Origin of the sequence: Compostibacter hankyongensis (assembly GCF_039541075.1) — a bacterium.
GTDB classification, from domain to species: Bacteria; Bacteroidota; Bacteroidia; order Chitinophagales; family Chitinophagaceae; genus Compostibacter; species Compostibacter hankyongensis.
Genome location: NZ_BAABFN010000006.1, coordinates 173,015 through 230,685, shown reverse-complemented (window position 1 = coordinate 230,685; position 57,671 = coordinate 173,015). Strand labels below are relative to the sequence as shown.

Here is a 57,671-nt window from a genome sequence, read left to right as displayed (position 1 = left end):
CTGATAAATATCCCTGACGCCAACCGGCGCAGTGATCGTTTCCCGGACATGCAGCTCCGGAAGCTCCGCCAGCCGGAGCCTGAAATTGGTGGTACCCCAGTCTATGCTGATAAAAAAAGAATGCGCCATCTCTGCCGGGAAAGATAATTCATTTTTACGGAAGGGTCTTCGCGGATGACAGCTGCGAGGGCTTCCCGGCCCAAATCGTGCGGGGGAGGATATCGGGAGTGCCGTCCATTGCAAAAACGGACGCATAAGGTCGCCGCTTTTTGATAAAAAATGCTTTTCTTTGGACCGGGAACGGGTACGTACCCGAAATCTCTGCATGAAGCGGCTGCATATCCGCCCTGCAGGATCGGCTGTCTCGGTAACCCTGTTTTTTATCACACCGCGATCGGCCTTGGCATTGCGGTATAACCGATACGGATGGAACAAACTTTTAAGGCCGGCCGGCTGACCGTAAAGATTTATCCGGACCGCGGAACCATGGGCCGCAAAGCGGCCGGGGAAGCGGCGGCCAGGCTCCGGGAGCTGCTGGAACGGCAGCCGGAGCTTCATCTCATTTTTGCGGCTGCACCTTCTCAGCAGGAATTCCTGGAAGCGCTTTGCGGGGAGCCGGGGATTGACTGGTCCCGCATCCGCGCCTTTCACATGGATGAGTATGTAGGCCTGCCTGCCGAAGCCCCACAGGCTTTCGGCCGTTTTCTGAAAGACCGCATCTTTGCAAAGCTGCCGTTCCGTTCGGTGGATTACCTGGATGGCAATGCGGAAGATATTGAAACGGAGTGCGCCCGCTATGCCGCGTTGCTGGAGCGGTTCCCGGCGGACATCGTATTCATGGGTATCGGGGAAAACAACCATATCGCCTTCAACGATCCGCATGTGGCGGATTTCAACGATAGCCGGGCGGTGAAAGCCGTGGAGCTGGATGCCGCCTGCCGTCTTCAGCAGGTGCACGACGGCTGCTTCAGCCATATCGGCGAGGTGCCCGCACATGCCCTGACCTTAACCATACCGGCGCTGCTGCGCGCACCTTATATCTTTTGTATGGTGCCGGGCAAAAACAAACGGCAGGCGGTTTATCATACCTTGTATTCGCCCCTTGGCGAACAGTACCCCTCCACCATACTGCGCACACAGAACCATGCCGTGCTGTATGTCGACAGGGAGAGTGCGGAGATGCTGAGCGGTATGCCTCCGGCGGAGGGATCAGTTGAGCAGGACTTCGCTGGCGAGTAGCCAGGCGGGTTGCCCTTTTGCCGCATGCCAGGCCGGCAGCTGCTTCAGCGGACGGGCCACAATGCGGATACAGCGCACGGCGCCGTCCGCCTCCGTGGTCACCAGCAGCGGCGCCGGCGGTGTGTCTTTATCCGGCATGACCGGCGACGTTTTGCCCATCAGCTTCATATGATCCCGGTCGGTACCGCCCCAGACCTCCACGAGCGAGGGTGGAAAAATGGCTCTCGGTATATGATCCAGGAAGTTGAGGGCTACCGTATGCAGGGTCACCGGTTCGTGAAAAAGGAGCAGCACCTGCATGTCGCCGCCATGATAGCCCACCCATTGCCCGTTGCCGTAATTCATATCGCCCAGTTCTTTATCGGCCAGCACAAGGCCGCCCTTGCCGCTGTATTGTCCATCGGGGGCGGAGAGCAGGATAATGCTGTCCGGCCGGTAGGCCGATTTCAGATATTGCGCCCGCACAGGATTGCTGCCCCGCCATCCTGTTTTAAAAGCCCTGGCTTTTAAAACCGTATTTTCGCGGATCACGAAGGGCGTCTTGTAGACCGGCGATTGCAGGCTGTCCGGCTCTGTGCCGTCCAGGGTATAGCGGATATGTACTCCCGATACCACATGCCGGAGCTGTATCTGCACGGAGTCGCTGAAGATGCCCGCCTGGGTCACCAGGGGCGGGCTGAGGGGCAGCACCTGGTGGGCGGTATCGCGGTATCCGGTCTCAAAGCTTATCTTTTCCAGCTGCTTCCTGAGGCGGGCTACGTCCGCTTCCTTCAGCGCGGTAGACCAGGCATATACTTCCTTCAGCGCCGGCAGCGTCTTCAGCCGGGCCATGGAGGCATAGTCCACCTTCGTGCCGGAGACCGAAAGGCTGTGCAGGTGTTTCAGGCCGTCCAGCGCTTTCAGGCCCTTGCCGGTGATGTCCGTAAAGTTCAGGTTGAGCGTCCGCAGGTTGGGAAAGCGACTGATGACTTTCAGGTCGGCATCCTTTACCGGCATCTTCGAGAGGTTGAGCGAAACGATCTGCTCTTCCAGCGGCTTCAGCTCTTCTACCGACTTTGGCGTATAGGCGTTCTTGTTATAAAAGTCAACGCTGAGCGCGGGCGATCCTTCGGCCAGCGGGGTTATTACCCGGTAGTTGTTGCTCAGCTGCTGTACCTGCTTTTCGTCCGCAGCGGCGAAATCGTACGACTCGGGCGCTTCATGCGGCGGTTTTAAGAAATCCATAGCCAGTATCCGGAGAGAATCCTTAGCCGGGAGAGCGGCTACCTTTTGATCCATCGGCGCGCCGGACTTGATCCACCAGTACAGCAGGTCCATCTCGGCATCGGTGAGCGCGGGCTTACCTTCCGGAGGCATATGATCGTCGTCTTCCAGGGGTAGGTGTATCCTTTTCAACAGCAGGCTCAGCTCGGGTTTGCCGGCTACGAACAGCTTTCCGTGCTTGCCTCCTTTGAGCAGGCGTTTGGCGGTTTCCATGACCAGCCTGCCCTTGGCCTTGTCCCGGTTGTGGCAGCTCATGCATTTTGCCTCAAGCACCGGCTTTACGAGGTCGTCGAATACCACGGCCTTCTCGAAAGGCACGGGCGCTTTTTTCCGGGAGGCTTCGATAGGTTGCCACAGAAATCCGCTGCCGTGGGTGATGCCCGCCCCGAAATGACCGGCCACCACCAGGCATACCGCGATCAGCGGGCCGGATATCTTGTTGACCAGGGTAAAGGCCGGCTGCATCTGCCGGTAGTTGTAATAACCGTAGGAAAGAAAGGCGATGGCTACGCCGGTCCACTTGTGCCACTGCACGGTATGGCCCTCATAGCCGCCCTGCAGCGAAAGCAACATGCCCATAATGGCCGTGATCACGGCCGTAAGCGAGCCGGTCAGCAGCAGCAGGGTATCTACGCTTTGGTACAGGGATCGGTGTGCGGGGTCGGCGCGCAGGGGCAGCCATTCCCACAGGAAAGCCATCAGCAGGATCACGATGGGGAAATGCAGCAGCAGGGGATGCATGCGGCCGATCACCTGGAGCCAGGCAGGCTCCGCGATCCTGTTCCCGAAAACCAGCAGAAGGAGCAGAAAGAGGTTGGCGGCAAACAGGATGCTGCCGGCAATCGACTTCAGTTTCATCCGTGAATATTTGTTTCAAGGGTCGGACCCGCCTGCCGTAGCTTTGCGGCGGGCAGGTGAAACCTTTATACCCGTGTGAATTTATACGGATATACTTTTCCGGAAGCCCATTGGGCCACGTACAGGTTTTCCTCATCATCCACGCATACATCGTGCGGGTGGATGAATATCTTGTCCGCCTGTACCATCTGCTGCAGCTGTCCGTCCTTATAGACCGGTTCGGTGCCCCCGATGTTGGAGACTACTTTTCCGCTTTTGTCCAGTATCGTTACAAAGCCGCTGGCTTCCTTGCTCATGTCCGGAGAGCGCAGCACGGCTGCATAGAGGTGATCTCCATGGATCACGGGACGGCATACGCAGGCACCGGGCAGATGCAGCACATCCATCAGCTCTCCCTTCAGGCTGAACCGCTTGAAGCAGGTTCGCGTGCGGTCGGTAACCAGGAGCAGCGGATTTTCGGGGCGATGGTCCACCAGTATCCCGTGGGCGTTATCGAGATGGGCGTCTCCGTCGCCGCGTCCCCCGAAATAGTTCAGCAGCTTGCCTTTGTGATCATAGTGGAGCACATACTGGGCGCCGTAGCCGTCGGCGATATAGAAATCTCCTTTGTTTGTGTAGGTGGTTTCCGTCGGGACGAATTGCTCTTTTTTCTGGTATATACCCGGCTCCTGCGGATAGTCGATCGTCATCAGGATCCGGCCGGTCATGGTGGTCTTGAACACCTGGTGCCGCTTGATATCGGTGATGAACAGGAACTCTTCGCCGTTCTCATTCACCAGGGTCAGTCCGTGCGCGCCGGGGAACTCGTGTCCCCAGAAATCCAGCAGGCGGCCGGATTTGCTGTAGATAAGGATATTGTTTTTGGTTTCGTTGGTAAGCAATATGATACGGCCTTTGCTGTCCTGCACCATTTCGTGGCAATCGTTTACCGGATGGAGATGGGGATCGAGATTGCCCCATTTGTTGTCCATGCGGTAGCGCATCCCATTATGACCGTATACGGGGCCTTTGGGTCTTGCCAGCAGGTCCCTGGTCAGGAATATTCCCGCGCCGGTTACTGCGGCCTGTTTTACAAAGTTTCTTCTGTTCATGTTGTGTAGCGTATAAAGATTGGGTAAAACGTTCTGTCTGATCAAACCAGTATATCATTCACCACCTTTCCGCTGACGTCGGTCAGCCGGAAGCGGCGGCCCTGGAATTTGTAGGTAAGCTTTTCGTGGTCGAGGCCGAGGCGGTTGAGCACGGTAGCCTGGAAATCGTGCACATGCACCGGGTTCTGTGTGATGTTATAGCCGAAGTCGTCCGTCTCGCCGTATACGATTCCCGGCTTGATGCCGCCGCCGGCCATCCAGATGGAGAAGCAGCGCGGGTGATGGTCGCGACCGTAATTTTCCTTGGTCATCTTACCCTGGCAGTAGTTGGTGCGTCCGAATTCCCCGCCCCAGATCACCAGCGTCTCATCGAGCAGGCCGCGTTGTTTCAGATCGGTGACCAGCGCAGCGGAGGCCTGATCTACGTCTTTGGCCTGGCCGGCCATCTCGTTGGGGAGATTGCCGTGTTGGTCCCAGCCCTGGTGATAGAGCTGTACAAAACGCACCCCGCTTTCGGAAAGCTTGCGGGCCAGCAGGCAGTTGGCGGCATAGGTGCCGGGCACCAGGCAGTCTGCCCCGTACAGTTTGATGATATCGTCGGGTTCTTTGGATACGTCCATGATCTCAGGCACGGCCGTCTGCATGCGGTAGGCCATCTCGTATTGCTGGATGCGGGTAACGATCTCGGGATCGCCAAACTGCTGATAGGACATGTCGTTCAGTTCGGCCACATGATCCAGCATCTTGCGGCGGGAGGACTTGCTCATGCCGTTCGGATCGCTCAGATACAGGATGGGGTTGTCCCCGCTGCTGAATTGCACACCCTGGTGAATGGAGGGCAGAAAGCCGTTGCTCCACAGCTTGGAGTATACGCCCTGCCCGTTGCCCTTGCCGCGGGACAGCAGTACGCAGAAGGCCGGCAGGTTTTTGTTTTCCGTGCCCAGCCCGTAGCTGACCCAGGCGCCCATGCTGGCGCGGTTGCCCTGCTGGGCGCCGGTCTGGAAAAAGGTGAGGGCGGGGTCGTGGTTGATCGCCTCGGTATACATGGATTTGACGATGCAGATGTCGTCCGCGATACCGGCGATATGGGGAAACTTTTCGCTGATCCAGGCCCCCGACTGGCCGTATTGTTTGAAGTCGTAGTACGAGCCCACCAGCGGAAAGGAGCTCTGCCCGGCCGTCATGCCGGTGAGCCTTTGTCCCATGCGGATGGAGGCGGGCAGCTCCTGCCCCATCATCTGCCGCAGCCTGGGTTTATAGTCAAAGGTTTCGAGCTGGGAGGGCGCGCCGTTCTGAAAAAGATAGATCACCCGTTTGGCCTTGGGGGCAAAATGGGGCAGACCCGGGATCATCTCCTCTTCTTCGCTGCCGCCCAGCCCGCTGAAAAGACCGGGCACCAGCAGGGAGCCGAGGGCCACCGTCCCTAACCCGAGGCTCAGCCGGGAAAGAAAGCGGCGACGGTTCATCGTAAGTCCGTACTCTAAGGCTTCTTTTTCCATAATGTCAGGTTTTCGTGATGGTTTCATCCATATTGTATATGGTGTTCACCACCTGCATGAAGGCGGCAAGCGCCACGGGCTGCACATCCTTGCGCTGGGGGTATTCCCCGGCCTGGATGAGCTTACGGGCTTCCGCGGCATGTGTCGCAAAATATTTTTTCCGGTCCTGCCAGTAATCGTTCAGCAGCTTTACTTCTTTTGCCGAAGGGCGCCGGCATACGATCCGGCGGAAGGCGGTCACCAGCTGCTGCTGCCCGCTCCCCTGGCTGAGGAGGTTGGCGGCCAGCACGCGGGAGGCTTCCAGCACGGTGGGATCGTTCATCATCACGAGGGCCTGCAGGGGCGTGTTGGTACGCAGCCGCTGCACCTCGCAGACATCCCGGTTGCTGGCGTCGAAGATGAGCATGCTGGGCGGCGGTACGGTCAGCTTGATAAAGGAGTACAGGCCGCGGCGGTACAAGCTTTCCCCGTGGTCCTGCACATAGGTGGCCAGCACTCCGCGTCCGGAGGTAGCCGATTCCCACAACCCCTCGGGCTGGTATGGCTTTACGCTGGGCCCGCCGATCTTGTTGACCAGCAGCCCGCTGCTCGAAAGTACGAGGTCGCGGATGAATTCGGCAGGCAGCCTCACCCGCGGTCCGCGGGCCAGCAGCTTGTTGTCCGGGTCCTGCTCCACCTGCTCCCGCGGGGCGGCGGCGGACTGCCGGTAGGTAGATGAAAGCACGATGGTCTTGATCAGCCGCTTCATGTCCCAGCCATGATCCATAAAGTCTACCGCCAGCCAGTCGAGCAGCTCAGGATGGGAGGGCAGCTCGCCCTGCATGCCAAAGTCGTTGGAGGTTTTTACGATGCCCCTGCCGAACAGCTCCTGCCACATATGGTTGACAAATGAGCGGGCGGTCAGGGGATTTTTACGGCTGAAGGTCCATTCGGCAAGACCGAGGCGGTTGCGCGGATAGCGGGTGGTATCAAAAGGCATGATGGCCGCGGGGGTGGAGGGCTGCACTTCCACCGTTGGGGTTTCGTAATTGCCGCGGGCCAGCAGATAGGTCTTGCGCATGGAGTCGGGCTCCCGTTCCCCCATTACCGATACCATAAGCGAGCTGGTATCGGGGTCGTGGATAAAGGTGAGGAGGTCTTTTATCTCCTGGTGACTGATACGGAGGATGGGGGTTTTGGCCGGTTTGGATGTCGATACATCCCCTTCGTATCCTTCTTCATAGGAGTTGTTAAAAAAGGCGTAGAGGGAAAAATAATCTTTCTGCGAGATGGGATCGTACTTATGATCATGGCAATTGGCGCATTGTACGGTTACGCTGAGAATGCCTTTGCCGAAGGTATTGGTTTTATCCACCACATAGGAGACGCGGTATTCTTCCGGGATCACCCCGCCCTCTTCGGTATATTTATGATTGCGAAGAAAGGCCGTGGCCAGGATCTGCTCGGGGGTGGCATTCGGAAGGAGGTCGCCGGCGAGCTGCCAGGTCACGAAGCGGTCGTAAGGCATGTTTTCGTTAAAGGCCTTGATGACCCAATCCCGCCAGGGCCATTGTGTGCGGATATTGTCGTCCTGATAACCGTAGGAGTCCGCATAGCGGGCCACATCCATCCAGTACACGGCCATGCGTTCGCCGTAGGCCTTGCTTTGGAGCAGCTCGTCCACGATCTTTTCATAGGCGCCGGCGGAGGAGTCCTGCAGAAAACGGTCCATCATGGCGAGGGTGGGCGGCAGACCGGTAATGTCCAGGCTTACGCGCTTGAGCAGGCGTTCCTTATCGGCCTCGGGACTGTGCTTCAGCCCGTTTTTTTCCAGCTTGCTGAGGACGAAATAGTCGATGGCGTTTTTGGGCCACTGCTTTTCCTTTACAGCGGGGAGCGGCTCTTTTTCGGGCGGGGTAAAGGCCCAATGCCGTTCGTATTTGGCGCCCTGCTTGATCCATTTTTTGATCAGGCTGATCTGGAAATCTGTCAGCTTCAGGTTGCTTTCGGGGGGCGGCATCATCTCGGCGGTGTCCTTGCTGCTGATGCGCAGGTATACTTCGGAGCGGTCGGGGTGCCCGGGTACCAGGGCGTGTGCGTCAGGGTTATCCTTCAGCGCTTTGTATGCATTTTCCGCGACGTCCAGCCGGAGACCGGCCTTGCGTTTGTTGGCGTCGGGACCGTGGCAGGTATAGCATTTGTCGGAAAGGATGGGCCGGATATCAAAGTTGTAATCCACCACATCAGGGAGCTGCCCCGATGCTTCGCCGCCGGGACCGGCGCTTTTCTGGTGGCAGGATACCAGCCAGATGCCGGCAGCCGTCAGCAGGGTAATCAACGAGAGGATTCTGCAATAGGTTCGCATAGCTCAGCCTGTTTTACGGACATGGGTGGAGGCTGCGCCTCGGTAAAGCGCACTACTAAAGATACGCCAATCCGCCGGGGTTTGCAAGCCGGGGTGCAAGAAAATCCGGTAGCCCGCCCATTTGCCGGGGTATTGCGCTTTTAACCCGGCAGCTTCCAGGGCCGGCGGTAAGCCGGCGTGATCAGGGCGTTGGCCCTGGGGTTGTCGCGAAAATGCTGCCGTCCTTCATCCCATTCGAGGCGCGATCGGGTACGCAGGGACAGGTTGCCCGCATGCGCGTAGAGGGCCACGAGCCGGGCATTTTCCACGGTGCAGTTCGGGTCTTTGCGGCTCTTTATGCACTCCAGGAAATTTTTCATGTGGTCCTCGTGATAGTCGCGTCCCTTTTGAAAAGGCATATCCGGCACCTTGTCCTGTCCTTTTTCTTTTTCGGGGAAAAGCTCCCAGCCGCCGCGGTCGATCACGAGGGTAGCGTCGTTGCCGATATAGGCGAGACCGTAGTTGCGTCCATAGGGGCCGCTTTCGGTACCGGCGGTGTGCTGCCAGGTGATGTCATAGTCTTTCAGCTCGTAGTTGACCGCGAGGGTGTCAAAAGTTTCGTGCGCGTGATCGGGGTAAGCCCGGTTACCGCCGGAAGACATCACGGCCAGCGGGGGCTCCTTTATGTCTTTTACCCAGAGGGCCATGTCCAGCAGGTGCACGCCCCAGTCGGTGATCAACCCTCCGCCATAGTCCCAGAACATCCGCCAGCTGCCGTGGAAGCGGGCGGCGTTAAAGCTCCGCTGCGGGGCGGGCCCCAGCCACATGTCGAAATCCACGCCGGGCGGAACCGCGCTGTCGGGTACCTTTTTCTGCCCGATGCCGTAGCCGAAGTTGCCCCATACCAGCACTTTCCGCAGCTGTCCTATCTTGCCGGCCTTCATAAAGTCCATGGCCTGCTTCCAGTGAGCCCCGCTGCGCTGCTGCTGTCCCACCTGCACCACGCGGTTGTATCGTCGCGCGGCTTTTACCATGGCGTTGCACTCGCCGATGGAGTTGGCCATCGGCTTTTCCACGTACACGTCCTTGCCGGCTTCACAGGCATGGGCCATGATGAGGCAGTGCCAGTGGTCCGGCGTGCCGATGATAACGGCATCGACATCCTTCCGTTCCAGCAGCTTGCGGAAGTCCTTGTATTTCTCGGGGGCTTTTCCCTGTCTTTTCTCTACGTCGGCAGCCCGCCGGTTCAGGATCTCGTCGTCGATATCGCAGAGGGCGGCGCATTCCACTCCCGGTTGCTTCATCGCATTTTCAAGATCGCCGAAGCCCATGTTGCGGGCCCCGATAAGGGCTACCACGATCTTTTCATTGGGCGATACCCGTTTGGCGGCGGGGAAAAGCGGAAGGGGGGTAAGTCCGGCGATGCCGGTACCGGCAGCTGCAAGGGAGGCATTTTTCAGGAAATCACGGCGGGTGGAGTGCATAACAATGTTATTGATGATCTCACAAGATAAGCATTCTTTATTTTTTGTGCTGCGGCAGTAACTGCGTTTTCTTCCGAAAGAACACGGCTCGTGCTATCCTGTCATAACTGCCCGCGCCGATCGTCCCCGTTCCGGAATAAATCGTAATTTCAGCCTATGACCTTTGCAGAAAAAGCCATCCGGTTTCACCGGCAGCTGGAGTATACCGGCGCGCCGTTGCCGCCGGACATCCGGGTGATGAATCCTTTTCAGACGCCGGGCCCTGCCCTGCAGATCATGGAGACTTTTTACCGTAAATATTTCAGCGACAACCGCCCGAGGCGCATTATCCTGGGGATCAACCCCGGCCGTTTCGGCGCGGGGCTGACGGGCATCCCGTTTACCGATCCGAAAAGACTGCAGAGCGAATGCGGTATCGGCTACGAGGGAAAGATCACCCACGAGCCCTCTTCTGTTTTTGTTTATGAGGTGATCAATGCCTACGGCGGCGCTGAAGCTTTCTACCGCGATCTTTTTATCAACTCGCCCTGCCCGCTCGGGTTCACTTCGGTAGATGCAGCCGGCCGGGAAAAGAATTACAATTATTACGACAGCCGGGAGCTCCTCGGCGCCACCGAGGGGTTTATCATTGAAAGTATCGGCAAGCTGATTGCGCTGGGCATAAAGACGGATGTTTGCTTTTGCTTTGGCAGCGGAAAGAACGGGAAGTTCCTGCGCCGCCTGAACGATGAGCAGGGCTTTTTCAAAAAGATCATCCCGCTGGAGCATCCGCGGTTTATTATGCAGTACAGATATGCGCAACGGCAAAGCTATATCGATAAATACCTGGCGGCATTCAGCACCTTATCCTGAACAACAAAAGCGTTTAGTCATGAGCGTTACTATAAAAAGAATATACGAGCCCGCTTCCACGGCTGACGGATACCGCATCCTGGTAGACCGTTTGTGGCCCCGCGGCCTGAAGAAAGAAGCCGCGCATATCGACGAATGGCTGAAGGAGGTAGCGCCTTCCGCAGATCTGCGAAAATGGTTCAACCACGAGCCGGAGAAATGGCCGCAGTTTGTCAAAAAATACCGGACAGAGCTTGGCGGTTCGGATGCTTTTGAGACCTTGCTGACGCGGATAAAGGCGCATAAGCGGGTCACTCTCCTGTATGGCGCCAAAGATGAGCGGCACAATCAGGCAGCAGCCCTGAAGGAATTTATCAAGCAGGGGTAGAAAAGCTTACCCGTTCTTTTTCTTGCCTTTTTTTGTGGCTTTCCGGTTGTGGGTTACGTCGTCGCCCTTAAATTCAAATTCCTCGTTTTTGCGGCTGTCCAGCGTGTCTTTGTTTTCTGCTTTTGTTTTTTTGGCATTTGTTGCCGGATGCCGGGGAAGATTATTGGACTGTTTCATGGCTGCAGGGTTTATCTTCTTCCTCCGCGCCAACTTGTATGCCGTTGTTTCGCCGGGATATTACCGGCTGGCATTGAACGGGTTTACGTTTTGAAGACCCCTGCACGAAAACCATGCAGGGGATTTTTTTCTACGGATGCGGCAAGAATATCGCCTGGGGCCGCATACCGTTAATGCCCTTCACCGTTCGTGTTCTCCCGGGGAACGGTAAGCTGCGAGGGCGTATTCTCCAGCGAGGTCCATTTCCGTATTTCCGCATTCATGGCCATTTCTACCAGGTACATCCAATCGCTGCTCCGGGTAGTATTGGCGATATGGTGATGGAAATTGGAATCCTGCAGGTAGTCGTCCGGCTTGGACAGCACCCGGGTTTGAGCGAATACCGCTTCAAATTGCTTTCTGCGTTTTGCAAAGCTTCCGACATATTGCCGGATCTCATTCAGCTTTGCCTTCTTGCCGGAGGCGGGTGCCTTGTCGTAGGCTTCCAGCAGGATGAGTAGCTGGGAGGGGTAGATCTGCAGGGCATTGAGCTGATCGAGCAGCTCAAGGGAATACCGGTTTCTTCCGGCCAGCTTCATATCGGTCCGGATACGGTTGCGGACGGTGTCGTACCGCGCCAGGGCCACCCGGGCATCCGCCAGCCTTTCGCGGTATTTTTCACTCCATGTGCCGGGGCTGCCGGCATCGGGTAAGGCCACCAGGTCCATCTCCTTTACGGCGCTTTTTCTGCCGCCTTTTTCCAGCAGGGCCGTTTCCCAGAAGGGGAGGCTGCGCTCCAGCACATCCTCGATCTCATGGGTGGGATCGCTCAGGGCCGGTCCGTAGAAGCGGTGGCGGAATATTGCCGCTGCCTGCTGCAGCGGGATGTCGGTATAATGCCAGCTGAACAGGGCAAAATAATGCAGACCCCGCCAGACCGTTTCGAAGTGGGGGGAGCTGTCGTCCCATACGGTGCACAGGATGCCGTCGAGGTCCTGTTCGGCGGTGATCCGGCAGAAGTCTTTGATGGATTCAAAGTTGGAGTGTTCCCTGGGAAGCATCATCGCCGTCTGTTGGGCCGCGGTGGCGGCCATGGCGCTGAGATGATTCGTCTTGTACCACCGCAGCGCATTGATGTTGCCCGGCAGGGAAGGATGGCTGTAGCTCCAGCGCATATACACGCAGTTGGTGGGAAACAGCCGGATATTTTCATCCAGCTTTTGCCTGTTTTCCGACCATATCTTTTCGGTTTCCGCCGGCGTCAGCGCGGGATCATAGGTGGTCTTGTAAAGATCGGCCAGCTTAAAGACCATATCGTCCCAGAAGATGGGTATACGGTGATGCGCTTTGGCAAATTCGCATACTTTCCTGAGCCAGTACATCTGCAGCTCAAAGGGCTTCATGCCGGATTTTTTGGAGAGGGCCGAGCTGCCGAGGCGGCCCACCTCATCGCCCCCCACATGGAGGTATTTGCCATAGGGCGTGGCGGCGATGGCATCTTCATAGAGCGAGAACTGCAGCTTATAGGTATCCGGGTCCAGCGGGGAAAAAGCCCAGTCGGAGGTGCTGTCTTCCCGCAGCCGCTTGTACTCTTCATGCTTGAGGATAAAGGAAGCGTGCCCCAGCCCCTGTACCAGCGGGCTGATCTCGATATTACGGTCGTGTGCGTAGCGGCTCAGCGCGGCAAACTGCTCCACGGAGATGGCATCGCTGGCGCCGACGGCTTTGGCCTTGCGGTAACGCAGCTTGTCTTCAAACTCCACAATGACGGCGTTGACCTTGATCCTGGCGAGGCGGTCCATCATGTCGTAATAGTAACGCACGTGGTCCATATGGTGCTTCAGGTCCAGGTGTACCGCCCGGTAGGCGATATCCGGATAATCGGTGATCCTGCAGGCGGGTACGGGCACCTGCTGGTCCCGGGCGTCTTCGAGGAGCTGCCCCAGGGTCTGGCAGCCATAAAAAAGACCGGCGGCCGCCCGGGCGCGGATGGCAACTTCCCCATTGGCGATGGTGAGGATATATCCTTCGGGGGATTCGGGAAGGGCGGGATCATCCGACAGGGTCAGGGAGAGCACGCCTTTTCCGCCCTGCGCGGCTACGGGCAGCGCAGCCAGCGTTGTTCCGTACAGCACGGGTCTTTTGTCGATACCCTGAAGGTGAATACCCCGCAGGGCATTGGCGGCGATGCCGGGGCCGGACTGCCATTCCAGCTTCTGGGGCCGGGGCAGGAGGCTGAATTTTCCGGTAAGGCTGTCCCGGCCGGGCGCTGCCGAGGCAGAGAACGTCGTACAAAGCAGACAGAGGGCCAGGCTGGAGATCAAAAACTTCATAGCGATTGTTTTATGCTGTTTCTATAAATTCCGATAAGCGAAAATTTCCGTAAGCGGCTTCACCGGCAAGGCCGTCCGCGCTGCCGTTACCGGTCCGGATCGGAGCGGACCGGATCCGCATACCAGTTGATATCGCCCGCTTCGCGGTGAACGGGTATCACGGTAAACATACATCTTCTTTGCCAGGGTTCAAACGATTCCGGCATCAGCAGCGGCAGCTTTACAAGGATAGTGTTCCATCCTTTTTTCAGCGATACGAATGCGGGCGGGCGGAAGTAATAGTTCTCGTCGGTCAGCGGCAGCTCCAGGTCTTTGTGGAGCTGGCGGCCGGGATATTTCCAGGCCGGCGGGGGAATGATCTTTCCGTTTATCCGGATGTTGCTTTGCTTTTCATCCCAGGTGCCGGCTTCCGGCGTTTCCCGGGCCAGGGAGCGGAGCAGGTTCCTGAAGCCGATCCACATGCGGATGGTGGTATCTGACGATGACCAGAGCCGCGTATAGGCGTACCAGGTAGTATGTTGCCGCGGCTCCGGGATCCAGGACTCGTAGTTGTGGTCATTGTTGTGATACCAGAGCCACAGGGTGGCTCCCGTAGCGCGGACGGAAGCGGCTGAATCCAGCGGGGTGCTATCGGCGTATTCCGGCCAGAAGGATGCGCCGGTGTTGCCGTTGTTCTCGAACGGGCCGAACAGCTTCCAGCGGAGCCGGGTTTGCCCGGCGTAAGGAAAGGGCAGTTTTGAGAAATAAGCCTTCTTGTGCGCGAGCAGGCGTTGCTCGAAGGCCTTGAACTCCTTGGCCCTGGCCGAAGTGTCGGGACCGATGCTCAGCACGGTGCCCGGGTAGCCTCCGCCTTTCCAGCTCCGTTCTCCGAAGGCGAGCATATCGGGGTACACCGCATTCTGGATGAGATGATCTTCTTCGCGCGCCATCCTCCGGTCGTCCCAGAGGCATATCTCGGCCCCCAGCAGCTGGCTGTCGCCCCGGACCCTGCCGCCGAGCTGCCGGTCGAAGATCGTGACGACGCTGCTCTCCGGATCCATATCGCTCAGGTAGAGGTCCCGGGAGTCGATATACCGCGCGCCGGCACGGATATCCGGTTCGGCGCGGTTGCCCCATACATGACGGATGGTATTCTCCGGATAATTACCGCCCGGCGCCCAACCGATGACCTGCTTGTGGTAGCCGGCGATCAGCCGCGCCACTTCGGGCAGGAAGCGCTTGTTGCGGATGGCAACCTCATCTCCGCCGATATGGATATAAGGCACGTCGTAGGTGGTACATACTTCGCGGAGGATCTCTTTGACGATATGCAGCCCGCTATCGCTTTGCATATCCGTACCCATGGCGCGGAAGAAGGCCTTGCTGTGCCCGGGCATGTCCAGCTCCGGCACAAGGGTGATATGCCGTTCGCGGCAATAGCGGATCAGGTCCTTCATTTCGGCTATGCTGTAAAACTTACCCTTGTTGCGCGTCATCGTCTCCGCCGCGGTGAGCCGGGGATATTTTCTGATCTGCAGCCGCCAGGCCACATCTTCGGTGAGATGGAAATGAAAGACGTTGAGCTTGTAGCGCGACATGATGTCGATCTGCTGTTTCAGCAGCTCGGGGGATTGGTAATTCCGGCCCACGTCCACCATAAAGCCGCGCCATGGGTAAGCCGGGTAGTCCACGATATGACAGCCCGGGACGTTATGATTACCGGCCGTTAGCTGGGCGAGCGTCTGCAGTCCGTTGAAGATGCCGTGCGGTGTATTGGCGGCCAGCGTTATGCCTTTGGAATCCGCCTCCAGCCGGTAGGCTTCCGTTGCTCCCATGGGGACGTTTACCTTTTCGAGGATCACCCGCAGGGAGTTGGGCTCATCTCCTCCGCCTTGCGTTACGGGAATGTGCAGCCCCATCCGTTGTTGCCAGCGGGACACTTCTTTTTCGAGGGAAGGATCGCTGACCACGACTGCCCGGCAGCGGGACAGGGCGAAGTTGCCGCCGGTCCACTCCACGGATTGCGGCGCCGGGATCAGGGCCGGCGTATCGGTGCGCCGCTGGGCGGTAAGCCCGGTGGACAGTATTAGGCACAGTCCGAGTAAGAGGCCTGTTTTGATCTTTCTTTTTGGGTGCTGTATCATACGATAATTCATTCGGAAAAAGTTGTGGCTTACCATCCCGGGTTCTGTTCCAGCTGCGGGTCCAGGTCAATTTCTTTTTGCGGGACGGGCCATACATAGTCGCGTTTGGGATCAAAAAACTCCACAAAGGCTTCGTCCTTTATGGTGACCAGCCGGCCGCTGCCATCCACATAGGTCATCCCATAGGAAGGACCGTTCATGACGTCTTCAGCCGTTTTCCAGCGACGGATATCGAAAAAGCGCTGGCCCTCGAAAGCGAGCTCGGTCGTGCGTTCGCGGCGGACGATGGTCCGCATCTCTTCCTGGGTATGCGTGCCCGTTACAGGGGGCAGCTTTACATCGGGCCGTTGCCGCACTTCGTTGATGGCATCGTATACGGAGCCGTCTATCTTGTTTTGTTCGATACGGGCTTCGGCATAGGTAAGCAGCACTTCCGCATACCGCATCAGGATGATGTTGATGCCGCAGTTCGCACGGTCTGCCGCATCTTCCTTGTTGATATACTTTTTGATGTTGAAGCCGCTTTTGGTGGAGCCGGGCTTATATCCCACCGCATCGGCCGAACCGCTGCCGGGAACCGAGTTGTAAGCGGAGCCGTCGGGCAGTTTGCTGCCCGGCACATACAGCGAATAGCCGAGACGGGGATCGCGGTTCTTATAGGGCTGCTTCGGGTCGAAGCCGCTGCCCGGCGCATCGATCGGCATGCCGTTGGACATTTCGTAAGCATCCGCGATCTTTTTTACCGGCACGATGTTGCCGGCCGCCGTCTGCGAATAGGGCGCCAGCAGGTCGAAGGCGTTGTTGGCCTGCACGCTTTTGATGAACTGTTTGTCCAGTATGACCTCGCTGTTGTCTTCCGCATCATAGGAAAACAGCTTTTCATAGCTGGGATAAAGACTATAGATCTTGGCGTCCATGACCGCTTTTGCAGCTTCGGCGGCTTTGTCATAGCGCCCGGCAAAAAGCATGGCCCGGGCGTCGAAGGCCAGCGCGGCGCCCTTTGTGATCCTGCCCGGCTCGGCGGCTTTGTCAGGCAGCTCTCCGGCGGCAGTATGAAATTCCTTATCCACGAAATCCCAGATCCCGGATACGGGCGTGCGGGTCAGCGCTTTGCCTTCCTCGATGGAGATGGTCTTGGTGATCAGCGGCACGCCACCGAACACGGAGCCAAGGCGGAAGTAGAGATAAGCGCGGATAAAGCGGGCTTCGCCCTTCAGCCGGGCAACGAGATCTGTGTCTTCCGTGGGTACCTTGTCCACGTTTTCCAGGAAATAATTGGCGGCGCGGATGCCTTTGTAGGCGTTGTTCCACCGGGTTTCGATCAGCCCGTTCAGGGGATCGAAGGTGCCTTTGACGATATAGGCCTCATCCATAAAGTTCTGGTTGGGCCTGGCGATATCGGACATGGCATCCCAGGAAAATATTTCCATTCCTTCCAGGTAATTATACAGGGCGTTGCAGGCCAGGACGGCGTCCTTTTCCTGGGTCCAGAAAATGGCCGTGGTGACGCGGTCGTTGGGCACGGTATCCAGCAGGTGGGGCTGGCAGCCGGCCAGCACCAGGGCGAAAAGGATATATAGCTTGTATTTCATTTTTTCTTTTTGATCGGGTCAGAAATCAAGGTTAATGCCGGCGGTATAAAGGGATACCTGCGGATAATAATCCAGCCTTCCCGAGGGAAACTCGGGATCGAGTCCGTATTGGGTAGCTTCGGAAAAGGTCAGCAGGTTGGAGCCGCTCAGGTATACCCTTGCCTTTTGGATATGCCACTTCTCCGTAAGCGAAGCAGGAAGGGTATAGCCGATCTGAAGGTTTTTCAGCTTCAGGTAGGCCGCGTTGATCATCCAGAAATCCGACATCTGCGAATTGCGTATGGAATTGGCTTCGGGGCGGGGGAAGGCTGCATGGGTATTTTCAGGCGTCCAGTAGTCCTTTTGCATGTCCAGGGTAAAGCCGCCCCAGTTGCCCTCTTCCCGGAGCGCGCCCGAAGGGAGGGCGTTGGCTTTTCCCACACCCTGGAAGAAGATGTTCGCATCAAAATTCTTATAGGTAAGGCCGATGTTCAGGCTATAGGTGTACCTGGGGATACTTGAGCCCAGCACTACATAATCGTCGGCATTGATGGCATTGTCCCCGTTTACGTCGGCATACTTCAGGTCTCCCGGCTTGGTACCCGGGTCAAAAACGGGATAGTGGTCAATTTCATCCTGGGAGGTGAAGTACCCGAGGGTTTTATACCCCATATACGCGTCGATGGGGAGCCCTTCTTTCCGGATCGTCAGCACCTCGTTCGGCGAGCCGTTGATATAGGGTCCGGTGCCGGCAAGACTGAGTATCTTATTGCGTATATCCGATAGGTTGGCGGTCAGGTTATACTGCAGCGCGCCCAGCTGATCGCGGTAGGTGAGGGACAGTTCCCAGCCTTTGTTCTGCACCACACCGGCATTCTGGGGAGGCGCAATCAGCCCTACGGTGCCGGGGATGGGCAGCACCAGCAGGATACCGGTCGTTTTTTTGACATAATAATCGAAGGTCAGACCCAGCTTTCCCCTGAGCAGCGCGGCGTCCAGCCCCACATCGGTTTGGGTGTTGGTTTCCCAGGTCAGATCCTGGTTGGCGAGGGTGGTCTGGATGATCCCCTGGGCCGCATTGCCGCCGAAATTATAATTATAGGCAGACAACGCTTCGTAATACGAGTAGAGATCTACCGCCTGGTTACCCGTTTTCCCCCAGGAGCCTCTGAGCTTGAACTCACTGAGCACAGGCGCCAGCCCTTCCCAGAAAGATTCCTGGGACAGCCGCCATGCGCCGGAGAAGGAGGGGAAAAAGCTGTATTTGTTTTTTCCGGTGAAGCGTGAAGACCCGTCATACCGGGCATTCGCCTCGAAAAAATACCGGTCTGCGTAGTTATAGGTCAGCCGTCCGAAATAGGAACGCAGCCCCCAGGAGTAATCGTGCCCGCTGTTGTCGCGGGAATCGTCGGCGCCCTGGGAGATCGCCTGCACATCGTTGTTATAAAAGCCGTTCCGGTAGGCGGAGAGGGTGTCCGCTTTGAAGGCGACCTGGGAATAGCCCAGCAGGGCATTGAGCGTATGTTTGCCCCATACCGCGTCATAGGTCAGCAGGTTGTTCAGCGTATATTCCGATTCGTTGTTACGGATCTCGGTGAGGCTGTTGGGGCTGACCGATTTCAGGATATTATCCTTGTTGTAATAGTCCCGGATCTCATACGATTTGGCAAAATTCTTCTGCGTAAACGACTCCAGCCTTCCCGCATATTGTGTCTGGAAATGCAGGCCTTTGAGCAGCTCGATATTGGCTTTCAGGTTGAAAAACCCATAGCGGCCGGCGGCATTGGAAGAGCCGTCCAGCACATCGGTCACCAGGGGGCTGTAATTTTCGGAGCCCAGTCCGTAGGTGCCGTCCGGGTAGCGCGGCACGGCGAAGTTGGAGCCGCTCAGCATGTACCGGAAGGCCTGGCTTTCATGCAGCGGGGACAGGTAATCCTTGATGCGGTAGTTGAAGTCGCCGGATACCGATATCCTTTTGGATACCTTCAGATCGGTGTTCACGCGCACTTCTTTTTTATCGCCGGACGACTGCGGTATGATCCCCTGCTGATTAAAATAGTTGAGGGTTACGATGGTCCTGATCTGTTCATTGCCTCCTTCCAGGGAAAGGGTATTGTTATTTTGCGGGGCGGGGCTCAGGAAATAGTCGAACCACACATTCGGCATGGGATATTTATACCGGTCGGTAGCGTGTACCCAGTCCTGTATCTGCTGTGGGGTATATTTGGGGTCGCCACCGGCATTGACCGAAGCGTTGTTCTGCAGGTTAAGGTAATCTTCGAGTCCCATGTGCTTGGGATGGTAGATGCTTCTCTGAATGGCATAATATCCGTCGTAGTGCACCTTCAGCTTTCCGGCGCTGGCCCTTTTGGTGGTGACCAGCACCACACCGTTGGCAGCCCGTGATCCGTAGATCGCCGTAGAGGCGGCATCCTTGAGCACGGTCACGGATGCAATATCATTCGGGTTGATATCCTGCAGGCTTTGTTCTACCCCGTCTACCATCACCAGGGGATCGTTGTTGCCCAGCGTGGTGACCCCGCGGATCCGGATGGCGGCGTTGGCTTTTCCGGGCGCCCCGCCCCGATCTTCCACGGTAACGCCGGGCGCAAGGCCCTGTAAGGCCTGGGGAGCATTGGATACGGGGCGTTTTACCAGCGCATCTCCCTGGATATCCGATACGGCGCTGGTGAGGCTGGATTTTTTCTGTACGCCGTAGCCTACCACCACGAGGCGGTCCAGGGTATTGGATACGGCCCGGAGGTGCACCGTCAGGTTCCGGCTGCCGTTTACCGGTACTTCCCTGAGCTGGTAGCCGATATAACTGAACACCAGCACGGCGTCTTCGGGGGCTTCCAGCTCAAAGCGGCCGCTGGCATCGGTGACCGTACCCCCGCTGCCATCTTTTATCTTCACGGATACGCCCACGAGCGGCTGGCCGGTGCTGTCGCTTACCGTGCCGGTAACCGGCGGCGCCTTTGCCGGCGGCTGTTCTGCTGTCGAAGGGGAAGACGGCCGGGGCGTGATGATGATGGTATTGTCCATGATCCGCCAGGAGAGGGGAAGGCCCTCCAGACATTTATCCATCGCTTCCCCGATCGTTGCATTTTCTACCTGTACCGAGATCTTTTTCTGCAGCTGGCCGACTTTTTCGTTGTTATAGAGCAACAAATAACCGCTTTGCTGCCGGATGGCCGCAAACGCCTCTTCCGGGGTGGCGGCTTTGAGGGAAAGGGTGATCCGCGTCTGCTGGGCGTATACCGCCGCCGAAGTTTTCATGCAGACCGTCAGCATGAGCGTCAGGGCCAGTTTCATGATCCGGAAGGTTTTTGTGAATGCCCGGGGCCGGCCATATCTGGTTTGTCCGGGTAATGATTGTTGCATATCTTGGTTTGGTTTTGAATGAACATGGGCTGTCCTGCCTGATGTTTATGAAATATCCTCCGGGAATGTTGCCGCATTCCCGGATTTGTTTTTTTACCCTAAAAAAAGGTCCGGTCGCCCGCTCAGGGGGTGACGATGACCTGCCGGCCCCGCACCTCAAAATGAGCTCCCCCGGTGAGGGCCAGCATTTCCAGCACCCTGCCGATATTCTCCTGCCGGCGTATGGCCCCCGTAAAGTGGCTGGAGGGAAGCCGGTTTTCTTTATAACTTACTTCTATGTCATACCAGCGGCCCAGCTTTCGCATGATGGAGGCCAGGTCGTCGTTATGAAAGACGAACAATCCCCGTTTCCAGGCGGTGGCCTCGTCCACATCGGCGGCTGCCAGCAGCGTCGGGCCGTCCTCCGGCGATTCTGCCTGCTGTCCCGGCTGCAGGAGCAGCGCTCTGCCATTGTTTCCTTCGGGCCGGACCTTTACCTTTCCTTTCACAAGGGTAGTGCGTACCCGGTGCTCGTCGGGATAGGCATCGATGTTGAATTCGGTGCTCAATACCTTCACTTCCGTATGGTTGGCACGGACCACGAAGGGACGGTCGGGATCGGGCGCCACGTCGAAATAGGCTTCCCCGGTTATCCCCACTTCCCGCGTTTTTCCGGTAAATACCGTGGGGTAGCGGACCGAGGAGGCGGCGTTGAGCCATACCCGTGTGCCGTCGGAAAGCTGCAGCTGGTACTGCCCTCCGCGCGGCGTGGAGAGCGTGTTGTATTCTGGTGATGCCGGTGACGTATTCCCCTGCAGGGCATGATAGGTCAGCGCCCCGCTGTCCTGTCTGACGCGTACGTTTCCCTGCCGGACCGGTATGGTCTTTTCCGCTTCGCCCAGCGGGACGGTCGTCCCGTCGGATAAGGTCAGCCGGGCTTTGTTGCCCCCGGGGGTAATTTCCTGCCGGACGCCTGCCGAAGCCTGCGGCGACCGCAAAGGGGTATGATCATGGAAATAAACGGCCGCAGAACCCAGCAGCAGGGCGGCCGTTGCAGCGGCGGTAAGGTAAAGCCGCCTTCGCCGGAGGATCCGTACGGAAGACGTTGACGGATGACCCGTTACGTTCTTATACATCTCCCGCCAGTCCACCGGGTAGCTTTTCTTTTCTGCGGACAGCGTTTCCCAAAGCGCCGACAGCCGGCCGGAGAGCTTTTCTCCGGTATCTGCCTGCTGCAGGAGCGACACCAGTTCCTCCACTTCTTCCGGCGTGCATTCCCGCCGGAGGTATCGCTCAAAGAGATGATTCAGCCTTTCCGAGTCTGCCGCCATATAAGCAAGACACTTCAGGACGAAAAGAGGACTAACCGGCCGGAAAATTTTTACCGGGTCAGCAAAAACAGGAGCAGGAGAAACGGGAAGTGATGGTCGGTGAGATAGCCCCGGATAAAACGGAGCGCCTGGGAGAGATGGTTTTTTACGGTGTTGCGGGAAAGCTGAAGCCGGCTGGCGATCTCCTCCAGGTCGTACCCCTGATAGCGGCTCAGTCTGAAAACAAGGCTGCGCTGGGGAGACAGCCGTTCCAGCGCCCGTCCGACCAGCTGCTCGTATTCCGAAAAAGCCACCTGATGCTCTACCGGGGAAACGGCTTCATGCATGCTGTTTTTCAGGAGGGCCATAACACGTTCGTCGTTCTGCGCTTTCCGGATATAATTCAGCGCCTTGTTCCGCGCCATGGCAAAGAGGTAATGTTCTATGTGGTTGACAGACGACAGGCTTTCCCGGTTTACCCATAGCTTCAGGAAGAGTTCCTGGGTAAGATCTTCCGCTGCTGCCGGCGCATGTACGAGCGCAAGAATAAAGCCATACAGGCGCTTGCTGTATGCGTCATAAAGCTGTATGAAAGCTTCTTCTGCCAGGGGGATATGCGCACCGGATCGCATAATGCATGAGAGCGCTCGGCTCTTCCGGTGTAATATTAATCATTTTAAAAACAGCAGGGAAGCCCTTTATTTCTTCTTCAGCACCTGGTATAAATAATTCCGGCCGTCTTTGGGAATCCTTTTCAGGATACGGTCGTCTACGGCGTTCTTGAGCGCCTGGCTCACCGATGCGCTTCTGAAGGTAAGGTTGTATTCGCTCCGGCAGAAATCGATGATCTCTCTCACGCTCCTGGGGGTATGAAGAAAAGCGGTCTTTGACAAACGGAACTCGATGACGGCGTTGAGGTGAGGCGGCTCTTCCAGTATCTTATAGGCCGACGACCGGTGTTGCTGATGATACCTCCGCATTTGTGACCGTATGGTCAGCTCATCGGGCAGCGGCTTATCGTAGTTGGTGAAATCGTAGAGCTTCATCGAGAAAAAGTGACTGACGGCCAGGAGGTAATCGCCGGTAAAACCCTTGCCGGCTTCCATGGAGCGGATGGTGTCTTTGGAAATGCCGGCAGCCTTGCCCAGCTGTGACTGGGTAAGGCTGAGCAGGCTGCGAAATTGGCGGATACGTATGCCGATAGCCTTCTTCTCCTTGTCGATGAGCTCCTTCACCCGACAAAAGGAGAGAAAAAATATATCTAATATTTATCAAAAATTTCGTCTTTTAAAGATTATCCTAAAATAACATTTTTTTAAGTCCTTTGCCGGCTGCGGTTCAGCCCGGAGGGCTTATCTTTATTAAATGTCCCAAACCGGTTCCGGGAATGAAGCAAGGCTACTTTTTACCGCTTGTTTTACTTTCGTTATGGTGTTGCTGCCGTCCTGCAGCGGCGCAGACGCCGTTGCACGGGCGGGTGGAAGACTCGGCCACGCATTCCCCGGTTCCCGGGGCGCGCATCGCCAACCTGGCCACCTATACCGTGGTGCTGGCCGACGACAGCGGCGGCTTCAGCATCCCTGCCATACCGGGCGACCGGCTGCGGGTCTCCGCCCTCGGCTTTGAAGAAAAGGAGCTGGCCGCCGGCGGGCGGCGGCAGCTTACCGTGACGCTGCCCCGGAAGGTGAACCAGCTGCCGGAAATAGCCGTTGTCGCCCATACTTACCGCAGCGATTCAGCGAAGCTGCGCAGCGAGTACGATAAATTTTTTCATTATCATAAGCCGCGGGCGGGTGAGATCATTGCCGTGGCGCCCCTGGGTGTGGGCATCAATATCGACAAGCTGTATGAATGGTCGCATTTCAGGGCCAATAAACGGAAGCTGCGCTTCCGGCAGGAGCTGCTGAATTACGAGCAGGAAAGATATATCGATCATGTCTTTAACCCTGAAGTGGTGAAAAAGATCATCCCCCTCATCCCCGACGACTCGCTGATCCTCTTCCTGAAGCGGTACCGCCCCTCGTATCCCTTCCTGAAAAACGCTACCCAGTACGACCTGTATGCCTATATCAAAAACAGCTACCGTATGTTCTCCCGCGCTGCAGCGGCAGATACGGCGCTCCCGGCGCTCCGGCCGGTCGCTGCAGACGGCCCTTAATCGGTAAGACGCGTTTTTCTGCTGTCTATGCTGAGCGGCCCTGATCCGAAGTAGGCGATCAGCAGCGCCCCGCCGAGCATGGACAGGTTTTTCATAAACATGGCCATCTGGAACTGCCTGGTCATCGGATCGGCCACCGCCCAGAAATTGTGCATCATAAAGCTGACGGGAATTAGGAAGATCGCGATCAGCCAGGCGCCTGCCCGCGCCCGGTAGCCCAGGATGATGCTCAGCGCGCCGAGGATCGCGATGATACCGGAAAAGGGAACCAGGAAGGCGGCGCCGGGGACATGTTGCGATTCGGCATAGGCGGCGGTGGCGGGAGAGAAATGATTGACCGCCGTCATCAGAAAGATCAGCGAGAAAAGGATCCGGCCGATCAGCAGAATTACTTTCATAAAAGCGGGTTTAAGGGTGATGAGGTGCAGCCCCAGCGCAGGATGCGCCTGCGCCGCAGGGCGCCTTCATAAAAATAAGCAATTTTTGCATCCCGTGATTCAAACCCGGCACCCGGGGCTGCCGTCCTGATCGCGCCGGTTTGTACCGGCGAAAGATGCCCTTTCTTTTGGGCGGCGCAGCCATAATATTATCTTTGAAGAAATAAATCAGAATGGCGCCATCCTCTTTATTCCCCCGGCGGGTTGTCCTGCTGCTGCTCGTTGCCCTGCTGCTGCCGGGAACCGTTGCGCTCTATGCGCAGGACCGGTATAAAAAACAAAGGCTGAAAGTCTCGGACAACCGGCGCTTCCTGGTATACGAAGACGGCACTCCCTTCTTCTGGCTCGCGGATACCGGCTGGGAGCTGTTTCACCGCCTGACCCTGAAGGAGGCCCGGCAGTATCTCCACAACCGGCGTAAAAAGGGATTTACCGTGATCCAGGCGGTAGTACTGGCCGAAGAAGGAGGGTTGCATGTTCCCAATGCGGAAGGACATCTGCCGCTGCACGGGGATGATCCGATGCAGCCCGACGAGGCTTATTTCCGCGATATGGATGCGGTGATCAAAGCGGCGGCGCGGGAGGGCATATTCATCGCGTTGCTGCCGACCTGGGGCAGTAATGTCCGCAATACCCGGGATAAGGGAGACGGTATTTTTACCGTGGACAATGCCCGTGGATACGGCCGTTTCCTCGCCGGCCGGTATAAAGATCAATGGAATATCATATGGATACTGGGAGGCGACCGCCTGCCCCGCGATGCAAAAAGCCTCGCCATCTGGAGGGCCATGGCCCAGGGTATCGAAGCGGGTGCGGGCGGCGCCGGCCGTGCGCTCATCACCTATCATCCCCAGCCGCATGAGCCGGGCGGCTCTTCAGATTGGTTTCACCGGGATGCCTGGCTGGACTTCAACATGCACCAGACCGGGCACTGCAAGGATGACGCGGTGTACCTGAAGATCACCCACGATTATAACCTTCAGCCTGTGAAGCCTGTGCTGGACGGGGAATCGCTTTACGAAGACCACCCCATTTGCTTTGATGCCAAAAAGTATGGCTATTCCAAAGCGGCCGACGTGCGGAAGAAGTTTTACTGGGATCTCTTTGCCGGCGCCTTCGGCATCACATACGGCTGTCATGATATCTGGCAGTTCAATGCTCCGCAACGGCAGCCGGTGAACGGTCCGCCCCGCTATTGGTACGACGCGCTGGACCTGCCCGGCGCCTTCCAGGCCGGGATCGTGAAAAGGCTGATGTGCTCCCGGCCCTTCCTGCAGCGGATCCCGGATAACAGCATCCTTACGGGCGACCGGCATTCCGGCGCAGATTATATCACCGCCACAAGGGCTTCCGACGGCAGCTATGCTATGGTATATTCGGCGACGGGCCAGCCGTTTACCGTACAGCTGGGCAAGCTGCAGGGCGATGAGCTGAAGGCCTGGTGGTTCAGCCCCCGCGACGGGAAGGCAGCGGCTGCCGGGACCTTCCCGGCCAGGGGCGAAAAACGTTTTACACCGCCTTCCAGCGGCTATGACAACGACTGGGTGCTGGTATTGGACGACGCGGGCCGTCATTTCCCGGCGCCGGGGCGGTAATACTGCCGGGGTTGTCGTTATGTGCGTTGATAACGGTAAGGGCTATACCATTTCCGATGCCCGGTACCCGGCGGCGGCTATGGCTTCCGTTACAGCGCCGGCACCGGCGTCGGGATTGGTGACGGTAAGTGTTTTGTCAGCGCTTGCCAGATCTACCGTCCAGCTGCCCCGCCCTGCCGCTTTATCGAGGAAGGGCGTGATCTTTTCCACACAGCCGCTGCACTTGATATTTGTCCTGAATTGTAATGTTTTCATGATTATTGCTTTCGTTTATTTAAAACAATCTGACATAATCTTTGAACCAAAAATTTTTACTCCGTTTCCCTGTTGTTATCTCCTTTAGAATGTCCAAAGCTGTTAATTCATTCAGTAATTTATAGGCCGTTCCCCTGGATACACCTGTCAGGAAGGCTATCCGTTGTTGATCAATAATAGGGGCCTGATAAAGATTGTCCATTAGTTTTAACAAGTGAGGTGTATGTTTTCCCACTGTCTGTATTTTGAGCTCACATTCTTTTTTGAGTTTTAAAATAGCGTCAAAAGTATTAATCCCATTTTTTGCCGTTTCTATAATGCCTACCAGAAAAAATTTAAACCATTGTTTCAAGTCTCCCTTAGTGCGTACGTTATTAAGATTATCATAATAGAGCTGTCTGTTTCTCTCAAAGAAATCAGACAGGTATAATACCGGTTTCTTTAGAATGCCCTTTTCTACCAGATATAGCGCAATCATGAGCCTGCCTATACGTCCGTTGCCATCCAAAAAGGGATGTATGGTTTCGAATTGATAGTGGATCAGGGCTATTTTTAATAGGTCCGGGAAAAATTGGTCTTCATTATGAGCAAAATGTTCCAGATCGCTCATTAGTTCCTGTATGCTGGTATGAACCGGCGGTATAAAAGTGGCATCTGAAAGCGTAGCACCTCCTATCCAGTTTTGGCTGGTGCGAAATTCCCCCGGCATTTTATGTTGTCCTCTTACGCCTTGTAACAGGATTTTGTGGGTGAGCCGGATAAGCCTTGAAGAAAAGGGAAGCTCCTGTAACCGCAGGATGGCATGGTTAATGGCATCTATGTAGTTATGTACTTCTTCCCAATCGCTCCGTTGTTCGGGCTGAAGGTCCTCTTTTTTCATAATGGCTTCTTCCAGATTCGTCTGGGTACCCTCTATTTTGCTGCTTTGAGTGGCTTCTTTAAGGATATGCATGCTGATAAACAAGTCAATATTGGGTATATATTCACTATACATATCCAATCGCCCTATTTGCCTGTCAGCTTGTGAAAGGAGTTTTTGCAGCTCCATATCCTGAACCAACCATGGTTTATTAATTAACGAGGGCTGAAAGCTTCTATAAGTTCCCTGATTTTGGTAAGAACCCGGATTAAATGTCAACATTTTCGTGAATTGTTATACAAAAATACTTAATTTGTTCAAAAAAATGTCATTTTTTGTACTGATGTATATTTTTAGTTCACAAAAACGGCAAAAATTATACTAATGGGTTTTCTTCGTCCAAAATACACGCAAAATCCTCTTGCTACAATTTTCCCCATTTCAGCCGCAGGCTGTTGCCGACCACCGATACCGAGCTCAGGGCCATCGCCGCTCCCGCGATCATCGGATTCAGCAGAAATCCGTTCAGGGGGTACAGGATGCCGGCCGCCACCGGAATACCGATAAGGTTATAGATAAAGGCCCAGAAGAGGTTCTGCCGGATGGTGCGCACGGTTTTGCGCGACAACGCCAGTGCCCTGGGGATGGCATTCAGATCCGAGCTCATCAGCGTGATCCGGGCTACATCCATGGCGATATCCGATCCTTTCCCCATGGCAATACCCACATCGGCCTGTGCCAGGGCCTGGCTGTCATTGATACCGTCGCCCGCCATGGCCACCACCTTGCCCTGCTGCTGCAGCTGCCGGATGAAGTCCGCTTTTCCGGCGGGAAGCATCCCGGCCTGGTAATGCTGCAGACCGGTTTCGCGTGCCACTGCGGCGGCGGTAGCGGGATTATCCCCCGTGAGCATGTATACGCTGATGCCTTGCTGCTGCAGGGTGGCCACTGCCTGCTTTGAACCGGTCTTTACCGGGTCCGCAACGGCGAGGACGGCAACGGCTTGCTGCTCCTCCGCAAAGAAGATCACCGTGCGGGCCTGCTGCTGCCATTGTGATGCCGGTTTCGCCAGCGACGGGGGAACGGCGACGTTATGCGCTTCCAGCAGGGCAGGGTTGCCGGCAAGATATTGCTTGCCGCCGTACCGGGCCTGTATGCCCCTTCCCGTAATGCTGCTGATCTTTTCCAGCGGCAGCGGGCGGGTCCCCTGTTCCTTCAGGTACTGCGCGATGGCTCCCGCCAGGGGGTGATCCGACTGCGATTCCATGGCAAGCAGCACGGCCTGCAGTACCGCGGTGTTCACGCCTTCGCTGAAATGAAATCCGGTAACGGCAGGCTTTCCTTCGGTGAGGGTGCCGGTCTTGTCCAGCACCAGGGCATCCACCTTATAGCCCTGCTCCAGGCTTTCCGCATCCCGGATGAGGATATGGTTTTCGGCGGCCCTGCCCACACCGGCCATTATAGCGGTAGGCGTAGCCAGACCCAGTGCGCAGGGGCAGGCGATCACCAGCACCGTCACCGCTGTGAGTAGCCCATGGGTAAAAGCCTGCTCCCCGCCGGCAAATAGCCAGATCAGAAAGGTGAGGACGGCGAGCCCCATCACCACCGGCACAAAGATGCCGGCCACCTTGTCCACCAACCGCTGCACGGGCGCACGGCTGCCCTGCGCTTCCTGCACCATCCGGATGATCTGCCCCAGCAGGGTATCGGCGCCCACCTTTTCGGCCCGGAAGCTGAAGCTGCCCTCCTGGTTGAGGGTGCCGGCAAAGACGGTGTCGCCCGCAGTCTTGCCCACCGGTACCGGCTCTCCGCTGATCATGCTTTCATCCACATAAGAGCCGCCCCGGCTGAGCTTTCCGTCTACCGGTATCTTTTCGCCCGGCTTTACCAGGATGAGATCGCCGGGCTTTACCGCCTGCAGCGGAATCTCCCGCGTGCTGCCGTCGTCGTCCTGCACGGCCACGGTCCTGGGCTGCAGGCCGATCAGCTTTTTCAGGGCGGCGGAGGTGCCGGCTTTGGCCTTTTCTTCCAGCAGCCGGCCCAGAGAGATGAATACGATGATCACGGCGGCGGCTTCGAAATAGACATGCGCTTCCAGACCGCGGCCGGTCCAGAACTGCGGCCAAAAGGTATTAAAGGCGCTGAATAAAAATGCAATGCCGGTGCTCAGCGCTACCAGCGTATCCATATTGGCCCTCCCGTGCCTCGCCTGCTTTGCAGCGTTGACGAAAAACGACCTGCCGAAGAAAAATACCACGGGGGCGGACAGGATCAGCATGATCATATTGGCATAGGGCAGCTGCATGAAGAGCATGGCGATCAGCACAACCGGCAGGGTGAAAGCGGCAGCCCAAAGGGTTTGCCGCAGCAGACGCCGGTATTGTTTGCGCTGTGCGGTTTCCTGGGCTTCCTCCCGGTGCTCCGGAAGGATCACCAGGTCGTACCCGATGGAGCGCACGGCCTGCTGCAGCGCTTCGGGAGCAACGGTATTTTGATCGTATTCCACCTGCGCGCGCTGGCTGGCATAATTCACTTCGGCATGCCGCACGCCCGGCACCGACTGCAGCATCGAAGCTACGCTGACGGCGCAGGAGGCGCAGGACATCTCCAGCACAGGAAAGGTTTCTTTTATAACAGAAGGCATGTTGTCTGCTTTTCCACAAAGGTACCTCCACCCCGGGCGGCTGCTGTTACATAATTTGGGAAAAGAGTTGCAGGTATTTGAAGACGGGTTGGGATTTTTGAAAAGGAAACGTGGCTGTGTTTTTCTTACTTTTGAAGAGCAGCAGCTGCCACAACAAAAAACCGGCCCGCTTTGTAAAAGATATATCATGAAGCTCTACATCAAAAATATGGTATGCAACCGCTGTGTGATGGTGGTGCGGGAGGAGCTGGAAAAAGCCGGGCTGCAGCCCCGGTCGGTCATCCTCGGCGAAGCAGAGCTGGCGGGAGACCCTTCCGAACCGCAGCTGCGGATGCTGGAGGAGCGGCTGAATGTGCTGGGCTTTGAGCTGCTGGAAGACCGGAAGAAACAGCAGATCGAAAAGATCAGGCTGCTCATCATCAACCAGGTACAGCAGGGCGAGATCCCGGAACATTTTAGTCTTATTACCTACATTTCCCAAAATCTTCATCGCGACTATTCCGCCCTGTCGCGTCTTTTCTCGGAGGTGGAAGGCATTACCATAGAACAATTCTTTATCCTGCAAAAGATCGAAAAGGTAAAAGAGCTGCTGTTGTACAACGAGCTCTCGCTTTCGGAGATTGCCTTCCGGCTGGGTTACAGCAGTGTGGCCCATCTCAGCGGGCAGTTCAAGAAGATCACCGGCCTTACCCCGTCGTCGTTCCGGCAAAGTCATCCGGCACACCGCAGCGCCCTCGATGAGGTGCATCGGTAAACAGATTATTATACAATATTCCTCACCGTTCCACAAAGTCATCCGGCGTACGGCAACGCTGAATGGCGCTTTCCAAAAAAGTATAAACAATTTCCAAAATGCTGTAAAGCCTGCCGGAAGCCGGTGATCCTGAATTCCATATTTTTGCAGCGGAAAGATGAAAAAGCTGTGGGTCATACCGATCTTGCTTTGCTACCTGCTGAGTGCGGGGGGCGTGGCCGTGAGCGCGCATTTCTGCTGTGGCCGCATGGCGTCGGTGAAGATCAGCTATGCCGCTCCGGGCTGCGGACACGACCGCAGCGGGACGGACAAACGCTGCTGCAGCGATGTCAGCCATTTTTTTAAGCTAAGGGATGCCCATGAGCTGACAGCGCCGGACCTTTCCCTGAAAACACCGGTGCTGCGGGTTCCCCTGCTGCAGGATGCAGGACTGCTGTCTTCTCTGCCGTCTTTTCCGCTGCACCGGAGCCCGCTTCCCCGACCCTGCTGCCGGCCCCCTGCAGCCCTGTTTCTTCAGCATGCCTGCCTGTTGATATGAGATTTTCCGCCCCGACCTGTCCTGCGCTTTCCCGAGAAGGCAAAGCGTGATCATTGCTCATATCTTTAAGCGGAAAAAATGAAAATCTTGCAATATGCGAAAACTGCCGGCATGGTAATGCTGCTGTTGCTGCCGGTAATGGCGGCGGTGCAGACGGCAGCGGCCCAGCGGCCTGTAAAGGAATATACCCTTGTGCTCCGGGAAAAACGGCTCAACAAAGCCGGAAAGCCGGTGCAGGCCATTACCATCAACGACTCCATGCCCGGCCCCACCCTTTATTTTACCGAGGGCGACTCTGCCGTAATCCATATCAGAAACGAGATGAGCACGGAATCTTCCGTGCACTGGCACGGCATCCTCATTCCCAATTATTACGACGGCGTGGCCTACCTGAGCACGCCTCCCATTGCAGCGGGAAAAACCTTTACCGTCCGGTTCCCGGTGCGGCAGACCGGTACTTACTGGTATCATTCCCATACCATGTATCAGGAGCAGAACGGGCTGTTCGGCGCGCTGGTGATGTATCCCAAAAAAGAAACCCGGCAGTACGACCGAGAGTATGTGCTGCTGCTTTCAGACTGGACCAACGAAAACCCCGCCCGGGTGATGAACAACCTGAAGCGCGGCCTCGAATGGTATGCCGTGAAAAAGGGGCAGGCCCAGAGCCTCAACCGGGTAATTGCCCGACATGGACTTACCGAAAGGATACAGATGGCCTGGCAGCGGATGCCGCCTATGGATATTTCGGATGTATATTACCCTGTTTTCCTGACCAACAGCGACAGCGTGCTCCGCTTTCCCGAAGCGCGGCCTGGCGAGCGGCTCCGCCTCCGTGTGATCGACGGATCTTCATCCACCTTTTTTCACCTGCAGTATGCAGGCGGTAATATGCAGATCATTGCGGCAGACGGGCAGGATGTTGAGCCGGTACCGGTCAGCCGTATGCTGATCGGTATCGCGGAAACCTACGACCTGCTCGTTACCGTGCCGGAAAACGGATCCTTTGAATTCCGGGCAACGGCCCAGGATGGCTCCGGATATACCTCCGCTTATTTCGGCAGCGGCGAACCGCACGCGGCGCCCACGCTGCCCCGGCCGGATATCTTCCACATGGAGGGTGTGATGATGCAGGGGATGGCAGGCATGAAGATGAAGATGGGCGCGATGACCATGAAGCTGTCAAAGAAAGCGATGGAGCGGGAGATGCCTTATATCCAAAATGCCTGGCTGGACCGCGAGGACCTCAATATGGCAGGAGCGGCCGGTATGAAGATGCCGGGCATGCACGGAGAGGGCATGCACGACATGCCTGGAATGCATAACATGCAGGGGATGGATGAGATGGATGGAGGACATGATATGCATGATATGGAAGGGATGCATGGCATGCATCATCCGGCGGTAACAGACAGCGCTCCTTCCGGACCTGTGCACGACGCGGCTCCTTTCACCTATGATCTGCTGCGTGCGCCCCGGTCCACCGCCTTTGATACGGCGGTTCACCCCTTGCGGCAGCTGACCTTTGACCTTACGGGCAGCATGTGGCGCTATATATGGAGCATCAACGGCAGGACCCTCTCCGAAAAAGACTCCATCCAGGTGCATGAGGGAGAGGTGTTGCGCATCACCATGAACAACCAGACGATGATGTATCACCCCATGCATCTGCACGGACATTTTTTCCGGGTGCTGAATGCACAGGACAGCTATTCCCCCTTGAAGCATACCGTGATTGTGCCGCCCATGCGCAGCGTTACCATCGAGTTTGCTGCGGATGAGCCCGGCGACTGGTTCTTCCACTGCCATGTGCTGTACCATATGATGACGGGTATGGCGCGAACCTTCCGCTACGCGGATTACAGAGCCCCGGATACGATGCATCATTTTCATCACGGGATGCTGATGAACGAGGATAACCGCTGGTTTTTCTGGGGTGAGGCCACTGCCGCCTCCGGCCATGGAGAAGGCTATCTTTCTTATTCGAACCGGAAAAACTGGGTGCAGCTGCAGGGCGATTACGGTTGGAGCAACCGCAAGGACGAGATAACGGGGACGTACGAACGTTTTGTCACCCGATACCTGCGCCCTTATGCCGGCGTGGTGCTCAGCAACAAGCATGAATACCTCGGCTACTATAAGGATCGCGGCAGGGCTTTACCCGGGCAGGACATACGGGGAGTAGCCGGCGTCCGTTACCTGCTGCCCTTCTTTCTGAATGCCGACCTGCGGATCGACAACCGCGCCCATGTCCGGTTTGAGCTGAGCGGGGAGACCTGGCTGTTCCCCAGGGTATGGCTGAACTACAGCGTGAATACGGACAAAGAGTTCGAGGTAAACCTGGAAGGAATGCTTACCCGCGATCTTTCGGTCACCGGCGGCTACAGCTCGGATTATAAATGGGGCGGGGGACTGTCCTACCGTTTCTGAGCCGGCAGCCGTTTTGCCGGTCTCGCAGAAGCCATGCGGATGTTGCCGGCCATAAAAAAAGCCCGCTGTACAGCGGGCTGGATGATCGTTTGCTTACCCGTCTTATTCAGGGGTGGTAAAGCCGTAGCTGCGGTATATGGCCGCCGCCTCCGGCCCGGTAATAAAGTTCATAAAGTCCCGGGCCGCCTCCGGATGGGGCGCGTTCTTCATCTGGCCGGCCATATAAACGGCGCGTACATTTTCCTTTTCGGGGATCTGCACTTCTTCGACGGGATGTCCGATCGATTGCTGATAGCGAACCTCGGTGTACCATACCGGCGCTGCGTCAGACTGTCCGTACAGTATCCGCATCGGACTTTCCCGGTGATGAATGCGGGTGAGAAAAGTGCTGCTGTCGTTTACCTTGGTTTCCATGACCGCTTTGCGCAGCGATGCTCCGCCTGCTTTTACATAGGCGGCCTGAATCTGGGCAGCCACTCCTTCCCAGGCCGGGTTGGGCATGGATATCCGGACCGTTTTCCGCTGCAGGTCCCGCATGCCTGTAATGTGCTGGGGATTGCCTTTTTGCACCATCAGCGCAAGCCGGTTATAGGCATACACCTTTGTCTGGGTAAAGAGATCCGGCATCTGGTCTATGCGGCCTTTTCCTGCGGTATACACGTCGGGCTTCAGCCTGATCCGCAGGTTGCCGATCGTCAGGCTGCCGGCTTCTATCTGTTTGGCCAGTATGCCGGGCGGCAGCGTTTCCACAAAGATGCGCCGGTATTGCGGATACCGCCGTTTAAATGCGGCCAGTAGGCTGTCCATTACCATAAACTGATTGCCGGCGAAGAACACCACCAGCTGGGGGTCGTTGATGTCCCCAAAAAGATCGGGCACATTGTCGATCCCCGGAACGGTAAACTGCACCTTGCTCTCAGGCGGCGTGTTCCAGGGAGGATCGAAATGGTGATCCTGCGCGCGGGCAGCGCTGCACAGGCCGGCCAGACAAAGCATTGCCGGGATAATCTTTTGCCAAACGTTCATACACTTGCTTTGGAAGATAAAATGACTTACCGTACACCGGACCCGCCGGCATATTACGGGAATGACTATACGCGGTGCGCCCGCAGGCGTTTAGGGATGTACCATGGCCCAGCCCTGCTGCTGCCGGATGATGATCTCCCCGTTACCGCTGGGTACATAGGAGATAAAGGAGAACAGCGTGTTTTTATCAATATGGCGCTCCCGGATGGTATTGTCGCATTGCGCGAGGATAACGCCTTTGGCCTGCAGATCCTTCAGCAGACTTTCGTAAGGGCCGGATTTCTGGTAAACCGTCACACCGTCGCCGAAGGCGATGAGCTCTACCTCCAGCTTGCCTTTCAGACGGGGATCATTCAGCGCATTGCCGATATTGCGGAGCGTGCCGCGGATCTTCTTATCGTCGGATTCATCCAGCACGTAAATGGCCTTGTATTTTTTCAGGCGGGCCGTAGCGCCGTGAAAGCTGTCCTGGGCATGCGCGCTTTTCGTGGCAAATATACCCGCACCGGACAGGAGGAGTATAGCTAAAAGAAAGGTGTTTAACTTCATAACAGGCTTTTTGTTTTAATGAAACGGAATATCAGGGCTTGCCTCCTGCGGCCAGCTCCCGGTAATAAGACTGGATGGGGCGGAAGGGCCCGTATTTGTGTTGTTTTGCGCTGAAAGAATCGGCGTAGGGTCCTTCAGGATGATCAATCGGTTTTTTGGTCAGGTCTTTATAATCGTGGCGCTGGTCCTTATGCGGCCGGGGCTGGCTGTCCACGAAAGCCGCCACATCCCAGGCATCCTCATCGCTCAGCAGCGGATGCTCGTAGGTTGTACCGAACGGCATGTTGTTCTTTACAAAGCCCGCAAAGTTGGAGAGCCGGGTAAGTCCGGCGCCGTCGTTGTAGCTGTGCGGTCCCCATAGCGGCGGGTACATATATTCGTTGCCTTTGTCATTCAGCCGGCCCTGCCCGTCTGCACCATGGCAGCTCTGGCAGTAGGTCATGAAGACCGCCTGTCCTTTTTCCGGGTCTGCGGCCCTGTCCAGATAAGCCAGCTTCTTAAGGCTGATGCCGGCCGGCTTGCTGCCTTCGGGAACATCCTTACCGAGCCATTCCATATAAGCTACCATGGCTTTCATCTCCCGCGAAGCGGTGTCCAGGGGTACGCCGTTCATGCTCCGTTCAAAACAGCCGTTGACCCGCTGCACGGCATCCACCATCCTGTCGTCCCGCGCCTTGTATACCGGATACAGGGTGCGTACGCCGCTGAAGTTGAGCGCCCAGGCTTTGGTACCCGCCCCGAGGTGACAGTTCTGGCAGTTCATGCCGTTGGATATCTTCCGTACGCTGCCCTGCGGGCCAAGATAAGCAGCGGTGTGTACGATCAGCTCTTTTCCGTAGCGGATCAGCTCGCCGGTTTCTCCGGCAGGAATGCCGGCAGGATCGGGAGCCGACCAAAGCTGCTCTGCCTTTGACGGCTCCGGGGAAGCCTGGGCAGGAACAGCGGCTGCGGTTGCTTTCTGCTCCGCCGGCGTCCGGCGGAAGAAGGTCCGCAACTCCGGGTAGAAAAAGATGGCCAGGCTTTCCAGCAGGCAAACCAGGGCCAGCCAGCAGATAGCGCGGGTAAGCCGGGTGATGGTTTTGACTGCATGCTCCGTCATGTTCTTCCTGAACTGTGTTGTGACGGAACAAATGTAACAGCAAAAGCAGAAGAATGGAAATCATTCCTTTTTATCTGTCATAACCCGGGATTATGACAGGCAGCACAGGCGGGTTCATCCCCCGAACCCGCCCCCGATGCTGAACCCCATAATGAGCAGCACCAGAAAGGTAATGGCCAGATAGAGATAGTCCTTTTCGATCAGGAAGGCGATGACGGAAAACAGGATGCGGGCAATGGGCGTGGCGATGAGCAGCAATACGCCGCACTGGATGAGCGCCTCTCCCCGCAGGGCGGCCATGCCCTGGAAAATACCCTTCAGGGAGAGCAGCGCTCCGGCTTCTCCCCGGAAGACATGATATCCGGGATGAATACCCTGGTGCTGGAAAAGATACAGGATGCCGCCGACCAGGGCAATAAGCCCGGACAACAATACGCCGGCGCGCAGCAGCCGGCCCATGACGGCTTCCATATCACGATCCTGCCAGTAAGCCCTGGAAAAAAAGCGTTTCATCTGTATTTGCTTTTCCTGTTGTTATATCTTTCCCGCCCAGCCGTTGTAGATCATTTCCACAGCCAGTATCGTCAGGACTACGGTAAAGAGCACCCTGATCCAGGCAGATTCGGATTGTATCAGCCAGCGTGATCCCAGGAGCGCCCCGGCGAGCACGCCCACCAGCACGGGCATGGCAAGACCGGGATCGACATAGCCCCGCTGAAAATAAATAACCGCGCTGGCGGCTGCCGTGACCCCGATCATGAAATTGCTGGTCGTGGTGGACACCTTGAAAGGTATGCGCATCACGTTGTCCATCGCCAGCACTTTCAATGCGCCGGAGCCTACTCCCAGCAAGCCCGAAAGGAGGCCGGCTAGTATCATCATCAGAAAGCCGCCGGGAACATGCCGTACCTTATAATCCACCGCGCCGTTCCGGGAAGGATAGCTGCTGTTGAGCCGGAGCTGCTCTGCCAGCCGGCTTTTTGATGTTCTTTCAATATGAAACTGGCGCTTGCGGAGAGACAGCCCCGCAGACAGGAGCAGGATGATTCCGAAGATCACCGCGATGACGTGGGTGGGGGTGTAGGCAGCCAGCAACGCTCCGCCGACCGCGCCGGCAGTAGTGGCGATCTCGAGGAACATCCCGAGGCGGATGTTGGTGATGCCTTCCCGCACATAGGCTGCGGCCGCTCCCGAAGAGGTGGCGATCACCGCTACCAGGGAAGCCCCGATCGCATACCGCAGATCGACATGGAAACCCAGCGTGAGCAGCGGGATGATGATAAAGCCGCCGCCCAGGCCGGTCAACGATCCCAGCAATCCGGCCATGAATGATCCTGCCAGGATGATCAAGGTAAAAGTCAATACCGTCATGATACGAAAATTAAGGAGCCGGCGCGGCGAGGCCTGTGTTCCTGCCGTGCGGTTCCGGAAACGGGAGCTGCGTTCAGGGCTCCTGTTCCCGATCAAATTTCCGCTAATTATCCGGTATGTCCAAAAGACCGCCGCCGCCGCCGGGGCCAAAATGCCCTGAGATCGCCGCAAAAAATACCGCGCTTAGCGCAGGAATGCTACGTGGTTTGGACTCACGCCGGGTCTTACCGAAAAGGAAAATTTTTTCTTTCCTTCCTTATCGAAGCAGAATACTTCCCCCGATGCCGTATAATCCCGGGCATCCGTAATATATACGTCACCGTTACTGTCATCTATGCAGACGCCATAGGGCGACTGTACCTTGGTGCCGTCGGTGATGAACTGTTCCCGGAGGATATCGCCGGTTTCGGTATCCATCACTGCCAGGGTGGCCTTCCCGCTGAAGTCGTTGGTATTATACAGGTAAGCGGTGCGGCCGGATATGGCGATAAGCGGGCTTTCGCGGTCCAGCGTGCGGTCCAGCGTCTGTGTTTTGCCATCGATGACATACAGTTTCCCATGTACATCCTGGTAATTGCCGGATGTGCTGACATATAACATGCCGGAAGCCGTAGCCTGTATATTCCGGGGGTTGATGCCGGTAACGATCCGCTTTGTTTCGCTCAGCGTAGAGAGGTCGATGACGGAAACCGTGCTGTCATAAGGTTTCCCGGTCAGCGCTTCTTTCCAGCCGGAATTGGCCACATACAGGCTGTTGCCGGATACGGCCATCCCTTCGGGACTGTTGCCCACCCGGATCTGTTTTTCAGCGGTGAGGGTAGCGGTGTCGATGACGGTGACCGTGCCGTCGGAAGCGCTGACAAAGACCTTGCCGGCGGCGCCCACCGCATAACGCGGCTCCCGCTTCTTTCCTCCGGCTCCGGTGAAGGATACCGAGTCGATACGCTTTGCCGTGGCGGCATCCAGCACGGCCACATAGCTGCTTACGTTCATCACGACATACATCTTGTTCCCGTAGATCAGCAGGTCGTTGCCCGTATCGCCCAATCCTTCTCCGTTGACTGCGCGGTACAGGTCTGCTTCAAAAGGCTGGGTTTTCTGCATGGCAAAATCGTAATAGGACAATACCGTATTGTTACCGCCGAAGCTGCCTTCGCTCAGCACATATACGCCGTGGGTGGGTTTTACTTCCGGCGGCCGGGGTGCAGGATTGTCGTCTTTGCTGCAGGCATTCAGCAAAAACAGGGCGGGTATCAGCCATTTCAGGGATCGTGATCTGTTCATAATAAGGGGTGTTTTGTGATATAATATGATATCTTCGTTTATACGTTTAGGTTATACCGTTTCAGAACCGGTAATGCAGCCCCAGCCGCCAGGACCGCCCGGGCATAGGGTAGTAGCGCACTATTTCGTATTGCCGGTTAAAGAGATTGTCCACGGCCGCCGTCAGCTCCCACATGCCGCCCCTGCCGGCGGGCAGGCGGCCGGTAAGGGTAAGGTCCTGTGTGACAAAGGCCGGCAGGCGGTTATAGTCGATAGGGTCGCCCATACGGTAACGGCTCCCTGAAAACAGCAGGTTGTATCCCAGGGTAAGCGGTTTGTATTGTATTGTGGCCTGCAGGGCGCCGGAGTGCTTCGGCGTGTAGGGCAGCTGCTGTCCGTATTCCGGGGCGGAAGGATCGGTAACGTCCCGGGCTTCCTGGAAGCTGTAATGGCCGCCCAGCGTAAGCCGGAAGGCATGCAGGGGACGGAAGAAAAGCCGTGCTCCCGCATCTACGCCTTTGGCATGTACCCTGCCGGCATTCAGCATCGTCCACTGGAACAGGTTCTGACGCGGCACGGCTATGATCTTGTCCCGCACCGTATTGTAATAGGCATCTGCCGTAAAGGCCAGCGAAGAGAGAAGACCCTGCAGCTGCGGATTCCAGGACAGCCCCATATCGTATTGACGGGTAAATTCCGGCCGCAGCCGGGTATTGCCGATCAGCGTATAGTACAGGTCGTTGAAGGTGGGCATCCGGAAGATGCTTTTGTAAAAAAAGCGAAGCCGTAGCGGCAACCGTTCCCGCGGCTGCCAGGAAAGGGCTGCGGCGGGACTGAGCACTTTCCGCGTCTGGGGCTGCGGTCCCGTTTTTACCCGGTCGCCTGTGAGCGTGCCGAGCATGTTGGCCCGGATATCCAGCCTTTGCCAGCTGAAAGCCGCCGCCAGGTTGTTGAGCCAGGTAAAGCGGGTGGGATAAACAAAGTCCGGCAGGCTGGCGTCCAGCGTATTGGCCATGATATCGCTGCCGTAGGCCAGGGTGAGAAAAGGACGAAGGCGGTAGCTCCAGGTACCCGACAGATAATAGGTTTTTTGCCGGTACCGGTTCTCCATATGACCTTCGCTGTTGAGGAAGTCGGGGTCCAGGTACCGCTTATAGGAAGCTTCGTACTTGCCGCTGACCTGCAGCCTGCTTTGGGGTGAGAAACGTTTTCTCCATCCGGCCTGTATAAAAAAATCACGGTCGTCCAGCCGTTGCCGGCTGCGGTCGTTATACAGGATCACTGCTCCGGGCAGGCCCCTGCGGGCATTATAAAAATAGGCTTTGAGCGCTGTCTCGCTGCTGTCGCTGAACCGGTACCGGGTATCGTACTCCAGCCGCAGCGCCTGTATATCGGAGTTCTCCCGGTGTTTTTTTTGGAGGCTGTCCCCGTTCTGCAGGGTAAAGGGATATTTCCCCTCGGCCTGTTGCCAGCCGGCGGAGAGCGTGCTGTATCCCCTGGGGCTCCAGCCATATTGCAGCGTGGCGGAAGGCTGCAGCAGGCCGAATGCGCCGCCTTCGAGAGCAGCTTCTCCTTTCAGCGAATGTCCTTTGGCAAAAGCGGGCCTGCGAGTGGTGAGTGACAGCACGGTGGCCATGGAATAGGCGGCGGCGGGCTGCAGCATATCGGGAGGCTGTGCATTATACAGCGTCAGCTGTGAAAGGTTGTCCGTCGTCAGCCGCCCCAGGTCGATCTGACCGTTCTGCGCATCGCTCAGCGGGAGACCGTCGTACAGCACGCCGGTATGCGCTGCGCCCAGGCTTCTCACCGAAACGGTCTTCAGCCCGCCGATACCGCCGTAGTCCTTTACCAGCACCCCCGCAAAATACCTGGCGGCGCCGGCTACGGAGCGCGCGCCCAGCGCGCTGAGCTGCGCGCTGTCCAGCAGCTGTACGGGCGAAGACGCGGAAAAGGAGGCCGCCTGTCTTTGCGCAGCCACCTCCACCGCCCGCAGCGCGGTGTCCCGCAGGAGCCGGTGTCCGGTAGTATCCTGGGCGGAGCACGCTTTCCGGTACAACAGGCCGGCGGCAGGAAGCAGCAGCAGGAAAAAAGCCATCCTTCGCTTCAAGGCAGTGAATTTTTAAAATACGGGCGGGGGAAGCGGAGGGCAATGCAGGACACGGCATATCCCGGGACGGGAAAACCTGCTGAATATATACCGATCCGGCTCCAATCCCCGGAAGCCGTGAATGCTTATTTACTTCTGGCAGGTCTTCTGGCTTACATCCTCCTGTGATCACAGGTACGCCGGCAGGCCTTCCCGCGGCGTTCCGTCTGGCGGAATGCCGCAGTGACACTGATTGCCGGGGGTATGAACCGGAGCATGCCCGGCGGGCACAGCAATGACGGTTCATACGGGATGCTTACAGCTGCGGGTCAGCTCCGGATTCTCCCGCCCGGTACCGGTGACGGCGTAAGCCCTGCAGGCAACGCCATACGACGGCACGGTGAGACGGGACCACCGGATTCCCTTTCCATGGCGCGATAACGCCAACCAAAAGCGGCTCAAAAGTAGCATATAGCCCCCAATCCGCCTAATCGCACAGAATTGTTTGCATATTTTACGGCAATTTTTATAACTTGTTCACCGGTATCATCATGGCCCCGTGTGGGCTTATTACACCTTAAAAAAACTGTATGGATCGTCGTGACGCCGTAAAAAGAGTGGCCATCCTGATGGGTGGCGCACTCTCTGCTTCCACGCTCAGCGTAATGCTGGACAGCTGCAGCCAGGCCCCGAAGAAGGGCAGCGGCACCCAATTTACCGAGGATGAAAAAAGCATGGTAGACCGTATGTCGGATATCATCATTCCGAAAACCGATACGCCCGGCGCCAAGGAGGCGGGCGTGCCGGCCTTTATCGTGATGATGATGCAGGAATGCTATCCCGAGAAAGACCAGCAGCAGTTCCATGACGGCCTGGCTGCCTTTGACAGCCGCTGCCGCAAGCAGTACAAGAAATCCTTCCTGGAGCTTTCTCCCGAAAAGCAGACGGAAGCCTTGACGCAGCTGGACAAGGATGTGCTGGGGAAAAACAAAGGCCAGTTCAAGGACCTCGCTTTTTACCGCAGGCTGAAAGAGCTGACGCTCCTGGGCTTCTTTACCTCCAAGCCGGGCGCCACCGAGACGCTCCGTTATGTGCAGGTTCCCGGCCATTACGACGGCTGCGTGGACTACCACAAGGGCGACAAGGCCTGGGCGACCTGAGCGGCTGCAGCAAGGCTGCGCTTATACTTCCTGCCGGAGATCTCTCTTCCGGGCGGGAAGGATCGCGCTGCGTATAAATGCAGTGCATTTTAAAAGGAAGAACATGAATTACAACGGAAAAGCTAACGCACAGCAGACCTACGACGCCATTGTAGTCGGCAGCGGTATCAGCGGAGGGTGGGCCGCCAAAGAGCTCACGGAGAAAGGATTGAAAGTATTGCTGATCGAGCGGGGCCGGAAGGTGGAGCATATCAAAGACTATACCACCGCCATGAATACGCCCTGGGATAACAAGCACCGCACCCGCCTCACCCCGGAGGAAAAAGAGCAGTATACGATCCAGTCGCGTTGCTATGCATTTAACGACGAAACAAAGCAATGGTGGGTAAACGACCGGGAGAACCCCTACACCGAAGTTCAGCCGTTCAACTGGCTGCGGGGATATCACCTCGGCGGCCGCTCGCTGATGTGGGGACGGCAAAGCTATCGCTGGAGCGATCTGGACTTCGGCGCCAATGCCCGTGACGGGCACGGCACGGACTGGCCTATACGTTATAAGGATATCGAGCCGTGGTACGATTATGTGGAGACGTTTGCCGGCATCAGCGGGAACCGCGACGGGCTGGCGCAGCTTCCTGACGGTAAGTTTCTGCCGCCGATGGACATGAACTGTCTGGAGGAGCATGCCCGGGACAAAGTAAATGCCCGCTGGAAGGACCGGCATATCATCATCGGGCGGACCGCCAACCTGAGCAAGGCGGCCGCGCCGCAGCTGGATGTAAAGCGTCAGAGCTGCCAGTTCCGCAATCGCTGTCACTGGGGCTGCCCCTTCGGCGGTTATTTCAGCACCTTGTCGGCTACGCTGCCGGCGGCCATGGCTACGGGCAATCTTACCCTCCGCACCGATGCCATAGCCCTGGAGGTATTATATGACGAAGCGCGGCAGCGCGCCAGCGGCGTCCGTATCCTGGATACCCATACCAAAAAGACGGAAGATTATACGGCAAAGATCGTCTTTGTCAACGCTTCCACGCTGGGCACCACCTGGCTGCTGATGCATTCCGTCTCCAACCGCTTCCCGAACGGGCTGGGGAACGACAGTGGCGTGTTGGGCCACTACCTGATGGATCACCATTTCAGCGTAGGCGCCGGTGGTCGCTTCGACGGGTTCGGAGATAAATATTACTATGGCCGCAGGGCCAACGGCGTCTATGTGCCCCGTTACCGCAACCTGCACGGGGACGAAAAAAGAGGATATGTACGCGGCTTTGGCTACCAGGGCGGAGCCTCCCGCGGCAGCTGGGGAAGAGGCGCCGCCAGCGCCGGGATCGGCGTGGAATTTAAAAAAGAGCTGGCCGAGCCCGGCGAATGGGGTATGGGGCTGGGCTCCTGGGGAGAATGCCTGCCTTACCATGAGAACGGAGCGACGCTGGACAAAAGCAAGACCGATGCCTACGGCCTGCCTACCCTGAAGATCAACTGCAGCTTTAAAGAAAACGAGCTGGCGATGCGCAAGGATATGATGAACGATGCAGCGGAGATGCTGGATGCTGCCGGGCTGAAAGATATCCATACTTACGACGGGCTGAAAGACTCGCCTCCCGGTCACTGCATACACGAAATGGGCACGGCCAGAATGGGCCGGGACCCCAAAACTTCCATGCTGAATGCATGGAACCAGCTGCATGCCGTAAAAAATGTATTTATCACCGACGGATCCTGTATGGCCAGCACGGCCTGCCAGAATCCTTCGCTGACCTATATGGCGCTCACCGCGCGGGCCGCTGATTACGCCGTTAAAGAACTGAAGAAAGGGAATATCTGAAATCTTTTTATCATGAACTACAATAATAAAGCCGTTGCGCAAAATACCTATGATGCCATCGTGATCGGCTCGGGGCTCAGCGGGGGCTGGGCGGCGAAGGAGCTGACCGAAAAGGGGCTCACCGTGCTGATGCTCGAAAGGGGGCATCAGCTGGAGCACATCAAAGGCTATACCACGGCGATGAAAGATCCCTGGGAGTTCAGGCACCGGGGGCGGATCACGCCGGAGCAGCGGAAGACCCACGAGTTTGTCAGCCGCGACTATCCCTACAGCGAGTTCAACGAAAGCTACTGGTTCAAAGATGCCGATGCGCCGTATGAGGAGAAACAGCGGTTCGATTGGTTTCGTCCCGATATCGTCGGGGGAAAGTCCATCATGTGGGGCCGGCAGAGCTATCGCTGGAGCGACCTGGATTTTGAAGCCAATGCCCGCGACGGGCACGGTATCGACTGGCCGATCCGCTATAAAGATATTGCACCCTGGTACGATTATGCCGAGCGTCATGCCGGCATCAGCGGTCAAAAGGAAAACTATGCTCCCCTGCCCGACGGGCAATTTCTGCCGCCCATGGAGATGAACTGCGTGGAGCGGTCCGTGAAGGAAGGCATTGCCAAAAACTTCAACGGACGTCTGATGACCATCGGCCGCGTGGCCAATGTTACCGCGAAGCACCATGGCCGCGGTCCCTGCCAGTACCGCAACCTTTGCAGCCGGGGTTGTCCCTTCGGCGGTTATTTCAGCACACAGTCCTCTACCCTTCCCCCGGCGATGGCTACCGGCCGGCTGACCCTGCGACCGGATTCTATCGTGTCCGAGGTGATGTACGACCCCAAAAAGCAACGCGCTTCGGGGGTACGGGTCATCGATGCCCATACCAAGCAGACCGTCGAATATTATTCGAAGATCGTATTTGTAAACGCTTCCGCCGTCGGCACCACCTTTGTGCTGATGAACTCGGTATCCGACCGTTTCCCGAACGGGCTGGGAAACGACAGCGGCGTGCTCGGGCACTATCTCATGGATCATCACTTCCGCTGCGGGGCTTCCGGCGAAGCGCCGGGCTTTGAGGATAAATATTATTCCGGCCGCCGCGCCAACGGCATCTATATCCCGCGTTACCGGAACGTGGACAAAAACGAAAAACGCGATTACGTGCGCGGCTTTGGCTATCAGGGCGGCGCCTCCCGGCAGGGATGGCAGCACAGCATCGCCGAGCTGGGGGTAGGGAAGGATTTTAAGGATATGCTCTCCGAGCCGGGTATGTGGACGATGGGCCTCGGCGGCTTTGCCGAATGCCTGCCCTACAAGGAAAACCGGGTATACCTGGATAAGCAGAAGCGCGACAAATGGGGGCTGCCCACCATCGTCTTTGACGCAGGCTTTAAGGAAAATGAGCACAAGATGCGCAAAGACATGATGAACGACGCCGCCGAGATGCTGGAAGCGGCCGGTATAAAGAACGTCAGGACCTATGACAAGGGATCTTACCCCGGTTTAGCCATCCACGAGATGGGTACCGCCCGTATGGGGAACGACCCGAAAGAGTCAGTGCTGAACAAATGGAACCAGATGCATGCGGTGAAAAACGTATTCGTTACCGACGGCGCCTGCATGGACTCTACCAACTGTGTCAACCCCTCGCTGACCTATATGGCCCTGACGGCCCGCGCTGCCGATTATGCGGTGAAAGAGCTGAAGAAAGGGAATATTTGAACCCCCGCCCCCTGAAGGGGAGGTGAAAGGCGAAGGGGGAAAGGTGAAGGGCATTTTAGTTTAAAGTTTAAGGTCTAAAGTCTAAGGTTATCTGTCCGGAATAGAACTTCAGACCTTAAACTTTAGACATTAGACTATCCAACCTCAAACCCGGAACCTCAAACGAGAAACCGGAAACTCCTATCCCCCCGGCGGCGGAGGCGGTCCTCCCCCGCGCATGATGTGCATGCCGCCACCCGGACCACCCGGTCCCCGGTGATACTCCCGGTCTCCGCCTGAGCGGCCGCCGATGCGGTTCAGGTTAAAGGTAAAGGTCAGCAGGAAGTACTGCGTCAGCACCATGTTCTGGGTATCTTCGATATAGGTGGGCTGTACATCGCGGTTGATGCTGACATTCTGATTCAGCAGATCGAAGGCCTGCAGCTTGATGGTGGCCTTCTTTTTCAAGAGGTCTTTACCGATATAGGCGTTCCACATGGCCACGCTCTGGTTATATCCCGCCGTCAGACCGGTATTGGTGATGTAGCTGAAATCGCTGCCCACCAGGAAACCCAGCGGCAGGTGATATTCGAAATCCAGCGACAGGTTGTAGGTGAAGTATTCCTGGTTTTGGGAGGACTGCAGGGAGTTGACCACATGGTTATAGTTGACGTTGCCCCCGACATTAAGGTCCAAAAGGTCTTCCAGATCATAGCTGAGGCGCAGGCGCGGACCGAGCGAGAAATTGTTGCTGAAATTTTTATCGCCGTTGACAAAGCCTACATTCCTCGAAAAGCTGACCGAGGTGCCCGGGCTTACTTTCATGTGCAGCTTGTCGAGCGGCAGCGAAAGAAAGGTAAAGCCGTTCAGCTGATAGCTGCCGTTTACATTCACCGGCTTGATGTACTGCTTGCCGCTGTCGGTGAAGGTGGTAGAGTTGACGATCTGGTTGGATACGGTGGAAAAGTTCAGCGAGGAAAATATGCCGCTGAAGTTCTCCTGGTTAAAAGAGTTGTAATGCAGCCGGACGCTGTTGCTGAACGACGGCTTCAGGTCGGGGTTGCCCACCTGGATGTTCAGCACGTCTGTATTGTCCGGAACGGGTTGCAGCTGACTGATGCTGGGCTGCTGTGTGGCCCCCTGGTATTCCAGCCGCAGGCGTTTGGTATTGGAGAAATTGTAGTGGAAATTTACCTGCGGGTAGAAGTTCACCGTGTGCTGGGTGATCACGCTGTCATGATTTTCCCAGTTGCTGCGCATACGCGAATCCTGCGCGCTGACACCGATGGTATAATCGTATTTCTCCTTATTGCCCACGAAGTTCACGCTTCCGCGTTGCGTGTTAAAAGTATTTTTAAAGATATTGCTGTACGTGGAATCATAATCGTCATATTCCTTGGAGGCCGGATTGAAGTTATAAGTGGCCTTGTCGGAATTGCTTTTATTTTGGTTGTAGGCATATTCGAATTCCAGATAATGGTCCTTGAACAGTGGCTCGGTATAGCTGACCGAAGCGCCCCAGCTCTGGTTCACCGAATTGAGCGTGCTGTGCTGATCGATGATCTCCTGGGAAGCGGAATCCGTACCGATAAAATAACCGTTCTCTGAGCGGTTGACGGAGCTGCCGTCATTTTTGTTATAGCTGCCGCTGAGGTTGACGGAAAAAGTCCTGCCTTTTTTGTGGAACTTATGACGGTAGAGAAGATTTCCGCTCAGGCTCGGCGAGGTATTGTGCGAAGCAAAGGAGCTGGTGCTGTTGTTGACGAGCGCCTGCTTGTCCGAAAGGGACTCCGAGGTGCTCTGTGTGGAATAATCGTTCGTGGTGTAGCCGATGGAGGGGCGGAAGATGATGGAGTTCATCGTATCGATGGTATACTCCATGTTCAGGTTAAAACGGTGATCCACCGAACGGTTCAGCGAGGAGTCCCGGCTGTTCTGAAAAAAGGAAGTGTCTTTCAGGATATTTTGCCGGCTGCTGAGCTGCGCCGTATTGGTGTTGGTGCTGTTGGCAAAATAGCTGCCGTATACTTCCAGCTTGGGGCTCCAGTTGTCATGATAATTGAGCCCGCCCATCCAGTTGGTCGTGATGCCGTTGCCGCCGCCGCCCGAGAACATACCGCCTCCGCCGCCGCCGCCGCGGAATCCGCCGCCGCCTCTTCCTCCCCGTCCCCCACCGCCGCCGCCCATGGTGGAGCGGATATCCCGGAAAGAGAAGCCGAGGTTGTTGACATTGTTGCCCCCGCCGAGGAAAGAAAGCCGTTGCTCGTCTTTGAAGCTGTTGACCATGGCGTTCAGCTGGTAACGGTCGTCTGTGCCGTAGCCGGCCGTGGCCCGGCCGAACAATCCTCTTTTCCGGTCTTTCTTAATGGTGAGGTTGATGGTCTTCTTGGTATTGCCGTCGTTGATGCCGGTAAATTCGGATTGGTCCGAGCTTTTATCGAAGATCTGTATCTGCTCGATCATATCCGAAGGCAGGTTCTTGGTGGTGACCTTGGGATCATCCCCGAAGAAAGGCTTGCCGTCTACCAGCACCTGCTGCACTTCTTCTCCCTGTGCGGTGATCTTGCCGTCCTTGTCCACCTCCACGCCGGGCAGCTTTTTCAGCACATCCTCCACCACCGCGTTTTCCTTGGTGGGAAAAGAGCCGGCATTATACTGCAGGGTGTCTCCGGACATCTTCACCGGCGGCCGTTCATCCTTGACCACGACGGTGCCCAGCTTTATTCCTTCGTCCGGCAGCACGAGGGTACCCAGGTTGAGGCCGGCGGTTTTCAGGCTGAAGGAGGTGTCCAGGTTGTGATAGCCGAGGTAGGTGACGACAAGCCGGTAGGATCCCGGCTTGACATTCGGCAGCAGGAAGGCTCCCTTTTCATCGGTCAGCACGGTCTGCAGCACGGAGGAGTCCCGGGCGGTCTGCAAGACTACGGTAGCATAGGACAGCGACTGGCGGGCCCTTTCTCCTTCTACGTTACCCTGGATGAATGCGGTACTGTCCTGCGCCCGCAGGCAGAGGGCCGGAAAGATCAGCAGCACGCACAGCAACAGCTTTTGTAATGACTTGCTCACAGTATGTTATTTACCGGTTACAAAGATCAGGCATATCCCGTTGCAGGCATGTTAAAGCGCATTATTTAGTGTTAAATAGTGTGAACGGGTAAAAGCGGTTGTCCCGGAAATGAATAGTTTTGTTAAAATGGCCGGGTGCCCGCCGCCGCCCGGTAAAAAATCAAGATCGTGAAAAACCGTATCCGGTATCTGTTTGTGCTGATGTGTATCTGTATCCTCGGTATTATCGGGCTGCAGGGCTACTGGCTGTACGACACCTACCGGTATAACTACTATGGGTTCCGCTTTAATGCCACCGATGCGCTGGAAGAAGCCACGCGCCGGATGATATACGAGAACGTGGATAAGGCCGGGAGCGCGGGGGTGCTGCAGCCGGACTCGCTGCATGCGATGGCCGGTCAGTCGTCGAGGGATTCGTCCTGGGTGCGGGTGCGCGCCGTAGCCCGGCGCTGGTATGCGCGCAATCGTCCGCCGGAAGGACCGCGGCCCGACCGCGACAGCGCGGATCCGGCTACCAACCGGATCTACCGGGGGCTGCTCCTGTTCTGGTACCGGCAGAAGCACACTTTTTCCCCGGAACAGCTGCAGCAGGTGGATTCCCTTTTCTCGGAAGAGCTGCGGCTACGCAAGATATCGGCGGCCTACCGGCTGGATACGCTGCATCTGCCGGAGGAGGACCGGCGGCAGGCCGAACGGCGCGATATTGAGCTGCCCGGCTTTCCGGTCACCACCCGGCACGTCCTGCTCAACCCGCTGGATGATATATGGCTGCAGGCCGGCTTTAAAACGCCTGTGCAGTATATCCTCCGCCGTATGTTCTGGCTGCTGCTGGCCACCCTGCTGCTGATCGGCTGCACTTCTTACTGCTTCGGCTATATGCTGCATACCATCCTGAAGCAGAAGAAGCTCTCCGAGATCAAGAACGACTTTATCAACAACATGACGCATGAGCTGAAGACGCCCATTACCACGGTGTCTGCCGCCGTGGAGGCCCTGCAGCATTTCGACGCGCTGCGCAACCGGGAGAAGACGGACGCTTACCTCTCCATGGCGGAAAAACAGCTGGCCCGCCTTTCCATGCTGGTGGAGAAGGTGCTGGATACGGCAGCCTCCGAACGCGAAGGGCTGGAGCTGCACCGCGAAAAGGTCGATCTGGAAACGCTGCTGGACGAGGTGGTGAACACCCACCAGATGAACGCCTCCAAGCCGGTTTCCTTCCAGCGCTACTATTCGCTTTCCGACCCTGTGATCCAGGCCGACCCTACCCATCTCGGGAATGCGCTCAGCAACCTGGTGGACAATGCCGTCAAATACTCCGGGGAGCAGGTGAATATCCAGATCCGCTGCATCCGCCGGAACGGACAGCTGGTCATTACCATAAAGGACGACGGCAGGGGCATACCCCCGGCCTATCAACGGGAGATATTTGAGAAGTTTTTCCGTGTACCTACCGGAAACGTGCATACGGTAAAAGGCTTCGGCCTGGGTCTGAGCTATGTGAAAACGGTAGTGGAGCAGCATGGCGGGCAGATCAGGGTACACAGCGAGGAAGGAAAGGGGAGCGAATTTATCCTTACCTTTCCTGAAGATACCTGAAACCTTCGCGGCTTATGCCCAGAGTTTTGCTGATAGAAGATGAGGAGATGCTGGCCCGCATCGTAATGGACAGCCTGGAGATGCGCGGCTTTTCCATGTCTTATGCCCCCGACGGGGAAACGGGCTGGACCCTTTTCCGGGAGCAGGCTCCCGACATCATTGTCATGGATGTGATGATGCCCGGCATGGACGGGTTCTCCCTTACCCGGAAGATACGGGAAGCGGACAAAGACGTACCCATCCTGTTCCTTACCGCCCGCTCCAGGACCGCCGACGTGATCCAGGGTTTCGAGCTGGGCGGGAACGATTATCTCCGGAAGCCGTTTAGCATGGATGAGCTGATCGTCCGTATCCGGGAGCTGCTGAAGAGGGCGCCCCGTCCTGCCCCGGCGGCTGAAAACGCGGTATACCAGCTCGGGCGTTACCGTTTTGATCCCGTCCGCCAGCGGCTGAGCCTCGACGGGGAGGAATGCAAGCTTTCGCACCGCGAGTCGGAGATCCTGCGTATGCTGTGCGAACAGCGTAATGAAGTGGTGGAACGCTCTCACATGCTGAAATCCCTCTGGGGCGACGACAGCTTTTTTAACGCCCGCAGCATGGATGTTTTTATCACCAAGCTAAGACGTTACCTCAAGGAAGACGCCGCCGTGCAGATCGTCAATGTCCGCGGCGTAGGCTACAAGCTGATCAGCTGAACAGGTACAGCACATCCTCCCGGGTGAGCTTTTTGACAAAGCCGGCATCGTCGGCGATGATATCCTTGACCAGCGTTTTCTTTTTATCCTGCAGCTGCAGGATCTTTTCCTCCACGCTGTCTTTACAGATCATGCGGTAGGCAAAGATGTTCTTGGTCTGCCCGATACGGTGGGTCCGGTCGATGGCCTGCTGTTCTACAGCCGGGTTCCACCAGGGATCCACGATGTAGACATAGTCGGCGGCCGTAAGGTTGAGCCCCACGCCGCCCGCTTTCAATGAGATCAGAAAAACGCGGCAGGATTCGTTGGCCTGGAAGTTGTCGATGGCCTTTACCCGGTCGGCAGAAGAGGTGCTGCCGTCGAAATATTCGTAAGGGATATGCAGCTTCTGCAGCCGCTCGCGGATGAGGGACAGCATGCCGAGGAACTGGGAGAATACCAGCACCTTATGATCGCCCGTATTCTCCTGCAGCTCGCGGGTGAGCTCGTGCAGCTTTACCGAATGCGTGGGATAGGCGTCCGGCTCATTCAGGATGGAGGGCGAGTCGCAGATCTGGCGCAGCTTTACCAGCCCCTGCAGGATGGTCAGCTGGGAGCGGGCAATGCCGATATCGTCGATGGTGCCCAGTATCTTGGCGCGGTAGGCATTCCGGAAGGTGTCATAGATATGACGCTGCTCCGGATCCATCTCGCAAAAGAGCACCATTTCGGTACGCTCGGGCAGGTCGCGGGCCACCTGCTCTTTTGTTCTCCGCAGCAGGAAAGGATAGATCAGCTTCCGCAGGTGGGTTTTCCGCTCCTCATCCTGGAACCGGTCGATGGGGGTGGCAAATTCGTTCCGGAAAAAGTCGACGCTGCCCAGCATGCCGGGATTCAGGAAGTTCATCTGGGCATAAATATCGAAAGTGTTGTTCTGCATAGGCGTACCGCTCAGCGCCAGCCGGTTGTGCGCACGCAGCAGCTGGGCCGCCTTGGTGACCTTGGAATGCGGGTTCTTGATGGCCTGTGATTCGTCGAGTATCACATAGTCGAATTCCAGCGAGGTAAACAGCTGGATATCGCTGCGCAGGGTGCCGTAGGTGGTGATGATAATATCGTAGCGGCGCAGCTCCTCAGGGTCATAGTTGCGCGCAGGACCGTGATGGATATGGTGCTGCAGCTGGGGTGTGAATTTCCGGATCTCATTTTCCCAGTTGTAGATCAGCGTGGTAGGGCAGACCACCAGCGTCAGGCATCGCCCGTTGTTGTTTTTATAATGTTGTAAAAAGATGAGCGCCTGTACCGTTTTCCCCAACCCCATATCGTCGGCGAGGATGCCGCCCCAGCCGATCTTGTCCAGGTAGTTCAGCCAGTGAAAGCCGCTTTCCTGGTAAGGCCGCAGGGTCACCTGCACGTTTTCCGGCAGGGCCGCGGGTTCCAGCTCGTCGGCCTTCAGGAGACGGCGCCGCTTTTCTTCCAGCTCCAGCAGAACGGTGTCGTCGTCGATATGTTCGTATAGCTCGTCGATGACGCCGAAATTATATTTGGACAGCCGCAGTCCTTTCCCGGATTCGTCGCCCATGCGGAAGAACAGCCCGTATTTCCGGAGCCACTCTTCCGGGAGCATGCCCAGGGTGCCGTCTGCCAGCTGTACATAGTTTTGCTTGTGCTGCAGGGCTTTTTTTACGTCCCGGATGCTGACATGCTGATTGCCGTACAGGAGGTCCACCTCCGCATCGAACCAGTCGATGTTCGAGCTGATGCGCAGCCGCGTTTCAGGGCGGTGGGTATTAAAGCGGAAATGTTTCAGCGTATCGTAACCGAATACCTGCGCATCGGCGGCTTTGAGGGCGTCGAAAAAATTGAAAAACCAGTTATGACTCAGCGCTTCCTTGGTGCGGAGATAAAAATAACGGTGGTTGGTGGCCTGGCGGAAGTTGGGATGCAGCTCCCGCAGCTGGCGGATAAAGTCTTCCTCGGCGTCCTTCTGCCGGCGGATGCGCCGTATAACGCCGTCCTGCTGGGTCCATAGCTCGGTATGGTCGTCCCATTCCGCCTCCTGCCCCTCGTAGAGGAACAAGGGCTGTATGAGCAGGGTTTCTCCCAGCTCTTTCAGCCGTACGGCGTTGCGGGGCTGCACGTCGCGGATATCCTGCTTCAGCTTTTCATCGAAATGGAGGGTGTAGCGCTTGCTCAGGGGCAGCAGCTCCTTTTCGAGATAGGCGGGCCAGTCCGCCCGGGAGATCCGACGCACGCCCTCCCGCAGGAAGGGTTCCACCACGGCGGCATCCTGCTGGCTGGAAAAGCCGTATAGCCTTTTCCGGTAGAGGAAGAGGAGGGGGGAAGGACATTCGTTGGCGGAAATGTCCACGGTTTCGTCGGGTATCGCTACCTGGCAGGAAATTTCTACGCCGTTCTTGACCATCTGCGCGCGGAACACCGGCCGGGCCGCTATAGCGGAAACGGTTATCTGCCGGAGGCTGGCGGTGCGGAAGGCTTCTCCCGGGGGCAGCCAGTAGGTGGCATGACTGCCGTCCAGCTGCGCCAGCAGCCGTTTCAGCTTGGGGTGGAAGTATTCAAGGATAAGGTCTTTGGTCTCTGCGGGCAGTTCTTCGCCGTCGTCCTGGTAGATGTTGTCCCAGATGCCGGCAAAGGGAGAGTTTTTGTTGAGGTACCGGTTGACCTCGCTGCTTTGCAGCTTTCGTACCGGCGTAATCAGCTCCCGGTCTTCGGGAGGAAAACGGTAATAGTCCACATATTTCGAAAGATCGAGCTGTTGTACCGGCGGCAGGAAGCGGCTCTGTGATTCGTCGGTTTCCCCGCTGATCAGCTCCGTCTGGCACCAGGGATAAGCTGTGCCCGCGCTAAATACCACGCCTATACGCTGGCGGGATGCCGGAGCGGTTTCCACGGCTTCGGGCGGGGGGCCGGCCGGCGGCTGGTTTACCTTTTTAATGGCGGGGTCCAGCACCCGGAGAAAGGGCTTGCCGTTGACATAGGAAAAGGCAAATTTCCCCTCCAGATCGTCCTGCAGCGAATAGCCGTAGAGGGCCAGCAGCTTGTTTTTTTCCTTGTCCCAGTTGCGCAGCGTATCGAAATAATAGGGCCCATGGGCATTCAGCAGCTGCAGCAGCAGGGCGGTTTTGTGCTTACAGAGCAGGTAACGCGATTCGTCGCAGGTGCAATGCGTATCAAAATTCCGTTCTTCGTTGCGTTTGATGATGAGGGAGTAAGTCTGCAGCTCATAGATGAGGGTAGCTTCCACACATTCATCCTTTGCCGAATTGATGGTAGCCTGGTGATGGCGCGCCATGCGTTCGGCTTCTGAAAAAATCTGCTGCGAGGTGAGCAGCTTCAGCGCGCGCAGGTCGATGGTCTTCATTTTAACGACCGTATGCCGCTGATCGAAATGCGCTTCCTTCTCTTCGAGCATATGCTTGTCCAGCATGTCCTGGAGCTGGAACAGGGCGGCGGCCTCATGACGGCAGATGTCCCCCAGGTTGTAAGGGCACTGACAGCGTACCGAAAGGCCGTTCGCCTCATGGTATTTGTTGACCGTTACCTTGTAAAAATTGGCGTGGGTATCGCTTTTTACGCGGAAGGAGGCCGTCTTTAACAGGGGATCCGCTTGCAGCAGCGTCACTCCTCCCGTGGAAAAAATCAGTTTTCCCCTCCGGATGACTTCATCGGTGCCATTGTTATAAACGTATTTAATGAGCTGCGGCAGCGGCATATCGGTTAGGGTTGACCGGTTTGAAAAGGACAATCTGCAAAAGTAAACCAAAATCTTCGAATATGCGTGCAGCGGCAGGGTTAAATCCTTGCAAACAAACCGTTCCGGTCCGCGCTGGCGGCTTTGTTGAATCATCCGGGGATCGGCTGATCCCGGACGCGGCTCAGCCGGGCTGATGCCATACCGGCAGCGCCTGGGGATGGTTAATGCCGAAGGGGCTCAGCGGGCGGCGGCCTTCAGGGCACCGTTCTGCAGCAGGGGCAATACCGGCGCGATATCGGGCGTAAGACAGTAGCGGACATCCTCTTCCAGACCGAAGGCAGCGAGGCGTTCGTAATGGACGGCTTTGCGGACGGCGGAAAACAGATCATCCCGGAACAGCCGGTACAGCTGGCCGGCAGCCAGGGCGGTATCGCAGTGCACGTGAAAATGCGGGGCCAGGCGTTCGGCTACTGCGCCGGCGAAGAGCAGGTCTTCGAGATTGATCCGGTCTTTCCAGGCTGCGCAGCCCAGGATCACCGGCAGCTGCTGCGCGGTGAGGTAGTCGCAGACTGCGGAGAGGTTGGGGAAGGAGCCGGTGATGATCTGCCGGGCGCCGGCGGACTTGTGCAGCAGCCGGGTGCCGTTGGTGGTGGTCAGTACCAGCGTTTTTCCTTCGATAAAGCTGCGCGGGTATTCCAGGGGGGAATTGCCATGCTGCAGCCCTTCCACCACTTTGCCGTCCCGCTCGCCGGCGGTAAGGCCGCCGGTTTCGAGCCCGGTGCGGATGCAGGCTTCCACGCTGTCCACCGGGATCACCCGGGCGGCTCCATTGTAGAGGGCGCTGGCAATGGTGGAGGTGGCGCGGAGCACATCGATGATCACCACGATGCTGGCGGGAACGTTGTACAGGTGCAGCAGCGCCGGCGAGGCGCAGACTTCGAGCGTGGGTAAGTTATCGTGACGCATCCGTGAAGATATGGTGGTCAAATGGTGTGTTGTTTATACAAAAGGCACTTTTCGTACGGCCGCTTTCAGGGCCCGGTCGCGCACCTTTATATATATGGTGTTGCCGGGGACGGCCAGGGCGGGGGGCAGATAACCCAATCCTACGGCTTTGCCCAGGACGGGCGACTGGGTGCCGGAGGTCACCCGGCCGATGGCGGCGCCTGTTTCATCCTCGATGACATACCCGTGCCGGGGGATGCCGCGGTCGAGCATCTCAAAGCCGGCGAGCCGGCGGGAAACGCCTTCGGTTTTTTGCTTTTCCAGTACGGCGCGGCCGCAGAAGTTCTTGCTGAAGCGGGTCACCCAGCCCAGCCCGGCTTCAAGCGGGGTGGTGGTCTCATCGATATCGTTGCCATAAAGACAATAGCCCATTTCAAGACGGAGGGTGTCCCGGGCGCCAAGGCCGGCAGGACGGAGGCCCCGGGCGGCGCCGGTTTCAAAGAGGGCATCCCAGATGCGGAGCGCATGGTCGGCCTTGTCTTCGAAATAAAGCTCTACCCCTCCCGCGCCGGTATAGCCGGTGGCGCTGATCAGCACATTGTCTATGCCGGCAAAGGTGTCTTTTACAAAGGTGTAATACTTCAGGCCGGCCAGGTCGGTGCCGGTAAGGGGCTGCAGGATGCGTATGGCCTGCGGACCCTGCACGGCCAGCAGACAGGTCTTGCCGGAGATATCGTGCAGTTCCGCCGAGTGGATATTATAGCTGCGGATCCATTCCAGGTCTTTTTCGATGTTGGCGGCATTTACCACCAGCATGTATGCCTTGTTTTCCTCCAGGCAGTATACAAGCAGATCGTCGACGATGCCTCCCGCTTCGTTAAGCAGGCAGCTGTACTGGGCCTTTCCGGCGCTGAGCCGGGCGGCGTCGTTGCTGGTGACCCGCTGCAGCAGGTCCAGCGCGTGGGGGCCTTTCAGGATGAACTCGCCCATATGGCTTACGTCGAATACACCGGCGCCGTTCCGCACGGCCATGTGCTCGTCGTTGATGCCCGTGTAGGAGAGCGGCATGCGGTATCCGGCAAACTCGGTCATCCTGGCGCCCAGCGCCAGGTGCCGGCTGGTGAACGGAGTATCTTTCATTATCAATGCGTTTCCGGTTAATTGGTTTAAGATCTAAAGGCTGAGGTCTAAAGTTGATCCGTCCGGAAAGGAACCTTGGACGTTAAACTTTGGACTTTGGATTTCTCTCGTCTAAAGTTGATCTGCCTGTAAATAAACCTTAGACTTTGGACTTTAAACTTTATATATGTGCGGCAAAAGTAGGAGAAATTACGGACTAACGTCCGAACAGGGCTCCCAGTTCTTCAAGCGGGAAGCTGACATAGGTGGGTCCGCCGCCGGGGGCCACCTGGGGCTGGCTGCATGCGAAGAGCCGGTCGATGATGTTCTGCATTTCTCTTCCTTCCATCGGTTTCCCGGGCTTTACCGACTGCTGCCTGGCCAGGGAGCGGATCAGCCTTTCCCGTTTGTCGGCCTTAAGACCGGGACTGAAGTGTTTGAACTGCTCCAGCAGGCCTTCGAGGGTCTGCTGTTCGTTGCCCGGATCCATGTCGGCGGGGATGCCCTGGATAATAAAAGCCTGCCCGCCGAAGGGGGCGATATCATAGCCCAGCTGACGAAGGTCGGGGAGCATATCCTGCAAAAGGGCGGTATCTGCCGGGCTCAGCTGGAGGGTTTGGGGAAAAAGGCTTTGTTGTGTGGCGGCGGGCGCTTCGCCGAAAGCCTGCCGGAACTGCTCATAGAGGATCCGTTCATGCGCGGCCTGCTGGTCGATGAGGATAAAGCCGGACTTGATCTGCAGCAGGATATAGCGGGTATGGACCTGCACGGGTGCTTTCGCGGGCTGTTCCTCTGCCGGCGTATACAGTTCCCCGCCGGCCGGGGAAGCGGATTCCGGCCCGGGAGCGGGCGGCGTGCCGGAGGATGCAGCCGTGCCGTAGAGCGTTTTCCAATGCGGCAGGTTGCTGTCCTGTTCGATGAAATGGGCCTGGTTTTTCCGGGTAAAGGTTTGGTAGAAGCTACCCTTTGCGGCGTCTTCCTGCTTC

The 57,671-nt window shown here is 57.0% G+C and carries 44 protein-coding genes and 1 riboswitch (2 of these 45 running past the window's edge); of the genes, 14 read left to right on the top strand and 30 right to left on the bottom strand.

Annotated features, from left to right (window positions below):
• A protein-coding gene (locus ABD851_RS13305; RefSeq protein WP_344980063.1) for a 2-dehydro-3-deoxygalactonokinase crosses the window boundary here: on the bottom strand, positions 1 to 129 show its 5' portion. Its footprint begins 831 nt before the window's first position; only the first 129 of its 960 coding nucleotides appear in the window; it begins with the start codon at positions 127 to 129; its stop codon lies off the left edge, out of view.
• Between the two features lie 297 nt (positions 130 to 426).
• Here ABD851_RS13305 and ABD851_RS13300 point away from each other — a divergent pair, with 297 nt between their 5' ends.
• The gene (locus tag ABD851_RS13300; RefSeq protein ID WP_344980061.1) at positions 427 to 1,239 is read left to right on the top strand and encodes a glucosamine-6-phosphate deaminase; all 813 of its coding nucleotides are present in this window, start codon (positions 427 to 429) and stop codon (positions 1,237 to 1,239) included.
• On the opposite strand, the gene ABD851_RS13295 is transcribed toward ABD851_RS13300, so the two are convergent.
• The 5 genes from ABD851_RS13295 to ABD851_RS13275 form a co-directional block, all read right to left on the bottom strand.
• Positions 1,210 to 3,360 carry a chitobiase/beta-hexosaminidase C-terminal domain-containing protein gene (locus tag ABD851_RS13295; RefSeq protein ID WP_344980060.1) on the bottom strand — a complete coding sequence of 717 codons (2,151 nt, stop codon included), beginning with the start codon at positions 3,358 to 3,360 and terminating at the stop codon, positions 1,210 to 1,212. The two genes, ABD851_RS13300 and ABD851_RS13295, sit on opposite strands and share 30 nt — an antisense overlap.
• A gap of 65 nt (positions 3,361 to 3,425) precedes the next feature.
• The gene (locus ABD851_RS13290; RefSeq protein WP_344980058.1) at positions 3,426 to 4,451 is read right to left on the bottom strand and encodes an NHL repeat-containing protein; all 1,026 of its coding nucleotides are present in this window, start codon (positions 4,449 to 4,451) and stop codon (positions 3,426 to 3,428) included.
• Positions 4,452 to 4,492: 41 nt separating this feature from the next.
• Positions 4,493 to 5,950 (bottom strand): DUF1501 domain-containing protein, encoded by a 1,458-nt coding sequence (locus tag ABD851_RS13285; protein ID WP_344980057.1) that lies wholly within the window; start codon positions 5,948 to 5,950, stop codon positions 4,493 to 4,495.
• Between the two features lie 4 nt (positions 5,951 to 5,954).
• Positions 5,955 to 8,294, bottom strand: a complete 2,340-nt coding sequence (locus tag ABD851_RS13280) for a PSD1 and planctomycete cytochrome C domain-containing protein (RefSeq protein ID WP_344980055.1) — start codon at positions 8,292 to 8,294, stop codon at positions 5,955 to 5,957.
• A 140-nt stretch (positions 8,295 to 8,434) separates the two neighbouring features.
• Complete coding sequence (locus ABD851_RS13275; RefSeq protein ID WP_344980054.1) at positions 8,435 to 9,757, bottom strand: Gfo/Idh/MocA family protein; 1,323 nt, start codon at positions 9,755 to 9,757, stop codon at positions 8,435 to 8,437.
• A gap of 156 nt (positions 9,758 to 9,913) precedes the next feature.
• Between ABD851_RS13275 and ABD851_RS13270 the strand changes: the two genes are divergently transcribed.
• Complete coding sequence (locus tag ABD851_RS13270) at positions 9,914 to 10,609, top strand: uracil-DNA glycosylase family protein (protein WP_344980052.1); 696 nt, start codon at positions 9,914 to 9,916, stop codon at positions 10,607 to 10,609.
• A gap of 19 nt (positions 10,610 to 10,628) precedes the next feature.
• Positions 10,629 to 10,976 (top strand): DUF488 domain-containing protein, encoded by a 348-nt coding sequence (locus ABD851_RS13265; RefSeq protein WP_344980051.1) that lies wholly within the window; start codon positions 10,629 to 10,631, stop codon positions 10,974 to 10,976.
• Between the two features lie 6 nt (positions 10,977 to 10,982).
• On the opposite strand, the gene ABD851_RS13260 is transcribed toward ABD851_RS13265, so the two are convergent.
• The 8 genes from ABD851_RS13260 to ABD851_RS13225 all read right to left on the bottom strand — a co-directional run bounded on the left by ABD851_RS13260 (position 10,983) and on the right by ABD851_RS13225 (position 23,067).
• Positions 10,983 to 11,153 carry a hypothetical protein gene (locus ABD851_RS13260; RefSeq protein WP_344980049.1) on the bottom strand — a complete coding sequence of 57 codons (171 nt, stop codon included), beginning with the start codon at positions 11,151 to 11,153 and terminating at the stop codon, positions 10,983 to 10,985.
• A gap of 170 nt (positions 11,154 to 11,323) precedes the next feature.
• Positions 11,324 to 13,465, bottom strand: a complete 2,142-nt coding sequence (locus ABD851_RS13255) for a glycoside hydrolase family 20 zincin-like fold domain-containing protein (protein ID WP_344980048.1) — start codon at positions 13,463 to 13,465, stop codon at positions 11,324 to 11,326.
• An 86-nt stretch (positions 13,466 to 13,551) separates the two neighbouring features.
• Positions 13,552 to 15,588, bottom strand: coding sequence for a family 20 glycosylhydrolase (locus ABD851_RS13250; RefSeq protein WP_344980046.1), 2,037 nt, complete (start codon positions 15,586 to 15,588; stop codon positions 13,552 to 13,554).
• A gap of 29 nt (positions 15,589 to 15,617) precedes the next feature.
• Complete coding sequence (locus ABD851_RS13245; protein WP_344980044.1) at positions 15,618 to 17,180, bottom strand: RagB/SusD family nutrient uptake outer membrane protein; 1,563 nt, start codon at positions 17,178 to 17,180, stop codon at positions 15,618 to 15,620.
• A gap of 18 nt (positions 17,181 to 17,198) precedes the next feature.
• The gene (locus tag ABD851_RS13240; RefSeq protein ID WP_344980043.1) at positions 17,199 to 20,474 is read right to left on the bottom strand and encodes a TonB-dependent receptor; all 3,276 of its coding nucleotides are present in this window, start codon (positions 20,472 to 20,474) and stop codon (positions 17,199 to 17,201) included.
• Positions 20,475 to 20,665: 191 nt separating this feature from the next.
• Entirely contained in the window at positions 20,666 to 21,853 is a 1,188-nt protein-coding gene (locus ABD851_RS13235; protein ID WP_344980041.1) for a FecR family protein, read from the bottom strand.
• A 50-nt stretch (positions 21,854 to 21,903) separates the two neighbouring features.
• Entirely contained in the window at positions 21,904 to 22,464 is a 561-nt protein-coding gene (locus tag ABD851_RS13230) for an RNA polymerase sigma factor (protein ID WP_344980040.1), read from the bottom strand.
• A 66-nt stretch (positions 22,465 to 22,530) separates the two neighbouring features.
• Positions 22,531 to 23,067 (bottom strand): helix-turn-helix transcriptional regulator, encoded by a 537-nt coding sequence (locus ABD851_RS13225; protein WP_344980038.1) that lies wholly within the window; start codon positions 23,065 to 23,067, stop codon positions 22,531 to 22,533.
• Between the two features lie 152 nt (positions 23,068 to 23,219).
• Here ABD851_RS13225 and ABD851_RS13220 point away from each other — a divergent pair, with 152 nt between their 5' ends.
• The gene (locus ABD851_RS13220; RefSeq protein WP_344980037.1) at positions 23,220 to 23,990 is read left to right on the top strand and encodes a carboxypeptidase-like regulatory domain-containing protein; all 771 of its coding nucleotides are present in this window, start codon (positions 23,220 to 23,222) and stop codon (positions 23,988 to 23,990) included.
• Here the strand turns inward: ABD851_RS13220 and ABD851_RS13215 are convergent.
• Positions 23,987 to 24,388, bottom strand: a complete 402-nt coding sequence (locus tag ABD851_RS13215; protein ID WP_344980035.1) for a DoxX family protein — start codon at positions 24,386 to 24,388, stop codon at positions 23,987 to 23,989. The genes ABD851_RS13220 and ABD851_RS13215 overlap by 4 nt on opposite strands.
• Before the next feature lie 212 nt (positions 24,389 to 24,600).
• On the opposite strand from ABD851_RS13215, the gene ABD851_RS13210 reads away from it, so the two are divergent.
• The gene (locus ABD851_RS13210) at positions 24,601 to 26,022 is read left to right on the top strand and encodes a glycoside hydrolase family 140 protein (protein ID WP_344980033.1); all 1,422 of its coding nucleotides are present in this window, start codon (positions 24,601 to 24,603) and stop codon (positions 26,020 to 26,022) included.
• A gap of 42 nt (positions 26,023 to 26,064) precedes the next feature.
• On the opposite strand, the gene ABD851_RS13205 is transcribed toward ABD851_RS13210, so the two are convergent.
• The 3 genes from ABD851_RS13205 to ABD851_RS13195 all read right to left on the bottom strand — a co-directional run bounded on the left by ABD851_RS13205 (position 26,065) and on the right by ABD851_RS13195 (position 29,780).
• A complete protein-coding gene (locus ABD851_RS13205; protein WP_344980032.1) occupies positions 26,065 to 26,277 on the bottom strand; it encodes a heavy-metal-associated domain-containing protein in 213 nt (70 codons plus the stop codon).
• Between the two features lie 19 nt (positions 26,278 to 26,296).
• A complete protein-coding gene (locus ABD851_RS13200) occupies positions 26,297 to 27,418 on the bottom strand; it encodes a Fic family protein (protein WP_344980030.1) in 1,122 nt (373 codons plus the stop codon).
• Positions 27,419 to 27,560: 142 nt separating this feature from the next.
• Positions 27,561 to 29,780 (bottom strand): heavy metal translocating P-type ATPase, encoded by a 2,220-nt coding sequence (locus ABD851_RS13195; RefSeq protein WP_344980028.1) that lies wholly within the window; start codon positions 29,778 to 29,780, stop codon positions 27,561 to 27,563.
• 187 nt (positions 29,781 to 29,967) lie between these two features.
• Between ABD851_RS13195 and ABD851_RS13190 the strand changes: the two genes are divergently transcribed.
• From ABD851_RS13190 to ABD851_RS13180, 3 genes are all read left to right on the top strand, one after another.
• A complete protein-coding gene (locus ABD851_RS13190) occupies positions 29,968 to 30,534 on the top strand; it encodes a helix-turn-helix domain-containing protein (protein WP_344980026.1) in 567 nt (188 codons plus the stop codon).
• A 157-nt stretch (positions 30,535 to 30,691) separates the two neighbouring features.
• Positions 30,692 to 31,072, top strand: coding sequence for an HYC_CC_PP family protein (locus tag ABD851_RS13185; RefSeq protein ID WP_344980024.1), 381 nt, complete (start codon positions 30,692 to 30,694; stop codon positions 31,070 to 31,072).
• A 78-nt stretch (positions 31,073 to 31,150) separates the two neighbouring features.
• Positions 31,151 to 33,499, top strand: a complete 2,349-nt coding sequence (locus ABD851_RS13180) for a multicopper oxidase domain-containing protein (RefSeq protein WP_344980022.1) — start codon at positions 31,151 to 31,153, stop codon at positions 33,497 to 33,499.
• Positions 33,500 to 33,601: 102 nt separating this feature from the next.
• On the opposite strand, the gene ABD851_RS13175 is transcribed toward ABD851_RS13180, so the two are convergent.
• The 5 genes from ABD851_RS13175 to ABD851_RS13155 all read right to left on the bottom strand — a co-directional run bounded on the left by ABD851_RS13175 (position 33,602) and on the right by ABD851_RS13155 (position 37,544).
• Positions 33,602 to 34,525 (bottom strand): molybdate ABC transporter substrate-binding protein, encoded by a 924-nt coding sequence (locus tag ABD851_RS13175; protein ID WP_344980020.1) that lies wholly within the window; start codon positions 34,523 to 34,525, stop codon positions 33,602 to 33,604.
• Between the two features lie 90 nt (positions 34,526 to 34,615).
• Complete coding sequence (locus tag ABD851_RS13170; RefSeq protein ID WP_344980018.1) at positions 34,616 to 35,074, bottom strand: DsrE family protein; 459 nt, start codon at positions 35,072 to 35,074, stop codon at positions 34,616 to 34,618.
• Positions 35,075 to 35,105: 31 nt separating this feature from the next.
• On the bottom strand, positions 35,106 to 36,173 hold the full coding sequence (locus ABD851_RS13165) for a c-type cytochrome (protein WP_344980016.1): 1,068 nt from the start codon (positions 36,171 to 36,173) through the stop codon (positions 35,106 to 35,108).
• A 114-nt stretch (positions 36,174 to 36,287) separates the two neighbouring features.
• On the bottom strand, positions 36,288 to 36,686 hold the full coding sequence (locus ABD851_RS13160; RefSeq protein ID WP_344980014.1) for a DUF1634 domain-containing protein: 399 nt from the start codon (positions 36,684 to 36,686) through the stop codon (positions 36,288 to 36,290).
• Positions 36,687 to 36,707: 21 nt separating this feature from the next.
• Positions 36,708 to 37,544, bottom strand: a complete 837-nt coding sequence (locus tag ABD851_RS13155) for a sulfite exporter TauE/SafE family protein (protein WP_344980012.1) — start codon at positions 37,542 to 37,544, stop codon at positions 36,708 to 36,710.
• Between ABD851_RS13155 and ABD851_RS13150 the strand changes: the two genes are divergently transcribed.
• Positions 37,543 to 37,704: a hypothetical protein gene (locus ABD851_RS13150; RefSeq protein ID WP_344980010.1), complete on the top strand. Its 162-nt coding sequence runs from the start codon at positions 37,543 to 37,545 to the stop codon at positions 37,702 to 37,704. The genes ABD851_RS13155 and ABD851_RS13150 overlap by 2 nt on opposite strands.
• Positions 37,705 to 37,727: 23 nt before the next feature.
• Here ABD851_RS13150 and ABD851_RS13145 read toward each other — a convergent pair whose 3' ends face one another.
• Together ABD851_RS13145 and ABD851_RS13140 are read right to left on the bottom strand one after the other, a co-directional pair.
• Positions 37,728 to 38,828: a DUF5074 domain-containing protein gene (locus ABD851_RS13145; RefSeq protein WP_344980008.1), complete on the bottom strand. Its 1,101-nt coding sequence runs from the start codon at positions 38,826 to 38,828 to the stop codon at positions 37,728 to 37,730.
• 61 nt (positions 38,829 to 38,889) lie between these two features.
• Entirely contained in the window at positions 38,890 to 40,914 is a 2,025-nt protein-coding gene (locus ABD851_RS13140; RefSeq protein ID WP_344980007.1) for a TonB-dependent receptor, read from the bottom strand.
• 120 nt (positions 40,915 to 41,034) lie between these two features.
• A riboswitch (cobalamin riboswitch) is annotated at positions 41,035 to 41,360 on the bottom strand.
• 123 nt (positions 41,361 to 41,483) lie between these two features.
• Between ABD851_RS13140 and ABD851_RS13135 the strand changes: the two genes are divergently transcribed.
• The 3 genes from ABD851_RS13135 to ABD851_RS13125 all read left to right on the top strand — a co-directional run bounded on the left by ABD851_RS13135 (position 41,484) and on the right by ABD851_RS13125 (position 45,591).
• Entirely contained in the window at positions 41,484 to 42,053 is a 570-nt protein-coding gene (locus ABD851_RS13135; protein ID WP_344980005.1) for a gluconate 2-dehydrogenase subunit 3 family protein, read from the top strand.
• 103 nt (positions 42,054 to 42,156) lie between these two features.
• Positions 42,157 to 43,878 (top strand): GMC oxidoreductase, encoded by a 1,722-nt coding sequence (locus tag ABD851_RS13130; protein WP_344980003.1) that lies wholly within the window; start codon positions 42,157 to 42,159, stop codon positions 43,876 to 43,878.
• Between the two features lie 12 nt (positions 43,879 to 43,890).
• Entirely contained in the window at positions 43,891 to 45,591 is a 1,701-nt protein-coding gene (locus ABD851_RS13125) for a GMC oxidoreductase (RefSeq protein ID WP_344980001.1), read from the top strand.
• A gap of 180 nt (positions 45,592 to 45,771) precedes the next feature.
• Here ABD851_RS13125 and ABD851_RS13120 read toward each other — a convergent pair whose 3' ends face one another.
• Positions 45,772 to 48,636, bottom strand: a complete 2,865-nt coding sequence (locus tag ABD851_RS13120) for an outer membrane beta-barrel protein (protein ID WP_344979999.1) — start codon at positions 48,634 to 48,636, stop codon at positions 45,772 to 45,774.
• Between the two features lie 168 nt (positions 48,637 to 48,804).
• Here ABD851_RS13120 and ABD851_RS13115 point away from each other — a divergent pair, with 168 nt between their 5' ends.
• The gene (locus ABD851_RS13115) at positions 48,805 to 50,232 is read left to right on the top strand and encodes a sensor histidine kinase (protein WP_344979997.1); all 1,428 of its coding nucleotides are present in this window, start codon (positions 48,805 to 48,807) and stop codon (positions 50,230 to 50,232) included.
• Positions 50,233 to 50,246: 14 nt separating this feature from the next.
• Positions 50,247 to 50,927: a response regulator transcription factor gene (locus tag ABD851_RS13110; RefSeq protein WP_344979995.1), complete on the top strand. Its 681-nt coding sequence runs from the start codon at positions 50,247 to 50,249 to the stop codon at positions 50,925 to 50,927.
• On the opposite strand, the gene ABD851_RS13105 is transcribed toward ABD851_RS13110, so the two are convergent.
• The 4 genes from ABD851_RS13105 to mutL form a co-directional block, all read right to left on the bottom strand.
• Positions 50,920 to 54,639 (bottom strand): DEAD/DEAH box helicase, encoded by a 3,720-nt coding sequence (locus ABD851_RS13105; RefSeq protein WP_344979993.1) that lies wholly within the window; start codon positions 54,637 to 54,639, stop codon positions 50,920 to 50,922. The genes ABD851_RS13110 and ABD851_RS13105 overlap by 8 nt on opposite strands.
• 219 nt (positions 54,640 to 54,858) lie before the next feature.
• A complete protein-coding gene (locus tag ABD851_RS13100; protein WP_344979991.1) occupies positions 54,859 to 55,587 on the bottom strand; it encodes a 2-phosphosulfolactate phosphatase in 729 nt (242 codons plus the stop codon).
• Between the two features lie 33 nt (positions 55,588 to 55,620).
• Positions 55,621 to 56,706, bottom strand: coding sequence for a glycine cleavage system aminomethyltransferase GcvT (gene gcvT, locus ABD851_RS13095; RefSeq protein ID WP_344979989.1), 1,086 nt, complete (start codon positions 56,704 to 56,706; stop codon positions 55,621 to 55,623).
• Between the two features lie 196 nt (positions 56,707 to 56,902).
• Positions 56,903 to 57,671, bottom strand: partial view of a DNA mismatch repair endonuclease MutL gene (gene mutL, locus ABD851_RS13090; RefSeq protein WP_344979987.1) — the end only. Its footprint extends 1,067 nt past the window's final position; the window shows 769 of its 1,836 coding nt (coding positions 1,068-1,836); the start codon falls outside the window, past its right edge — the gene reads right to left on this strand; it ends in the stop codon at positions 56,903 to 56,905.

What these genes read in the sequence shown, in the direction of transcription:
- ABD851_RS13300 (WP_344980061.1), top strand. Translation starts at nt 427, where the DNA reads ATGGAACAAACTTTTAAGGCCGGCCGGCTGACCGTAAAGATTTATCCG.
- ABD851_RS13295 (WP_344980060.1), bottom strand. Translation starts at nt 3,360, where the DNA reads ATGAAACTGAAGTCGATTGCCGGCAGCATCCTGTTTGCCGCCAACCTC.
- ABD851_RS13290 (WP_344980058.1), bottom strand. Translation starts at nt 4,451, where the DNA reads ATGAACAGAAGAAACTTTGTAAAACAGGCCGCAGTAACCGGCGCGGGA.
- ABD851_RS13285 (WP_344980057.1), bottom strand. Translation starts at nt 5,950, where the DNA reads ATGGAAAAAGAAGCCTTAGAGTACGGACTTACGATGAACCGTCGCCGC.
- ABD851_RS13280 (WP_344980055.1), bottom strand. Translation starts at nt 8,294, where the DNA reads ATGCGAACCTATTGCAGAATCCTCTCGTTGATTACCCTGCTGACGGCT.
- ABD851_RS13275 (WP_344980054.1), bottom strand. Translation starts at nt 9,757, where the DNA reads ATGCACTCCACCCGCCGTGATTTCCTGAAAAATGCCTCCCTTGCAGCT.
- ABD851_RS13270 (WP_344980052.1), top strand. Translation starts at nt 9,914, where the DNA reads ATGACCTTTGCAGAAAAAGCCATCCGGTTTCACCGGCAGCTGGAGTAT.
- ABD851_RS13265 (WP_344980051.1), top strand. Translation starts at nt 10,629, where the DNA reads ATGAGCGTTACTATAAAAAGAATATACGAGCCCGCTTCCACGGCTGAC.
- ABD851_RS13260 (WP_344980049.1), bottom strand. Translation starts at nt 11,153, where the DNA reads ATGAAACAGTCCAATAATCTTCCCCGGCATCCGGCAACAAATGCCAAA.
- ABD851_RS13255 (WP_344980048.1), bottom strand. Translation starts at nt 13,465, where the DNA reads ATGAAGTTTTTGATCTCCAGCCTGGCCCTCTGTCTGCTTTGTACGACG.
- ABD851_RS13250 (WP_344980046.1), bottom strand. Translation starts at nt 15,588, where the DNA reads ATGATACAGCACCCAAAAAGAAAGATCAAAACAGGCCTCTTACTCGGA.
- ABD851_RS13245 (WP_344980044.1), bottom strand. Translation starts at nt 17,180, where the DNA reads ATGAAATACAAGCTATATATCCTTTTCGCCCTGGTGCTGGCCGGCTGC.
- ABD851_RS13240 (WP_344980043.1), bottom strand. Translation starts at nt 20,474, where the DNA reads ATGAAACTGGCCCTGACGCTCATGCTGACGGTCTGCATGAAAACTTCG.
- ABD851_RS13235 (WP_344980041.1), bottom strand. Translation starts at nt 21,853, where the DNA reads ATGGCGGCAGACTCGGAAAGGCTGAATCATCTCTTTGAGCGATACCTC.
- ABD851_RS13230 (WP_344980040.1), bottom strand. Translation starts at nt 22,464, where the DNA reads ATGCGATCCGGTGCGCATATCCCCCTGGCAGAAGAAGCTTTCATACAG.
- ABD851_RS13220 (WP_344980037.1), top strand. Translation starts at nt 23,220, where the DNA reads ATGAAGCAAGGCTACTTTTTACCGCTTGTTTTACTTTCGTTATGGTGT.
- ABD851_RS13215 (WP_344980035.1), bottom strand. Translation starts at nt 24,388, where the DNA reads ATGAAAGTAATTCTGCTGATCGGCCGGATCCTTTTCTCGCTGATCTTT.
- ABD851_RS13210 (WP_344980033.1), top strand. Translation starts at nt 24,601, where the DNA reads ATGGCGCCATCCTCTTTATTCCCCCGGCGGGTTGTCCTGCTGCTGCTC.
- ABD851_RS13205 (WP_344980032.1), bottom strand. Translation starts at nt 26,277, where the DNA reads ATGAAAACATTACAATTCAGGACAAATATCAAGTGCAGCGGCTGTGTG.
- ABD851_RS13200 (WP_344980030.1), bottom strand. Translation starts at nt 27,418, where the DNA reads ATGTTGACATTTAATCCGGGTTCTTACCAAAATCAGGGAACTTATAGA.
- ABD851_RS13195 (WP_344980028.1), bottom strand. Translation starts at nt 29,780, where the DNA reads ATGCCTTCTGTTATAAAAGAAACCTTTCCTGTGCTGGAGATGTCCTGC.
- ABD851_RS13190 (WP_344980026.1), top strand. Translation starts at nt 29,968, where the DNA reads ATGAAGCTCTACATCAAAAATATGGTATGCAACCGCTGTGTGATGGTG.
- ABD851_RS13185 (WP_344980024.1), top strand. Translation starts at nt 30,692, where the DNA reads ATGAAAAAGCTGTGGGTCATACCGATCTTGCTTTGCTACCTGCTGAGT.
- ABD851_RS13180 (WP_344980022.1), top strand. Translation starts at nt 31,151, where the DNA reads ATGAAAATCTTGCAATATGCGAAAACTGCCGGCATGGTAATGCTGCTG.
- ABD851_RS13175 (WP_344980020.1), bottom strand. Translation starts at nt 34,525, where the DNA reads ATGAACGTTTGGCAAAAGATTATCCCGGCAATGCTTTGTCTGGCCGGC.
- ABD851_RS13170 (WP_344980018.1), bottom strand. Translation starts at nt 35,074, where the DNA reads ATGAAGTTAAACACCTTTCTTTTAGCTATACTCCTCCTGTCCGGTGCG.
- ABD851_RS13165 (WP_344980016.1), bottom strand. Translation starts at nt 36,173, where the DNA reads ATGACGGAGCATGCAGTCAAAACCATCACCCGGCTTACCCGCGCTATC.
- ABD851_RS13160 (WP_344980014.1), bottom strand. Translation starts at nt 36,686, where the DNA reads ATGAAACGCTTTTTTTCCAGGGCTTACTGGCAGGATCGTGATATGGAA.
- ABD851_RS13150 (WP_344980010.1), top strand. Translation starts at nt 37,543, where the DNA reads ATGATACGAAAATTAAGGAGCCGGCGCGGCGAGGCCTGTGTTCCTGCC.
- ABD851_RS13155 (WP_344980012.1), bottom strand. Translation starts at nt 37,544, where the DNA reads ATGACGGTATTGACTTTTACCTTGATCATCCTGGCAGGATCATTCATG.
- ABD851_RS13145 (WP_344980008.1), bottom strand. Translation starts at nt 38,828, where the DNA reads ATGAACAGATCACGATCCCTGAAATGGCTGATACCCGCCCTGTTTTTG.
- ABD851_RS13135 (WP_344980005.1), top strand. Translation starts at nt 41,484, where the DNA reads ATGGATCGTCGTGACGCCGTAAAAAGAGTGGCCATCCTGATGGGTGGC.
- ABD851_RS13130 (WP_344980003.1), top strand. Translation starts at nt 42,157, where the DNA reads ATGAATTACAACGGAAAAGCTAACGCACAGCAGACCTACGACGCCATT.
- ABD851_RS13125 (WP_344980001.1), top strand. Translation starts at nt 43,891, where the DNA reads ATGAACTACAATAATAAAGCCGTTGCGCAAAATACCTATGATGCCATC.
- ABD851_RS13110 (WP_344979995.1), top strand. Translation starts at nt 50,247, where the DNA reads ATGCCCAGAGTTTTGCTGATAGAAGATGAGGAGATGCTGGCCCGCATC.
- ABD851_RS13105 (WP_344979993.1), bottom strand. Translation starts at nt 54,639, where the DNA reads ATGCCGCTGCCGCAGCTCATTAAATACGTTTATAACAATGGCACCGAT.
- ABD851_RS13100 (WP_344979991.1), bottom strand. Translation starts at nt 55,587, where the DNA reads ATGCGTCACGATAACTTACCCACGCTCGAAGTCTGCGCCTCGCCGGCG.
- gcvT (WP_344979989.1), bottom strand. Translation starts at nt 56,706, where the DNA reads ATGAAAGATACTCCGTTCACCAGCCGGCACCTGGCGCTGGGCGCCAGG.